General features: G+C 73.4%; 42 protein-coding genes, 2 tRNA genes and 1 pseudogene (1 of these 45 running past the window's edge). 13 read left to right on the top strand and 32 right to left on the bottom strand.

The genetic code is table 11. The annotated features are described in order from the left end of the window. A protein-coding gene (locus IE330_RS07505; RefSeq protein WP_190135073.1) for an MBL fold metallo-hydrolase crosses the window boundary here: on the top strand, positions 1-349 show its 3' portion. Its footprint begins 392 nt before the window's first position; the window shows 349 of its 741 coding nt (coding positions 393-741); its start codon lies beyond the left edge, outside the window; the stop codon is at positions 347-349. Between the two features lie 149 nt (positions 350-498). Next, positions 499-1338 (top strand): DUF3097 domain-containing protein, encoded by an 840-nt coding sequence (locus IE330_RS07500; protein WP_190135072.1) that lies wholly within the window; start codon positions 499-501, stop codon positions 1336-1338. A gap of 108 nt (positions 1339-1446) precedes the next feature. On the opposite strand, the gene hemW is transcribed toward IE330_RS07500, so the two are convergent. Both hemW and IE330_RS07490 read right to left on the bottom strand, forming a co-directional pair. After that, positions 1447-2673, bottom strand: coding sequence for a radical SAM family heme chaperone HemW (gene hemW / locus IE330_RS07495; RefSeq protein WP_190135071.1), 1227 nt, complete (start codon positions 2671-2673; stop codon positions 1447-1449). An 87-nt stretch (positions 2674-2760) separates the two neighbouring features. Then, positions 2761-4692: an ATP-binding SpoIIE family protein phosphatase gene (locus IE330_RS07490; RefSeq protein WP_229925458.1), complete on the bottom strand. Its 1932-nt coding sequence runs from the start codon at positions 4690-4692 to the stop codon at positions 2761-2763. Positions 4693-5133: 441 nt separating this feature from the next. Here IE330_RS07490 and IE330_RS07485 point away from each other — a divergent pair, with 441 nt between their 5' ends. Beyond that, on the top strand, positions 5134-9393 hold the full coding sequence (locus IE330_RS07485; RefSeq protein WP_229925457.1) for a HAMP domain-containing hybrid sensor histidine kinase/response regulator: 4260 nt from the start codon (positions 5134-5136) through the stop codon (positions 9391-9393). 12 nt (positions 9394-9405) lie between these two features. Then, positions 9406-9990, top strand: a complete 585-nt coding sequence (locus tag IE330_RS07480; RefSeq protein WP_190135070.1) for a response regulator — start codon at positions 9406-9408, stop codon at positions 9988-9990. Between the two features lie 143 nt (positions 9991-10133). Here the strand turns inward: IE330_RS07480 and IE330_RS07475 are convergent, their stop codons facing one another. Then, a complete protein-coding gene (locus IE330_RS07475; RefSeq protein WP_190135069.1) occupies positions 10134-12023 on the bottom strand; it encodes an AMP-dependent synthetase/ligase in 1890 nt (629 codons plus the stop codon). 582 nt (positions 12024-12605) lie between these two features. Beyond that, positions 12606-14468, bottom strand: a complete 1863-nt coding sequence (lepA, locus tag IE330_RS07470) for a translation elongation factor 4 (protein WP_190135068.1) — start codon at positions 14466-14468, stop codon at positions 12606-12608. Positions 14469-14669: 201 nt separating this feature from the next. Between lepA and rpsT the strand changes: the two genes are divergently transcribed. Then, on the top strand, positions 14670-14936 hold the full coding sequence (rpsT, locus tag IE330_RS07465; RefSeq protein ID WP_190135067.1) for a 30S ribosomal protein S20: 267 nt from the start codon (positions 14670-14672) through the stop codon (positions 14934-14936). Between the two features lie 826 nt (positions 14937-15762). Here rpsT and holA read toward each other — a convergent pair. Beyond that, a complete protein-coding gene (gene holA, locus IE330_RS07460; protein WP_190135066.1) occupies positions 15763-16749 on the bottom strand; it encodes a DNA polymerase III subunit delta in 987 nt (328 codons plus the stop codon). A gap of 103 nt (positions 16750-16852) precedes the next feature. On the opposite strand from holA, the gene IE330_RS07455 reads away from it, so the two are divergent. Continuing rightward, positions 16853-17098, top strand: a complete 246-nt coding sequence (locus IE330_RS07455) for a hypothetical protein (RefSeq protein WP_190135065.1) — start codon at positions 16853-16855, stop codon at positions 17096-17098. 3 nt (positions 17099-17101) lie between these two features. On the opposite strand, the gene IE330_RS07450 is transcribed toward IE330_RS07455, so the two are convergent. The 3 genes and pseudogenes from IE330_RS07450 to IE330_RS07440 form a co-directional block, all read right to left on the bottom strand. Next, positions 17102-18004, bottom strand: coding sequence for a YceI family protein (locus tag IE330_RS07450; protein ID WP_190135064.1), 903 nt, complete (start codon positions 18002-18004; stop codon positions 17102-17104). 628 nt (positions 18005-18632) lie between these two features. After that, positions 18633-21320: pseudogene (locus IE330_RS07445) on the bottom strand (ComEC/Rec2 family competence protein); the annotation flags it as partial. Beyond that, positions 21317-22531, bottom strand: a complete 1215-nt coding sequence (locus IE330_RS07440; protein WP_190135102.1) for a ComEA family DNA-binding protein — start codon at positions 22529-22531, stop codon at positions 21317-21319. The gene IE330_RS07440 and the pseudogene IE330_RS07445, both read right to left, overlap by 4 nt. Before the next feature lie 156 nt (positions 22532-22687). Between IE330_RS07440 and IE330_RS07435 the strand changes: the two genes are divergently transcribed. Beyond that, positions 22688-22846, top strand: coding sequence for a hypothetical protein (locus tag IE330_RS07435; protein ID WP_190135062.1), 159 nt, complete (start codon positions 22688-22690; stop codon positions 22844-22846). Between the two features lie 178 nt (positions 22847-23024). On the opposite strand, the gene IE330_RS07430 is transcribed toward IE330_RS07435, so the two are convergent. The 3 genes from IE330_RS07430 to leuS form a co-directional block, all read right to left on the bottom strand. Continuing rightward, positions 23025-23870, bottom strand: a complete 846-nt coding sequence (locus IE330_RS07430; RefSeq protein ID WP_190135061.1) for a DegV family protein — start codon at positions 23868-23870, stop codon at positions 23025-23027. A gap of 138 nt (positions 23871-24008) precedes the next feature. Further along, the gene (locus IE330_RS07425) at positions 24009-24800 is read right to left on the bottom strand and encodes a hypothetical protein (RefSeq protein WP_190135060.1); all 792 of its coding nucleotides are present in this window, start codon (positions 24798-24800) and stop codon (positions 24009-24011) included. Positions 24801-25161: 361 nt separating this feature from the next. Next, positions 25162-28068, bottom strand: a complete 2907-nt coding sequence (leuS, locus tag IE330_RS07420) for a leucine--tRNA ligase (protein ID WP_190135059.1) — start codon at positions 28066-28068, stop codon at positions 25162-25164. Between the two features lie 426 nt (positions 28069-28494). Here leuS and IE330_RS07415 point away from each other — a divergent pair, with 426 nt between their 5' ends. Together IE330_RS07415 and IE330_RS07410 are read left to right on the top strand one after the other, a co-directional pair. After that, entirely contained in the window at positions 28495-29931 is a 1437-nt protein-coding gene (locus IE330_RS07415) for a cytochrome b/b6 domain-containing protein (RefSeq protein WP_229925456.1), read from the top strand. Continuing rightward, positions 29928-31508 (top strand): NADH-quinone oxidoreductase subunit NuoF family protein, encoded by a 1581-nt coding sequence (locus IE330_RS07410; protein ID WP_190135058.1) that lies wholly within the window; start codon positions 29928-29930, stop codon positions 31506-31508. Before IE330_RS07415 ends, IE330_RS07410 begins: the two co-directional genes overlap by 4 nt. 77 nt (positions 31509-31585) lie before the next feature. Here the strand turns inward: IE330_RS07410 and IE330_RS07405 are convergent. After that, positions 31586-31658, bottom strand: a tRNA-Ala gene (locus IE330_RS07405). Positions 31659-31770: 112 nt separating this feature from the next. Here IE330_RS07405 and IE330_RS07400 point away from each other — a divergent pair. Next, positions 31771-33024 carry a glycosyltransferase 87 family protein gene (locus tag IE330_RS07400; protein ID WP_373314588.1) on the top strand — a complete coding sequence of 418 codons (1254 nt, stop codon included), beginning with the start codon at positions 31771-31773 and terminating at the stop codon, positions 33022-33024. On the opposite strand, the gene IE330_RS07395 is transcribed toward IE330_RS07400, so the two are convergent. From IE330_RS07395 to IE330_RS07385, 3 genes are all read right to left on the bottom strand, one after another. After that, a complete protein-coding gene (locus IE330_RS07395) occupies positions 32993-33226 on the bottom strand; it encodes a hypothetical protein (RefSeq protein ID WP_023588762.1) in 234 nt (77 codons plus the stop codon). The genes IE330_RS07400 and IE330_RS07395 overlap by 32 nt on opposite strands. A gap of 3 nt (positions 33227-33229) precedes the next feature. Then, a complete protein-coding gene (locus tag IE330_RS07390) occupies positions 33230-33409 on the bottom strand; it encodes a hypothetical protein (protein WP_190135057.1) in 180 nt (59 codons plus the stop codon). 89 nt (positions 33410-33498) lie between these two features. Then, positions 33499-34962 carry an MFS transporter gene (locus tag IE330_RS07385; RefSeq protein ID WP_190135056.1) on the bottom strand — a complete coding sequence of 488 codons (1464 nt, stop codon included), beginning with the start codon at positions 34960-34962 and terminating at the stop codon, positions 33499-33501. Positions 34963-35212: 250 nt separating this feature from the next. On the opposite strand from IE330_RS07385, the gene IE330_RS07380 reads away from it, so the two are divergent. Beyond that, positions 35213-36151: a helix-turn-helix transcriptional regulator gene (locus IE330_RS07380; RefSeq protein WP_190135055.1), complete on the top strand. Its 939-nt coding sequence runs from the start codon at positions 35213-35215 to the stop codon at positions 36149-36151. A 147-nt stretch (positions 36152-36298) separates the two neighbouring features. Here IE330_RS07380 and IE330_RS07375 read toward each other — a convergent pair. The 7 genes from IE330_RS07375 to IE330_RS07345 all read right to left on the bottom strand — a co-directional run bounded on the left by IE330_RS07375 (position 36299) and on the right by IE330_RS07345 (position 41044). Continuing rightward, a tRNA-Ala gene (locus IE330_RS07375) sits at positions 36299-36371 on the bottom strand. A gap of 150 nt (positions 36372-36521) precedes the next feature. Continuing rightward, positions 36522-37163, bottom strand: coding sequence for a histidine phosphatase family protein (locus tag IE330_RS07370; protein WP_190135054.1), 642 nt, complete (start codon positions 37161-37163; stop codon positions 36522-36524). After that, a complete protein-coding gene (gene rsfS, locus IE330_RS07365) occupies positions 37160-37618 on the bottom strand; it encodes a ribosome silencing factor (protein WP_190135053.1) in 459 nt (152 codons plus the stop codon). The genes IE330_RS07370 and rsfS overlap by 4 nt, the downstream gene beginning before the upstream one ends. 233 nt (positions 37619-37851) lie before the next feature. Further along, a complete protein-coding gene (locus IE330_RS07360; protein WP_190135052.1) occupies positions 37852-39681 on the bottom strand; it encodes an LCP family protein in 1830 nt (609 codons plus the stop codon). 16 nt (positions 39682-39697) lie between these two features. Further along, complete coding sequence (gene nadD, locus IE330_RS07355) at positions 39698-40348, bottom strand: nicotinate-nucleotide adenylyltransferase (RefSeq protein ID WP_190135051.1); 651 nt, start codon at positions 40346-40348, stop codon at positions 39698-39700. Between the two features lie 250 nt (positions 40349-40598). Further along, positions 40599-40763, bottom strand: coding sequence for a hypothetical protein (locus tag IE330_RS07350; protein WP_190135050.1), 165 nt, complete (start codon positions 40761-40763; stop codon positions 40599-40601). 128 nt (positions 40764-40891) lie between these two features. Next, positions 40892-41044, bottom strand: a complete 153-nt coding sequence (locus tag IE330_RS07345) for a hypothetical protein (RefSeq protein ID WP_190135049.1) — start codon at positions 41042-41044, stop codon at positions 40892-40894. Positions 41045-41142: 98 nt separating this feature from the next. Between IE330_RS07345 and IE330_RS07340 the strand changes: the two genes are divergently transcribed. Next, complete coding sequence (locus IE330_RS07340; protein WP_190135048.1) at positions 41143-42213, top strand: M48 family metallopeptidase; 1071 nt, start codon at positions 41143-41145, stop codon at positions 42211-42213. 88 nt (positions 42214-42301) lie between these two features. Here IE330_RS07340 and IE330_RS07335 read toward each other — a convergent pair whose 3' ends face one another. The 5 genes from IE330_RS07335 to proB form a co-directional block, all read right to left on the bottom strand. After that, the gene (locus IE330_RS07335) at positions 42302-43363 is read right to left on the bottom strand and encodes an SCO2583 family membrane protein (RefSeq protein ID WP_190135047.1); all 1062 of its coding nucleotides are present in this window, start codon (positions 43361-43363) and stop codon (positions 42302-42304) included. Between the two features lie 122 nt (positions 43364-43485). Next, positions 43486-44115 (bottom strand): SCO2584 family spore wall biosynthesis protein, encoded by a 630-nt coding sequence (locus IE330_RS07330; RefSeq protein WP_190135046.1) that lies wholly within the window; start codon positions 44113-44115, stop codon positions 43486-43488. 164 nt (positions 44116-44279) lie between these two features. Then, positions 44280-45566, bottom strand: coding sequence for a glutamate-5-semialdehyde dehydrogenase (locus IE330_RS07325; protein WP_190135045.1), 1287 nt, complete (start codon positions 45564-45566; stop codon positions 44280-44282). A gap of 155 nt (positions 45567-45721) precedes the next feature. Then, on the bottom strand, positions 45722-46231 hold the full coding sequence (locus IE330_RS07320; RefSeq protein ID WP_190135044.1) for a DUF8830 family protein: 510 nt from the start codon (positions 46229-46231) through the stop codon (positions 45722-45724). A 307-nt stretch (positions 46232-46538) separates the two neighbouring features. Next, complete coding sequence (gene proB / locus IE330_RS07315; RefSeq protein WP_190135043.1) at positions 46539-47645, bottom strand: glutamate 5-kinase; 1107 nt, start codon at positions 47643-47645, stop codon at positions 46539-46541. 413 nt (positions 47646-48058) lie between these two features. Here proB and IE330_RS07310 point away from each other — a divergent pair, with 413 nt between their 5' ends. Further along, on the top strand, positions 48059-50137 hold the full coding sequence (locus IE330_RS07310; RefSeq protein ID WP_190135042.1) for a CDP-glycerol glycerophosphotransferase family protein: 2079 nt from the start codon (positions 48059-48061) through the stop codon (positions 50135-50137). Between the two features lie 97 nt (positions 50138-50234). Here IE330_RS07310 and obgE read toward each other — a convergent pair whose 3' ends face one another. The 5 genes from obgE to IE330_RS07285 all read right to left on the bottom strand — a co-directional run. Next, complete coding sequence (gene obgE / locus IE330_RS07305; RefSeq protein ID WP_190135041.1) at positions 50235-51683, bottom strand: GTPase ObgE; 1449 nt, start codon at positions 51681-51683, stop codon at positions 50235-50237. A gap of 166 nt (positions 51684-51849) precedes the next feature. After that, positions 51850-52104, bottom strand: coding sequence for a 50S ribosomal protein L27 (rpmA, locus tag IE330_RS07300; protein ID WP_010986870.1), 255 nt, complete (start codon positions 52102-52104; stop codon positions 51850-51852). A 14-nt stretch (positions 52105-52118) separates the two neighbouring features. Then, positions 52119-52439 carry a 50S ribosomal protein L21 gene (gene rplU / locus IE330_RS07295; RefSeq protein WP_030673925.1) on the bottom strand — a complete coding sequence of 107 codons (321 nt, stop codon included), beginning with the start codon at positions 52437-52439 and terminating at the stop codon, positions 52119-52121. Between the two features lie 204 nt (positions 52440-52643). Next, positions 52644-54014 (bottom strand): phospholipase D-like domain-containing protein, encoded by a 1371-nt coding sequence (locus tag IE330_RS07290; protein WP_190135040.1) that lies wholly within the window; start codon positions 54012-54014, stop codon positions 52644-52646. Between the two features lie 586 nt (positions 54015-54600). Then, positions 54601-57671 (bottom strand): Rne/Rng family ribonuclease (locus IE330_RS07285; RefSeq protein ID WP_190135039.1); only part of this gene is annotated, 3071 nt, incomplete at its 5' end.

Genomic DNA, 57671 nt, shown 5'->3' with positions numbered 1-57671 from the left:
CGACCTGCTGGTCCGCCCCCGCCACCTGGTGAGCGGCGAGCGGACGCTGGACCTCGGCGGCGTCCAGGTGCTGCTCGCGAACGTCGGCCCCGGGCACACCGGCCACGACCTCGCGGTCCTGGTGCCCGGCGAGCCCGACGTCGTCTTCTGCGGCGACCTCGTCGAGGAGTCCGGCGAGCCGCAGGCCGGGCCCGACGCGGTGCCGGGGCGGTGGCCCGCCGCCCTCGACCGGCTGCTGGCCCTGGGCGGCGAGGACGCGCTGTACGTGCCCGGGCACGGGGCGGTGGTGGACGCGGCGTTCGTCCGCGCCCAGCGGCAGGAGCTGGCACGGCGCTTCGGCACGGCCTGACCCCCTGCCCCGCCCCGGCGGCCCCCGATTCCGCCCGGGCCCTCGCCCCCGGGTTCCCGACCCCGGACCCTCGCCCCGTAGTCCTGCCCGCCGGGACACCCCGCGCCGTGGAGTGACGGGACGTCATCCGATGTCCTACCGTCTGTCGGATGCGCAGCTACAACCCGGATCTCACGCCCCCGTGGAAGAAGTCGGCCCCCGTTCCGGAGGTTCCCGCCGAGGTCGATCTGGTGGTGGAGGAGGTGGGGACCGGGTTCTGCGGGGCAGTGATCCGCTGCGAGAAGACCGCCGAGGGGCCGACGGTGACCCTGGAGGACCGCTTCGGCAAGCACCGTGTCTTCCCGATGGTGCCGCGCGGCTTCCTCCTGGAGGGCAAGGTCGTCACCCTCGTCCGCCCGACGGCCGCGGCGCCCCGGCGCCCCGCGCGCACCGCGTCCGGCTCGATCGCGGTGCCGGGCGCGCGGGCGCGGGTGGCGCGCGCCGGGCGCATCTACGTGGAGGGGCGCCACGACGCGGAGCTCGTGGAGAAGGTGTGGGGCGACGACCTGCGCATCGAGGGCGTCGTCGTCGAGTACCTGGAGGGCGTCGACGACCTGCCCGCGATCGTCGCGGAGTTCTCCCCCGGCCCGGACGCCCGCCTCGGGGTCCTGGTCGACCACCTGGTGCCCGGCTCGAAGGAGTCCCGCATCGCGGCGGAGGTGTCCAGTCCGCACGCGCTGGTGGTCGGCCACCCCTACATCGACATCTGGGAGGCGGTGAAGCCGTCGTCCCTGGGCATCGCGTCCTGGCCCCGCGTCCCACGCGGCCAGGACTGGAAGACCGGGGTGTGCCGCGCCCTCGGCTGGCCGGAGAACACGGGCGCCGCCTGGCAGCGGATCCTGGGCTCGGTGCGCAGCTACAAGGACCTGGAGCCGGAGCTCCTGGGCCGAGTGGAGGAACTGATCGATTTCGTGACGGCCGGTGGGCATATCAGCCCGTCCGGCGTTTGAGGACGAGGCGCGAAGCGCCGAAAAGCGGGGGAAAGGGGCGCAGCCCCAGCCGGGACAAGGGGTCCGGGGCGGCAGCCCCGGGAAGGGCGGGCGGGTGGGAGAACCCCCTCAGTCGACCAGGTCCCGCACCACCGCGTCCGCCAGCAACCGCCCCCGCAGGGTCAGCACCGCCCGCCCCTCCTCGTACGGCCCGGGGTCGAGCAGCCCGTCCGCCAGGGCGCGGCGCGACGCCGCCAGGCCCTGCTCCTTCAGCAGGCCCAGCGGGCACCCGTCCCGCAGCCGCAGCTCCAGGAGGATCCGCTCGACGCGCCGGTCCTCGTCCGCCAGGACCTCCCGCCCGGCCCCGGGCGAACGCCCCTCCGCGAGCGCGGCGGCGTACGCGCCGGGGTGCTTCACGTTCCACCAGCGCACGCCCCCGACGTGGCTGTGCGCGCCGGGGCCCGCGCCCCACCAGTCGGCGCCCCTCCAGTACAGCTCGTTGTGCAGGCAGCGGCCGGCCTCGGAAGCGGCCCAGTTGGACACCTCGTACCACTGGAACCCGGCGGCCGAGAGGGTCTCCTCGGCGATCAGGTACCGGTCGGCGTGCTCGTCGTCGTCCGTCATGGGGACCTCGCCGCGCCGGATGCGGCGGGCGAGCTGCGTGCCCTCCTCGACGATCAGGGCGTACGCCGACACGTGGTCGGGCCCGGCGCCGACGGCCGCGTCGAGGGAGGCCCGCCAGTCGTCGTCGCTCTCGCCGGGGGTGCCGTAGATCAGGTCGAGGTTCACGTGGTCGAAGCCCGCCGCGCGCGCCTCGGCGACGCAGGCCTCGGGCCTGCCGGGGGTGTGCGTGCGGTCGAGGACCTTCAGGACGTGCTGCCGGGCGCTCTGCATGCCGAAGGAGATCCGGTTGAAGCCGCCCTCGCGCAGCGTGCTCAGGTACGCCGGGTCCACGGACTCCGGGTTCGCCTCCGTGGTGATCTCCGCGTCGTCGGCGAGGCCGAACTCGTCCCTGATCACCGCGAGCATCCGCACCAGGTCGTCGGCGGCCAGCAGCGTGGGCGTGCCGCCGCCGACGAAGACGGTCCGGACCCGGCGCGGGTCGTCGCCGAGGACCTTGCGGGCCAGGCGGACCTCTTCGGCGAGGGTGTCGGCGTAGTTGTCGCGGGAGGCGAGGACGCCGCCGGTGCCGCGCAGCTCGGTGGCGGTGTAGGTGTTGAAGTCGCAGTAGCCGCAGCGGGTGGCGCAGTACGGCACGTGCAGGTAGAAGCCGAGCGGCGCCGTCCCCGCGAGGGCGGCCGGGGGGAGCGCCCCGTCCTGGGGCACGGGTTCCCCGTCGGGGAGAGCGGAAGGCATGCGTTCCATTATGCGGCCGCGCCGCGTTTCCCCCGTTCCGCCCCGTTCCCCTGCGCGGACGGGGCGCGATGCCCGCCCGGCGGCGGCTCAGCGGGCCTGGAGGACCAGCACGGCCAGGTCGTCGTCGGGCGGCCGGCTGGAGAACTCGTGGACGAGGCGGCGGATGCGCTCCGCGACCAGGGCGGCGTCCAGGCCCGCGCACCCCGCCAGGGCCGCGGCGAGGCCGTCGCCGTCGTCGAAGAGGCGCCCGCCCGCGCGGCGCTCGGTCACGCCGTCCGTGACGCACAGCAGCGTGTCGCCGGGGCGCAGGTCGAAGGTCTGGCTGACGTACGTCTCGTCGTCGACGACGCCGAGGAGCATCTGCGGCTCGGCCGCGGGCCGCACCTGGCCCTCGGCGTCCAGGAGCAGCGGCAGCGGGTGCCCGGCGCTCGCCACGGTGCAGTGCACCCCGTCCTCGTGGGGGATGAGCTCGCCGTACAGGAGGGACAGGAAGCGCGCGGTGGTGCCCTCGGGCGGCACGCCCTGGCCGCCCGCGACGGCCATGACGGCCGCCGCCGCGTCCGCAGCCTCGGTGGCGTCGTCGAGCAGGAGCTGGTTCAGGCGGTCGAGGACCTCGGCGACCTCGTAGCCCTCGCGGGCGAGCAGCCGCAGCCAGGGCCGGGCGAGGCCGATGACGACGGCGGCCTCGGGGCCCTTGCCCTGGACGTCGCCGAGGGCGAAGCACCAGCGGCCGCGCCCCGCCTGGAACACGTCGTAGAAGTCGCCGCCCGGGCCGCCCTGCTCGCGCGGCTCGTACACGATGCCGCTCTGCACGCCGGGGATCTCCGCGACGGCGCTCGGCAGCAGGCCGCGCTGGAGGACGCGGCTGATGGTGGCCTGGCGCTGGTAGCGACGGGCGGCGCCGATGGCGAGGGCGACGCGGCGGCAGAAGTCCTCGACGAGGCCGGTGACCTCGTCGGCGAAGCGGGCGAGGCCGGCCCGCCCTATCACCAGCGTGCCGAGCTGCCGGCCGCCCGCCAGCAGGCGGTAGGCGACGGCCGCGCCGCCGGTCGTGCCGCCGACGGCCTCGCCGGGCCAGGGCACCGGGACCGCGCCGGGGCCCGCCGGGTCGGCGAGGCGCGGCGGCTCCTTCTCCAGGACCCGGCGCAGTTCCTCTATCCGCTGCTCGCTGGTGTGCCACACGCGCGCGAGGCGCGTGCCCGGCGCGCGGTCGCCCGCCGCGCGCCCGGCGGACTCCGCCTCGTCGTCGAGCCACACCGCGCACCAGTCGGCGAGCCGCGGCACGAGGAGCTGTCCGGCGAGGGCGGCGACCAGGTTCTCGTCGAACTGCCCGGCGAGCAGGTCCGAGGCCTCGGCGAGGAACGTCAGCGCGCCCCGGTTGACCCACTCCGCGTCGTGCGGGACCCGCCTGGGGACCGGGGCGAGGATCTCCGCGGCGCGCAGGCTGCGCTGGATCGCCCGGTCGCCGGTGTGCGGCTCGGCCTCGGGCAGTCCGGCGAGGATCTGCTCGCCGTCCACGGGCAGCCGCGCCCAGACCGTCTTGGTGCCCGAGCGGTACGTGATGCCCCAGGACTCGGCGAGGGTGGCGACGAGGTGCAGGCCGCGGCCGTACTCGGGAATGTCCGGCTTCGGGGCGCGCGGGGTGCTGCGGACGGCGCGCGCCGGGTGGTGGTCGGAGACCTCGACGACCACGACGTCGACGGCGTCCTCGGTCGCCGCCGCCCCGTCCAGGCGGCACAGGATCTCCACGGACGTGCCCGCGTGCACCACCGCGTTCGTCACCAGTTCGCTGACCACCAGGACCGCGTCGTTCGCGAGCCGGTCCCCGATCCCGGCGGCGGCGGGCGCCGCGAGCTCCGCCCAGTCGGCGAGCGCCGCGCGCACGAAGCGGCGCGCGGCGGAGGGCGCAAGCGGGTTTCCGGGCAGAGAGGTGCGTACCACCGGCGACTGCCCGGGGCGCGCCCCGGGCTCGGCGGAGGCGCGGAACGTGGTCTCCCGTTGCATCGGAATGGCCCCCACGGTGCGGCTCCTGAGCAGTTCGGACGAATACGCCTCAGGCGACACGGACAGAGTGACAGACTGACTGGGCCCATAAGCGCCGAGTTACCGAAGTGGGCCATCATGAGTGAGAACAGTGCTACGCCCGGGGCCGGACACGGTCAGATTCCGGCATCGGCCGAAACGCGGGATTCCGCCCGGGCCTCGGCGCCCGCCTCCGAGGAAGCCCCCGGTCCCCTTCCGCGCCCTGCATCCACCGGCGCGTCGGGCGCGCCCAGGTCGCGGCGTGGCCGGATTCCGTCCCAGCCCGCCCTCGGCACCCCGCCGCCGTCCGCGGCACCCCCGTCCCCCGGTCCGCGTACGCCGGGTGGGTCCGGCCCGGCTCCCGGCGGCCGGGCGGCCGAGGCGGCGGGCCGGGAGGACGGGGCCGGGTCGGCCGAGCTGCGGACGCTGCTCGCGGCCATGCGGGCCGCGCGGGACGGGAACTTCACGAAGGCGCCGCTGATCGGTTCGGGCCTGACGGCCGAGCTCATCGGCGTCTTCAACGAGCTGGTCGACCGCTCCACCCACTTCGACTCCGAACTCCACCGCGTCCGCCGCGAGATGGTGCGCCACGGGCGGCTCGACGAGCGGTTCACGGCGAGCCCGGGCCAGGGGAGCTGGGCGACCCGGGTGTTCGAGGTGAACTCGCTCCTGGACTCCCTGGTCGCGCCCGCCACGAACGCCACCCGGGTGCTGAACGCGGTGGCGGGCGGCGACCTCACCCAGCGCGTCGACCTGCACGACGGGTCCCGGGAGCTGCGCGGCGACCTGCGGCGCCTCGGCCGCGCCGTGAACACCATGGTCGACCAGCTCTCCCTGTTCACGGGCGAGGTCACGCGGGTGGCCCGGGAGGTCGGCACCGAGGGCCGGCTCGGCGGCCGGGCCAAGGTCCGGGGCCTGTCGGGGAGCTGGCGGGACGTGACGGAGGCCGTGAACACGATGGCCTCGCGCCTGACCGCGCAGGTCCGCGACATCGCCCTGGTCACGACGGCCGTGGCGCAGGGCGACCTGACCCGCACGGTCACCGTCGAGGCCACCGGTGAGCTGCTCGAACTGAAGCTCACCGTGAACACCATGGTCGAGCAGTTGTCCGCGTTCGCCGCCGAGGTCACCCGGGTGGCCCGCGAGGTGGGCACGGAGGGCCGGCTCGGCGGGCGGGCCCAGGCGCGCGGGGTGTCCGGGGTGTGGAAGGACCTCACGGACAACGTCAACTTCATGGCGTCCAACCTCACCTCCCAGGTGCGCAACATCGCCCAGGTGACCACCGCCGTCGCCAACGGCGACCTGAGCCAGAAGATCACCGTGGACGCGCGCGGCGAGATCCTGGAGCTCAAGGACACCGTCAACACGATGGTGGACCAGCTCTCCGCCTTCGCCGACGAGGTCACCCGCGTGGCCCGCGAGGTCGGCACCGAGGGCAACCTCGGCGGCCGGGCCCACGTACGCGGCGTCAGCGGCGTGTGGAAGGACCTCACCGACAACGTCAACTTCATGGCGGACAACCTCACCTCCCAGGTGCGCAACATCGCGCTGGTGTCGACGGCCGTCGCCCAGGGGGACCTGTCGAAGAAGATCACCGTCGAGGCGAAGGGCGAGATCCTGGAGCTGAAGTCGACGATCAACACGATGGTCGACCAGCTCTCCGCCTTCGCCGACGAGGTCACCCGCGTCGCCCGCGAGGTCGGCACCGAGGGCAACCTCGGCGGCCAGGCGCAGGTGCGCGGCGTGTCCGGCGTCTGGAAGGAGCTGACGGACAACGTCAACTTCATGGCGTCGAACCTCACCTCCCAGGTGCGCAACATCGCCCAGGTGACCACGGCCGTCGCCAACGGCGACCTGTCCAAGATGATCACCGTGACGGCGCGCGGCGAGATCCTGGAGCTCAAGGACACCGTCAACACGATGGTGGAGCAGCTCCGCGCCTTCGCCGACGAGGTCACCCGCGTGGCCCGCGAGGTCGGCACCGACGGCCGGCTCGGCGGGCGCGCCCAGGTCCTCGGCGTGTCCGGCGTGTGGAAGGACCTCACCGACAACGTCAACTACATGGCGGACAACCTCACCGGCCAGGTCCGCAACATCGCCCAGGTCGCGACGGCGGTGGCGCAGGGCGACCTGAGCAAGAAGATCGACGTGGACGCGCGCGGCGAGATCCTGGAGCTGAAGACCACCATCAACACCATGGTGGACACGCTGTCCTCGTTCTCCTCGGAGGTCACCCGCGTGGCCCGCGAGGTCGGCTCCGAGGGGCAGCTCGGCGGCCAGGCCCGCGTCGAGGGCGTGTACGGCACCTGGAAGCGCCTCACCACGAACGTGAACGAACTGGCGCTGAACCTGACCACCCAGGTCCGCGCCATCGCCGAGGTCGCCTCCGCCGTGGCGCAGGGCGACATGTCCCGGTCCATCACCGTCGAGACCCGCGGCGAGGTCGCCGAGCTGAAGGACAACATCAACCTGATGGTGTCCAACCTGCGCGAGACCACCCGCGCCAAGGACTGGCTGGAGTCCAACCTGGCCCGCCTCGCGGGCCTGATGCAGGGCCACCGGGACCTGATGGAGGTCGCCGACCTGATCCTGCGCGAGCTGACACCGTTGGTGAACGCCCAGTACGGCGCGTTCTTCCTGGCCAACCCGGACGCCGACGGCACCGCCCCGCTGCAGACCTCCCCCGCCAAGGGCCTCGCCTTCATCGCCGGGTACGGCTCCGCGCAGGGCTCGGGCACCGAGGAGGAGGGCTTCCTCGTCGACACCGGCGGGATGCCCGCGCACGGCCTGGTGCGCCAGGCGGCCCTGGAGAAGAAGCGCATCCTCCTCGACGAGGTGCCGCCCGACTACATCAAGATCCACTCGGGGCTCGGCGACGCGTCCCCGGCGAGCGTCGTCATCATCCCGATCCTCTTCGAGGACAAGCTGCTCGGCGTGATCGAGCTGGCCACGTTCTCCCGCTTCTCCGACGTCCACCTGGCGTTCTTCGACCAGTTCGTCAACACCATCGGCGTGGCCATCAACACGATCATCGCCAACTCCCGTACGGAGTCCCTGCTCAGCGAGTCCCAGCGGCTCGCCACGCAGCTCCAGGAGCGCTCGGACGAGCTCCAGCGCCAGCAGGCGGAGCTGCGCCGCTCCAACGCCGAGCTGGAGGAGAAGGCGGCGCTGCTCGCCACCTCCTCGCAGTACAAGTCGGAGTTCCTCGCGAACATGTCACACGAGCTGCGCACCCCGCTGAACTCGCTGCTGATCCTCGCCCGGCTGCTCTCCGACAACCCCGACGGCAACCTCTCCGACCAGGAGGTGCAGTTCGCCACCACCATCCACCGGTCCGGCTCCGACCTGCTCCAGTTGATCAACGACATCCTCGACCTGTCGAAGATCGAGGCGGGCCGCATGGACGTCCGCCCGAAGAAGCTGCCGCTGATCAAGGTCCTGGACTACGTGCACGCCACGTTCCGCCCGCTCACCCTCGACCGCGGCCTCGCCTTCGACGTGACGGTCGGCCAGGACGTGCCGCGCGAGATGTTCTCCGACGAGCAGCGCCTCCAGCAGATCCTGCGCAACCTGCTGTCGAACGCGGTCAAGTTCACCGCCAACGGCCGTGTCGAGCTGAGCGTCCAGCACGTCAAGCAGTCCACCGACCCGATGCTCAGCGACCGCGGCGACCTGATCAGCTTCACCGTCAAGGACACCGGCATCGGCATCCCGCCCGAGCAGCTCCCCGTGATCTTCGAGGCGTTCCAGCAGGTCGACGGCACCACCAACCGCAAGTACGGCGGCACCGGCCTCGGCCTGTCCATCAGCCGCGAGATCGCGGGCCTGCTCGGCGGCCGCATCACCGCCCAGTCCCGCCCCGGCGAGGGCTCGGTCTTCACGCTGTACGTGCCGGTGGTGCACCCCGGGCACGGCGCGGCGGCCGTGGCGTACGCGACCTCGCGCGCGCTCCCGGCGCCCGAGCCGCAGAGCCAGACGGCCCTGTCGGCCCAGGCGCTGCCCGAGCCGGAGGACAACTGGCCCGCGCCGACCAAGCTGGAGGCGTGGAAGGCCGGGCGCGCGGGCCGGATCCTGCCGGGCCGCCGCGTCCTCATCGTCGACGACGACATCCGCAACGTCTTCGCGCTCACCCACGTCCTGAGCCGCGTCGGATTGATCGTCCTGTACGCGGAGAACGGCCGCGAGGGCATCGAGACCCTGGAACGCAACGCCGACACCGACCTGATCCTGATGGACATCATGATGCCGGAGATGGACGGCTATGAGACCATCGCCGCCATCCGCCGCTCCCCTCGCTGGGCGGGGCTGCCGATCGTGGCCTTGACCGCCAAGGCCATGCCGGGTGACCGCGAGAAGGCCATCTCGCAGGGAGCCACCGACTACGTACCGAAACCGGTGGACGTGGACCAGTTGCTCACCGTCGTCTGCGCCCTCCTGGACCCCGAGGGCGAGCCGGCGGCACGGGACGCGTCCGCCCCCACGGAGACCGCCGGGCCCGGGCAGTCCGTCGACACCGTCAGCACCATCGGCACCGCTGACACCGTCAGCACCATCGGCACCGCCGACGCCGTCAGCACCGTCGACGCCGTCAGCAACGTCGGCACGGCACCCACGGAACCCACGGAACCCACGGAACCCCCAGAAAGGGAGCCGCGCGGCACTCATGGCGAGACCGCGGCTCCACCGACGACCGAATGAGGCATCGTCACCATGAGTACACAGGCCACCGTCAGTGAGCGCGCCAGCATCCTCCTCGTGGACGACATGGAGGACAACCTGGTCGCCCTGGAGGCCGTCCTGGGATCCCTCAACGAGCCGCTGGTCCGCGCCCGTTCCGGCGAGGAGGCGATGAAGGCGCTGCTGCGGCAGCGGTTCGCCGTGATCCTCCTCGACGTCCGTATGCCGGGCATGGACGGCTTCGAGACCGCGTCCAACATCAAGCGCCTCGACCAGACGAAGGACGTCCCGATCATCTTCCTGACGGGCACCGACAACGACGCGGGCTACGCCTTCCGGGGCTACGCCACCGGCGCCGCCGACTACCTCACCAAGCCCTTCGACCCCTGGGTGCTGCGCGCGAAGGTCACCGTCTTCCTGGAGCTGCACCGCAAGAACCAGCAGCTCGAACACATGCTGGTGCGCGAGCAGGAGCACTTCGAGGAGCTGTCCCAGCGCCTGTCCGCGATCGAGGGACGGCTCGCGGACACCGCCGTCGCGGACGTGGCGGACCTGCGGCGGCAGATCACGCACATGGAGGAACTGCTCGTGGAGATGCGGCGCGGCCGGGGCACGTGACTGCCCTGCCCGCCGAGGTTTTTACGGGCGTCGCACGCGGGGCTTCTCCAGCGCCCCGGCTCCCGGGGCTCCCGGGGCGCCCGGGGCCCGGTGGCGCGCGTCCGCCGGGCCCCGGGCGCGGGCGTGCGCGCCCCGCGCGTGGCTCAGGTCTCGCGCGTGCCCGCGTACATCTCCTCGATCAGTCCCTTGAACTCCCGCTCCACGACCGGGCGCTTGAGCTTGAGGCTGGGCGTCAGCTCGCCGTGCTCGACGTCGAGGTCGCGCGGGAGCAGCTTGAACTTCTTCACGGTCTGCCAGCGCTGAAGACCCTCGTTGAGCTGCTGCACGTAGCCGTCGACCAGGGCGACGGTGGCGGGGTCGGCGACGACCTCGGCGTAGCTCTTGCCCTCCAGGCCGTTCTCCTTCGCCCAGCCCATGACGGCCGCCTCGTCCAGGGCGATCAGGGCGGAGCAGAAGTTCCGGTCCGCGCCGAGCACCAGGACGTTGGAGACGTACGGGCACACGCCCTTGAACCGGCCCTCGATCTCCGTCGGCGCCACGTACTTGCCGCCGGACGTCTTGAACAGGTCCTTCTTGCGGTCGGTGATCCGCAGATAGCCGTCGGCGGACAGCTCGCCGATGTCCCCGGTGTGGAACCAGCCGTCGGGCTCCAGGACCTCGGCGGTCTTGTCGGGCAGGCCGTGGTAGCCCTCCATGATGCCGGGGCCGCGCAGCAGGATCTCGCCGTCGTCCGCGATCCGCACCTCGGTGCCGGGCAGCGGCTTGCCGACGGTGCCGGTGCGGTAGGCCTCACCGGGGTTGACGAAGGAGGCCGCGGAGGTCTCGGTGAGCCCGTAGCCCTCCAGGACGTGGATGCCCGCGCCCGCGAAGAAGTAGCCGATGTCCGGCGCGAGCGCCACCGAGCCGGACACCGCCGCCCGCAGCCGCCCGCCGAACGCCTCGCGCAGCTTCGCGTACACCAGCTTGTCGGCGACCTTGTGCTTGGCCCCGAGCCCGAACGGCACCGAGGCCACGCCGGTCCTGCGGAAGTTGTCCTGGCTGGTCCTGGCGTACTCGCGGGCGACCTCCGCCGCCCACAGGAAGATCTTGTACTTGGCTCCGCCGCCGGCCCGCGCCTTGGCCGCGACGCCGTTGTAGACCTTCTCGAAGATCCGCGGCACGGCCGCCATGTACGTGGGCTGCACGACCGGCAGGTTCTCGATGATCTTGTCCACGCGGCCGTCGACGGCGGTGACGTGGCCCAGTTCGATCTGGCCGCTGGTGAGCACCTTGCCGAAGACGTGCGCGAGCGGCAGCCACAGGTACTGCACGTCGTCGGCCGTGAGCAGCCCGGTCGCCGCGATGGCCTTGGCCATGTACGACCAGTTGTCGTGCGGCAGGCGCACCCCCTTGGGGCGGCCCGTCGTCCCCGACGTGTAGATGATCGTCGCGAGGTGGTCGGCCCTGATGGCCTTGATGCGCTGCTCGACCGCGTCCGGGTTCTTCTCCAGGTGGGCGGCGCCGCGCGCCTCCAGCTCGGCGAGCGTGAGCACCCAGCCCTCGGGGTCTCCGTCGGCGGGCCCGGCGCCCTCGGCGTCCAGGACGACGACGTGCTTCAGGTCGGGCAGGTTCTCCCGCTGCGCGCGTGCCTTGGCGAGCTGCTCGGCGTTCTCGGCGACCAGCACCCGGCTGCCCGAGTCGGCGAGGATGAACGCGGACTCCTCGGCGTTGGTCTGCGGGTAGACCGTCGTCGTGGCGGCGCCCGCGCACATGATGCCGAGGTCGGCGAGGATCCACTCGATCCGCGTGGACGAGGCGAGGGCGACCCGGTCCTCGGGCAGCAGCCCCAGGTCGATGAGGCCGGCCGCGACGGCGTGGATCCGCTTCGCGGCCTGGGCCCAGCTCAGCGACTTCCAGTCGTCCGGGCCCTCGCCGGAGGCCGCGGGGACGGGGTAGCGGTACGCCTCGGCGTCCGGTGTGGCCGCGACGCGCTCCAGCAGGAGGTGCGCCACCGAGGGCGGTCGGTTCTCGATCAAGGTCTGTGTGTCGCTCACGACATCCTCCGGGCCCGCTACGGTGCGTCCTACTGGCTGGCTGCGTGTGGCTGCTCTGCTCCGATGCCACTCGAGGCACGTTGTTTAACTTGCGAGTAACCTCCGAGCAGTGATCAGGGTAGAGCCCAGGCGCCCACCGCGTAAGGGGCTGCTGCCTGTCACTTTCCGCGGAAGGGGCCACGGGCGGCGGCCGGGGCCGCCGGGGGCGCGGGCCGGACCCGGCACTCCCCCGGCTGCGGGGAGCGCCTACCCGTACGGGCCGGAAACACCTGGCCGCGCGGGTCCCGGGCCGTCCCCGGGAGTCGTCTCGGGGCCGGTCCAGGGCGGCGCGGGCGGCCCGGTGGCGCCCGTCCGGACACGCGAGAAGCGCCCGTCCGGGCAATGGACGGGCGCTTTTCGTGGAGCGGAGGGACACCGGCGGAGGACTCCGGCGGAGGGACCCGGCCGAGGAGCTCCGGCGGGGCCCCGGCCGGAGGAGCCCCGGCGGAGGCCCGGCCCAGGAGCTCCTACGGAGGCCGGCAGGCCGGGGCCGGTAAACCGGCAGACGGCAGACCGGGAGACCGGCAGACGGCAGACCGGCGGTTACTTCTTCTTGGGGCCCTCGTCGCTGGAGAGCACCGCGATGAAGGCCTCCTGCGGGACCTCCACGGAGCCGACCATCTTCATCCGCTTCTTGCCTTCCTTCTGCTTCTCCAGCAGCTTGCGCTTCCGCGAGATGTCACCGCCGTAGCACTTGGCGAGGACGTCCTTGCGGATGGCGCGGATGGTCTCGCGGGCGATGACCCGCGAACCGATGGCCGCCTGCACCGGCACCTCGAACGCCTGCCGCGGGATCAGCTCCCTCAGCTTGGCGACGAGCCGCACGCCGTACGCGTACGCCTGGTCCTTGTGCGTGATCGCGGAGAACGCGTCGACCTTGTCGCCGTGCAGCAGGATGTCGACCTTGACCAGGGAGCTGCTCTGCTCGCCGGTGGGCTCGTAGTCCAGCGAGGCGTAGCCGCGGGTCTTGGACTTGAGCTGGTCGAAGAAGTCGAAGACGATCTCCGCGAGCGGCAGCGTGTAGCGGATCTCGACGCGGTCCTCGGAGAGGTAGTCCATGCCGAGCAGCGTGCCGCGCCGGTTCTGGCACAGCTCCATGATCGAGCCGATGAACTCGGAGGGCGCGAGGATGGTCGCCCGCACCACCGGCTCGTACACCTCGTCGATCTTCCCCTCGGGGAACTCGCTCGGGTTGGTGACCGTGTGCTCCGTGCCGTCCTCCATGACGACGCGGTAGACCACGTTCGGCGCGGTGGCGATGAGGTCGAGGCCGAACTCGCGCTCCAGGCGCTCGCGGATCACGTCCAGGTGCAGCAGGCCGAGGAAGCCCACGCGGAAGCCGAAGCCGAGCGCGGCGGAGGTCTCCGGCTCGTACACCAGCGCGGCGTCGTTGAGCTGGAGCTTGTCGAGGGCGTCGCGCAGCTCGGGGTAGTCCGAGCCGTCCAGCGGATACAGACCGGAGAAGACCATCGGCTTCGGGTCCTTGTAGCCGCCGAGCGGCTCCTGGGCGCCCTTGCTGAGGGAGGTGATCGTGTCACCCACCTTGGACTGGCGGACGTCCTTCACACCGGTGATCAGGTAGCCGACCTCGCCGACGCCGAGGCCGTCGGCGGCGAGCATCTCGGGCGAGTTCGTCCCGATCTCCAGGAGCTCGTGCGTCGCGCCGGTCGACATCATCCGGATGCGCTCACGCTTGTTGAGCTGGCCGTCGACGACACGGACGTACGTCACCACGCCGCGGTACGAGTCGTAGACCGAGTCGAAGATCATCGCGCGGGCGGGGGCGTCCGCGACGCCGACGGGCGCCGGGACCTCGGCCACGACCTTGTCGAGCAGCGCCTCGACGCCGAGACCGGTCTTCGCGGAGACCTTCAGGACGTCCTCGGGCTCGCAGCCGATGAGGTTCGCCAGCTCCTCGGAGAACTTCTCCGGCTGGGCGGCCGGCAGGTCGATCTTGTTGAGCACCGGGACGATCTTGAGGTCGTTCTCCATCGCCAGGTACAGGTTGGCGAGGGTCTGCGCCTCGATGCCCTGGGCGGCGTCGACGAGCAGGACCGTCCCCTCGCAGGCGGCGAGCGAGCGCGAGACCTCGTACGTGAAGTCCACGTGGCCCGGGGTGTCGATCATGTTGAGGATGTGGGTCCTGCCCTGGTCGGGCCCCTCGCTGGGGGCCCAGGGCAGACGCACCGCCTGGGACTTGATCGTGATGCCGCGCTCACGCTCGATGTCCATGCGGTCGAGGTACTGGGCGCGCATCTGGCGCTGCTCGACCACGCCGGTCAGTTGGAGCATGCGGTCGGCGAGCGTGGACTTGCCGTGGTCGATGTGCGCGATGATGCAGAAATTGCGGATCAGAGCCGGGTCGGTGCGGCTCGGCTCGGGCACATTCTTAGGGGTCGCGGGCACGCAGGGTCCTGTCTCTTGAGGCGCCTTATGCCTCGGGTCGGATCGATACGTAGCCTCCATCGTCCCACGGGCGGGCCGCGCACATCGGTTTGGGCCGCCAGGAGGGCGACTGGTATCGTGGGCGGCTGTGTCTCGTAGCCCTCTCAGCGCGAGGCGCATGTCAGAGAAACCAGCGGTACCTGAACCTGAAAAGGCTCTTTCGTGGCGAACATCAAGTCCCAGATCAAGCGGAACAAGACCAACGAGAAGGCTCGGCTGCGCAACAAGGCGGTCAAGTCCTCGCTGAAGACGTCGATCCGCAAGACCCGCGAGGCCATTGCCGCGGGTGACGTCGAGAAGGCCACCGCCGCGCTGCGCGAGTCCACGCGCAAGCTGGACAAGGCCGTCTCCAAGGGCGTCATCCACAAGAACCAGGCCGCCAACAAGAAGTCGGCGCTTGCTTCGAAGGTCGCGTCCCTCCAGGGCTGACTCATGATGTAACCGCCGGAAGGACCCAGAGCGGGCCCTCTCTCATCCGCTCCCGACCGGCCCCCGAGCTCGTACGCGGCCTGCGTTCGCCACGCGGGTACGGGCTCACACCCAGCGTGACCGAAACCCCGTTCCCCGCCCTTCCCCGGGCGGGAGCGGGGTTTCCGGCGTTGAGGGCCCTGGCTCCGCGGGGCGGGTGGCAGCCGGGGCGGGGCGCCGGGGCGGGCCAGGTCGGCCTGGGGCTGTGGTGCTAGGCGGGGCCGTTCCCGCCTGCCTCCTGGGGGAACTGCCTGCGGCCGGGTCGGGGGGCTGGGGGCGGAGCCCCCAGTTTCGGGAAGGGGCGGGCTTGGGGAAGAAGAACCCCGCCGCGACGGCGAGCAACCACGACGAGGCGGCCCGGCGGTGCCGAACTCTCCCCGGAGGGGCGCCCACGGAAGCGCCACGGAACGGAAACGGCCCGGCAGCGGCCAGGGGACGGCGGCACCCTCGACAGGACAACCCGGCAGAACACCGGAACGGCCAGGTCAAGTGGCGCACTGGGGCAGGACAGCCGACGCGGCTGGGGCAGGCCAGCTAGCGCGGCGCGGCTGGGGGCAGCCCGGCAGGGCGTAGCCGACGGTCCGGTGCGGGGCGCGGCCGACAGACCGGTGCGGGGCGCGGCCGACAGGCCAGGGCGGGGCGTAGCCGACAGGCCGGGGCAGGGCGTAGCCGACGGCCCGCGCGGGGTGCGGCCGACCGGCCCGGGTCGGGCCAGGGCACGTAGCCCTGCCTGAGGCCGAGCGGCCAGGGCACGTAGCCCTGCGCAAGGCCGAGCGGCCAGGGAAGGTCAGGTGCGCCGAGCCCGTGCCGCCCGAGCCACGGCGACGACCGCCTTCTCCAACGCGTACTCAGGGTCGTCCCCACCGCCCTTGACCCCGGCGTCAGCCTCCGCACAGGCCCGCAGCGCGAGCGCGACCCCGTCCGGGGTCCACCCCCGCATCTGCTGCCGCACGCGATCGATCTTCCACGGCGGCATCCCCAGCTCGCGCGCGAGGTCGGCGGGCCGCCCGCCCCGGGCGGACGACAGCTTCCCGATCGCCCGCACTCCTTGCGCCAGCGCGCTCGTGATCATCACGGGCGCCACCCCGGTGGCGAGCGACCACCGCAGCGCCTCCAGAGCCTCGGCGGCCCGCCCCTCCACGGCCCGGTCGGCCACGGTGAAGCTGGAGGCCTCGGCCCGCCCGGTGTAGTACCGCCCGACGACCGCCTCGTCGATGGTCCCCTCGACGTCCGCGACGAGCTGCGCCACGGCCGAGGCCAGCTCCCGCAGGTCGCTGCCGATCGCGTCCACGAGGGCCTGGCAGGCCTCCGGCGTGGCCGCGCGCCCCAGCACCCGGAACTCCCCCCGTACGAAGGAGAGCCGGTCCGCGGGCTTGGTCATCTTGGCGCAGGCGACCTCCCGCGCCCCGGCCTTGCGGGCCGCGTCGAGCAGGCCCTTGCCCTTGGCGCCGCCCGCGTGCAGCAGCACGAGGGTGATCTCCTCCACGGGCGCGCCGAAGTACGCCTTCACGTCCTTGACCGTGTCCGCCGACAGGTCCTGCGCGTTGCGCACGACCACGACCTTGCGCTCGGCGAACAGCGACGGGCTCGTCAGCTCGGCGAGCGTGCCGGGGGCTAGCTGGTCGGGGGCGAGGTCCCGCACATCGGTGTCGGCGTCCGCGGCGCGGGCGGCGGCGACGACCTCCTGCACGGCGCGGTCGAGCAGCAGGTCCTCCTGCCCCACGGCGAGCGTGACGGGGGCGAGCGGATTGTCGGTTGCGTTCTTCCTGGCCATCGCGGTCCAGCATCCCACGCGCCACTGACAGCCGACGGCGCCGACCGGGGCACCCCGCGGACCGGCCCGGCCGCGCACGCGCGGCGTGGGTGAGAATGTCCAGGTGACCGACGTACGACATGTCCTGGTGCTGCCCGACCGCGACGCGGCGGAGGAAGTCGCCGAAGAACTGCCCGACCGCTTCGCGGTGACCGAGGAGCCCCAGCTCGTACGCGACGCGCTGGCGGGCGAGGACGACGCCGAGGACGCGCAGTGGCTGGTCGTCGTCGAGGACCCGGAGCGCCGCCTGGACCCGGCGGCGCTCGACGACCTGGCGGCGGAGCACGAGGGCTGGCTGGAGGCCCCCTGACGGCTACGCGGCAGCGGCGGCTGTGGCGCTCTTCGGCACGATCTGGATGTCCAGCTCGATGGTGATGCTGGCGCCGACGGCGGCGATGCCGCGGGCGAGCATCGTCTGCCAGGTGATCGTGAAGTCGTCGCGGTGCAGCTCGGTGGTGGCCCGGCAGGCCGCGCGGGTCTCGCCCTCGATGCCGTGCCCGACCCCCAGGTACTCCGTGTCCAGCGTGACCGTCCGCGTCACGCCGTGCAGCGACAGCGCGCCGGTGACGGCCCAGCGGTTGCTGCCCTTGTGCACGAACTTGTCGCTGTAGAACTCCATCGTCGGGAACCGCGCCACGTCCAGGAAGTCACCCGACCGCAGGTGGTCGTCGCGCATCTTGACGGCCGTGTCGATGGACGCGGCGTCGATCACGACGTGCATCGCGGACTGTTCCATCCGGTCCGCGAGCCGGATGGCCCCCGCGAAGGTGTTGAAGCGGCCGTGGATGCGCGCGAGCCCGATGTGCCGCGCCGTGAACCCGATCGAGGAATGCATCGGGTCGATCTCCCAGTCGCCCGCCTCCGGCAGCGTCGGCAACTGCGCCACCTGGAGCGTCACGTCCCCCATCGAGGCGTGCGCGCCCTCGCCGACGGTGACGTTCGCCCGGTACGGGCTGAAGCCCTCCGCCGACACCGCGAGCCGGTACTCCCCCGCGGGCACGGCCGTGACGAACGAGCCGAACGGGTCCGTCCCGCCGCTGACGACCTTGCGCCCCATGGTGTCGGTGACGGACAGCTCCGCGTGCCGCACCGGCTCGTTCACGGGGTCGAGGACCCGGCAGCTCAGCGCTCCCGCGGAAGGCGGAACCGACACCACCGACAGCGGTCCCGACCGCCCACCCCGGCTCGTACGGTCTCCCAGCCAACGGCCGAACACTGCGACACACCCCCGCGGGCCTTGACAACACGTCTAACGAAGAGACATTCGATCACCGTTGCGGCATTCGATGCAAACGGGACTACTTCCGCAAGAACATTGCAGAAACAGGACAACTACCGGTACACCCCCGAGTGACCCGAATCGATCTTCCTGACTCCCGCCCCTCAGGCAGGCCCCGACGCCGCCGGGGTGAGACGGACCCGCCCCGTTGCCCGGCTGAACAGCGCGTGACCGCACCTCGCGCTGTCATGTGGCGGCCGGGCGGACCTCGCCGAAGGCCTGGCCCGGGGTGGGCCGGCAGGGCTCGCAGACCGCGCGGCCGGGCAGCGGATAGCGCACCCGTACGACGTCGGCGAAGGCGTAGCCCGCCTCGGACAGGGCGGCCCCGATGGTGCGCAGGCACTGTTCGGCCTGACGATGAGGCTGTGCGGTCCTGCCGGCCCCCGGATGCGGATCGCGATCGAGGCCTGCGCCCGCCACCCTGCCCCCGCTCCCGCCCCGGCGCACGAGCCCGCACCGGCCGTCCCCAGGCCCTCCGCGTGACCACCCCCAACTCCGCCTGCTCTTCCCCGCCGACGCCGCCGTGGACGGCCCCGCCGGCCCCCTCGCCCGGCCGTTCGCCGTGCCGCCCACCACGTCGTCCACCGACCACCGCGATCGCACCGTCCGTGTCCGTCCGCAGCACCGTCGCCCCCACCGCACGCAACGCGCCGACCGTGCGCGGCGACGGGTGCCCGTAGCTGTTGTCCACCCCGCAGGAGATCAGTGCCAGGCGCGGCCCCGCCCGCCGGAGCAGCGCCGGGTCCTGGTACGCCGAACCGTGGTGAGCGACCTTCAACACGTCCACCCGGCCGAGTGCGGCCCCCGCCGGGGTGCGCAACAGGTCCCGTTGTGCGGGCGGTTCGAGGTCGCCGAGCAGCAGCAGGGTGAGGCCTCCGACGCGAACCAGCAGCGTGACACTGGCGTCGTTCGGGCCCTCGGGGTCCGGTGCCGGTTCCGGCAGGGGCCACAGCACCTGCCAGTCGAGCGCGCCCGTACGCCGCCGCTCCCCGGCCACGGCCCGTGTCAGCGGCACGCCGTGCGCCGCCGCCTGCGCCCGCACGAACGCCACCTGTCCCGGCGGCTCCCCCAGCCCCGTCGTCTGGACCACCCCTACCGACCGCCCCCGCAACACCCCGGGCAGCCCCGCCACATGGTCCGCGTGAAAGTGTGTGAGCAGCACCAACGGCACCCTCGTGACCCCGAGCGACCGCAGACAGCGGTCGACGAGCAACGGGTCCGGCCCCGCGTCCACGACCACCCCGGCCCCGGACCCCGCAGCCAGCACGAGCGCGTCCCCCTGACCGACGTCACACATCACCAGCCGCCATCCCGGTGGCGGCCAGCCCGCGATGACCCGGGTGACCGGCGGAGGCTGCACGATGACGACGCACAGCAGCAGCGCGCACGCCGCACACCACCACGGGTGCCGTAGCAGCCGCCGCCCGACCAGCACGACCACCACCGTGACGACGGCGAGCAGCAGCGCCCCGCTCCAACTGCCCGGCCAGTCCACGCCGCTCCCGGGCAGTGCCGCACCCGTCCGCGCGATGCCCGCGATCCACTCGGTCGGCCACCCGGCGCCCCAGGCACAGGCCTTGGCCACCGGCATCGCCACCGGCGCAAGCGCGAGCGCCGCGAACCCGAGCACCGTAGCGGGTGCCACCGCGAACTCCGCCAGCAAATTGCACGGCACCGCCACCAGGCTCACCCGCGCCGCCAGCACGGCCACCACCGGCGCGCACACCGCCTGCGCCGTCGCCGCGGCCGCCACCGACTCCGCGGGCCGCCCCGGCACACCGCGCCGACGCAGCGCGGCACTCCACCTCGGCGCCAGCGTCAGCAGCGCTCCCGTGGCGAGCACGGACAGCAGGAACCCGTACCTCCGCGACAGCCACGGGTCGTACAGCACGAGCACCAGGACCACCGTGGCCAGCGCCGGGATCAGCGACCTGCGCCGGCCGGTGGCGATGGCCAGCAGCACCACCAGGCCGCAGGCCGCCGCGCGCACCACGCTCGGCTCGGGCCTGCACACGATCACGAAGCCGAGCGTCAGCACGCCCCCGAGCACCGCCGTCGTCCGCAGCGGGATGCCCAACCGCGGGGCGAGACCGCGCCGCTCGGCCCGGTGCGCCGTACCCGGCGGGCCGATCAACAGCGCGAGCACGATCGTCAGGTTGGCCCCGCTCACGGCCAGCAGGTGCGTGAGGTCGGTCGCCCGGAACGCCTGCTCCAGCTCCGGTGGCACCCGGGAGGTGTCGCCGATCACCAGGCCCGGCACCAACGCCCGGGCATCGGCGGACAGCCCTTCCGTGGCCTCCCGCAGCCCGCCACGCAGTTCCCCGGCGAACCGCTGCGCCGTCGACGGCTCCCCGATCACCTGCGGCGCACGGTCCCCGCGCACCCGCAGCACCGCCGCGATCCGGTCGCTGTCCGGCATGGGCGGCACCAGGTCCGCCCGCACGCGCACCCGCGTGGACGGCAACAGGCGCAGCCATGGCGGGGTGTGCTCCTTGCCCGCGGTACGCGCGCCCCCTTCTCGTGTGCCGTCTCGTGTGCCTTCTCCTGTGTCGTCCCCTGTGCCGTCTCCCTTCTGCGTTCCGCCCGTTCCGGTGCCCGCGGCACCGGTCGTCCGCGCCGAGTCCGCGTCCCGCACGATGACCAGCACCGGTGTGCGCGTCTTCGTGACCGTGCCGTCCGCTTCCGTGACTCGCACCACGTCCGCGTTCACCACCACCGCCGGCGGCATCGGGCGGTCCCCGGCCACGCGAGGTCTCGTCCGCCGCGGGTCCGACGTGACCTCCAGCTCCGCCGTCACCTTGGCGTACTCCTGGGCCAGTGCCGGGACCGGTCCCCGGTGCACGTCCGCCCCGTGCAGCCCGGCGGAGGTCGCCGCTGCCGCCGCGCACAGCAGGGCTGCCGCCACGCTGACCCGTCCCCAGGCAGCACCGCCCCATCGCCCCGGGTTCCTGCGCGTCCGTGGCCACCCCCGCGCCCCTGCCGTCCCCGTCACCAGGAGGGCACCGGCGACCGTCACGCAGACCGCCACCGCCCCGGCCACCCAGCGGGGCGGAGCGTCCAGGGCCAGCGCTGCCGCCGCCCAGGCCGCCAGGGCCGGTGGCACCAGACGCAGGTCCGCCGGACCTTCCGGGCGGGGGCTCGCGGTGCCGGGGCGGTCAGGCGCGGGGGCTTGACCGTCAGCCTGCCCCGCATACCCTCGCCCGGCAGGCCGGGACCCCGCACTCGCCCGCCCTGCCATGCCTCGCCGCCTCATGGCCGTACGAGGTCGCGCAGGTCGGCGAAGCGCCGGTCGCCGATGCCGGTGACCTCGCGGAGTTCGTCCACCGAGCGGAAACCACCGTGCTCCGTGCGGTAGTCGATGATGTGCTGCGCGAGGACGGGGCCCACGCCCGGGAGGGTGTCGAGCTGCTCGGCGGTGGCCGTGTTCAGCGCGACGGGGCCAGTGGTCGCCCCGGGGCCACCGGTCGGTCCAGGGCCGCTGGCCGGTCCGGCAGCCCCGGCCGTCGCGCCGCCAACAGCCGCGCTCGGTGCGGCGGGTGCGGTCGGCGCGGCGGCACCCACCACCAACTGCTCACCGTCCACGAGCAAGCGGGCGCGGTTCAAGCCGTCGGTCTTCGTGCCGGGGCGCACCCCGCCCGCGGCCCGCAGCGCATCGGCGACCCGGGAACCGGCCGGCAGACGCTGGACACCGGGGCTGCGGACCTTGCCGCTGACGTCCACGACGACCCCGCCGGCCGCCCCGCCGGTGGAGGTACCGGCTCCGCCGCCCATGGCTCCGGCGGCGCCGCTCTCCCCGGTACCGACACCCTGCGCCCCGGCGGGAAGCCCCGCACCGGGCGGCATCCCGGGCGAAGGCGACGGCCCCGCCGCACGGCCCGGCCCGGCCGCCCCGCCCACCACCTCCGGCGCCCGCACCGACTGCGCCCGACCGCTCCAGAAGTGCTGGGCCGCGAACACCGCCGCGACGACCAGGACCACGCCGAGCGCGAGCACGCTCCGTCGCTCCAGGCCACACCTCGACTGCAGCCAGACCGGCAGCCGCTCCCGCACCGCAGGCCCGAACCGCGCCCGCCGCGAAGGCCGTACCTCCGCAGGCGGATCACTATCCTCGTCCGGCGTGGACGGAGTCACTCCGCGCGGCAGACTTTCGTCGTCGGGCGTCGGCGGGGGCGCCCCGCGCGGTAGACGTCCGTCCTCCGGCGTTGCTGCGGCCTCCTCCCAGCGCGGCGCGGCCACGGCAGGGATGGGCGCACGGCCGGGCGGTGTCCTGCCGGCAGCCCCCGTCCACTCGCCTCCCGCCCCGTCGTCGAAGCCCGCGTCATCGGGCCCGGCCCGTGACCCCACCCAGGAAGGCTCCACCCAGCCGGGGTCCGCCCAGCCAGGCTCCACCAAGTCGGCCTCCCGCGAACCAGATCCCCTCGGACCGGATCCCGTCCGCCAAGGTCCAGTGCGGCCCGGCCCCATTGAGGCCGGCCCCGCCCGGTCAACAGGTCCAGGCCCAGCACCGCCCGCCCCGGCGAAGAGCCTCTCCGCCCGCAGGCGCGTCGCCTCCGTCACGGCGCGCCGACGCCTGACCCGTCGCCGGACGCGCCTACGGCTCATACGCGCCTGAGGAGAGGCATGCGTACGGTCCTGGCCGACCCCGGCGTGACGATCGTCGAGCGCGTCTCCGTCAGGCTCCCGCTCCGGCTCACGCCCGAGCCCCCTGCTCCCCACACCCGACTCTGCCAGCTCTACCGACTCTGCCAGCTCCGCCGACTCATCCTGTGCTACCCGTGAAGGTGATCGAAGTCCCATGTCAGAGACGCTAGACGCGCAGCAGACGCCTTGCTGATCTTGCTCAATTCCCGGGGACTACCCGCCCGTTGTGGAAAACTCCGTCACCCACACGAGGCTCAAAGCCGCTCCCCATGAGCCTCGCACCCCTCTCCGGCCGAGCGCCTCGGCCGAGCACCTCTCAGCGAGGCGACACCACCGCGCCCAGCAGCCCGGGCCCCGTGTGCGCCCCGATCACCGCGCCCACCTCGCTGACGTGCAGCTCCGCGAGCGACGGCACCCGGGCCCTGAGCCGGTCCGCGAGTGCCGTGGCGCGCTCGGGCGCCGCGAGGTGGTGGACGGCGATGTCGACCTGGTGGCCCCCGGCCCGCTCGGCCGTGATCTCCTCCAGGCGCGCGATGGCCTTCGACGCCGTGCGTACCTTCTCCAGGAGTTCGATGCGTCCGCCGTCCAGTTCGAGCAGCGGCTTGACGGCGAGCGCCGAGCCGAGGAGCGCCTGGGCCGCGCCGATGCGCCCGCCCCGGCGGAGATAGTCGAGCGTGTCGACGTAGAAGTACGCGGACGTACCCGCGGCCCGCTTCTCCGCGGCGGAGACCGCCTCGTCCAGGGAGCCGCCCGCCTCGGCGGCCCCGGCCGCGGCGAGGGCGCAGAAGCCGAGCGCCATCGCGACCATGCCGGTGTCGACGACGCGCACCGGGACCGGCGCCTCACGCGCCGCCAGGACGGCCGCGTCGTAGGTCCCGGAGAACTCCGCCGACAGGTGCAGCGAGACGATGCCCGTCGCACCCGCTTCGGCGATCTTCCGGTAGGTGCGGGCGAAGACCTCGGGGCTGGGGCGCGAGGTGGTCACGGACCGGCGCTTCTGGAGCGCCAGGGCCAGGGAGCGGGCCGAGATCTCGGTGCCCTCTTCCAGCGCCTCGTTGCCGAGCACCACCGTCAGCGGCACCGCGGTGATGCCGTGCCGCTCCATCGTCCGCTGCGGCAGGTAGGCCGTTGAATCCGTGACGATCGCGACATGGCGGGACATGGGCTGGAGATTACCCGCAGGAACCCGGACGCGGCAGGCCGACCCCGTCACCCAAGCGACGAGGTCCGGACAGCCCGAGCGCACCGGCAACGGCCGATCCCCCACGGAGGCGCCGGTGTCGGCATCCGAGCGGCCGGATCAGGTGGTGCTCTCCGGCTTGGCCTTCTTCTCCCAGGGGTACGTCGGCCGCGGTGCCGCCGGGCTGATCGCCGGTCTCGTCGGCTCCTGCGCGGCGCGGTCGGCCGCCTCCGCCGGGGCCGCCGCACCCGGCGCCGACTGCTCGGCCCAGGAAGCGGAGGACGCGGAGGACTCGGTGGATCCCGAAGACGCGGAGGACGAGGCGGGCGGCGTGGACGGCGAGGGCTGCTGGGTGGTGCCGGACGGCTCCGTCGCCCAGTGCCGCAGCGCGCCCGCCTCCAGGTCGATCTGCGACTTCAGCAGGTCGAGGTCGTCGTCCGCGAACTTGTCGGCCCGGTCGCGGGCGGCCCAGCGCAGGGAGTCCGCGGCCTTCGTGATCTGCTCCGTGCGCTCCTTCAGGGCGGGCAGGCGCTGGCTCAGGGTGATGCGGTCCGGCTCGCTCTCCAGGCGCTTCAGCTCGTCGTCCAGCTCGTGGCCGTGCGCGCTCAGGCGCTCGAACAGGGCGAGGGACTCGTGCAGCGAGGCGTCGGCGGCGACGCCCGCGCGCAGCGCGTCCTGCGTGGCGCGCATCGACGTGCGCAGCTTGAGCCGGAGCTGGGCCAGCTCACCGACGGCACCCGGCTGCGCGAACGTCCGCGCGCGCAGCGTGGTGTCCTCGACCGTGCGGCGGGCCTGCGTGAGCGTGCGGTCCACTCCGCGTCTGGCGGCACCGACGGCCTTGACCACCGCGTACGCCCCGGCCACCAGGAACAGCACGAAGAGCAGCGCGACCACTGCGATCACGGCTTCCACGATGCTTCTCCTTCGGCCGGCGGGACGGTCGGCGGGGTCGGGACGGACGGTGGCTGTCCGCCTCGGCTGCCCGCCTCTCCACGGTAAACGCAACAGGCTCGTCGAGGGTTCCAGCCGAACCCCGAACCTGCCCGTAGGGGACTACCCCGAGACGCCGGGCCCGCACACCCCACCGCGCCCCGTCAACACCGGCGGCGCGGCGACCGTTTGAGGCGGCGCGGGAAAACAGCCGAGGCGGCGCAGGGGAACAGCCGAGGCGGCGCAGGGAAACAGCCGAGGCGGCGCGGGGGAACAGCCGAGCGGCCGGGCCCCGGAGGGACCCGGCCGCTCAGCCAGGCAAGATCCGCGCCATCCCCGCCGGTCAGGCGGGAACGATGTTCACCAGCTTCGGCGCCCGCACGATGACCTTGCGGATGCCGGCGCCGCCCAGCGCGGCCACGACGCGCTCGTCGGCCAGGGCCACCTTCTCCAGCTCCTCGTCGGAGATGGCCGACGGCACCTCCAGACGCGCCTTGACCTTGCCCTTGATCTGCACGACGCAGGTCACGGCCTCGTCCACGACGTACGCCGGGTCGGCGACCGGGAAGTCCTGGTGGACGACCGAGTCGGTGTGGCCCAGGCGGCGCCACAGCTCCTCGGCGATGTGCGGGGCCAGCGGCGCCACCAGCAGGACCAGCGCCTCGGCGACCGGGCGCGGCACGGCGCCGCCCGCCTTGGTCAGGTGGTTGTTCAGCTCGGTGATCTTGGCGATGGCGGTGTTGAACCGCAGGCCCTCCAGGTCCTGGCGGACGCCGTCGATGGCCTTGTGCAGCGCGCGCAGCGTGTCCTCGCCGGGCTCGGCGTCCACGACGGTGACCTCGCCGGTGGCCTCGTCGACGATCAGGCGCCACAGGCGCTGCAGCAGGCGGTACTGGCCGACGACCGCGCGCGTGTCCCAGGGGCGGGAGACGTCCAGCGGGCCCATCGCCATCTCGTACAGGCGCAGGGTGTCCGCGCCGTACTCCTCGCAGATCTCGTCCGGGGTGACGGCGTTCTTCAGGGACTTGCCCATCTTGCCCAGCTCGCGCTTGACCGGCTCGCCCTGGAAGAAGTACCCGCCGTCGCGCTCCTCGACCTCGGCGGCCGGCACCGGGAAGCCACGGCTGTCGCGGTAGACGTACGCCTGGATCATGCCCTGGTTGAACAGCTTGTGGAACGGCTCGGCCGACGAGATGTGGCCCAGGTCGAACAGGACCTTCGACCAGAAGCGCGCGTACAGCAGGTGCAGCACGGCGTGCTCGGCGCCGCCGACGTACAGGTCGACGCCGCCCGTGGGCTGTCCCTCGCGCGGGCCCATCCAGTAGCGCTCGATGTCCGGGTCGACCAGCCGCTGGTCGTTGCGCGGGTCCAGGTAGCGCAGCTCGTACCAGCAGGAGCCCGCCCAGTTGGGCATGGTGTTGGTCTCGCGGCGGTACTTCTTCGGGCCGTCGCCCAGGTCCAGCGTGACGTTGACCCAGTCCTCGTTGCGGGACAGAGGGGTCTCGGGCTGGGTGTCGGCGTCGTCCGGCTCGAAGGTGCGCGGGCTGTAGTCGTCGACCTCCGGCAGCTCCAGGGGCAGCATCGACTCGGGCAGCGCGTGGGCCACGCCGTCCTCGTCGTAGACGATCGGGAAGGGCTCGCCCCAGTAGCGCTGGCGGCTGAACAGCCAGTCGCGCAGCCGGAAGTTGACGGTCCCCCGGCCGATGCCCTTGCGCTCCAGCCACTCGGTGACGCGGGCCTTGGCGTCGACGACGCCCAGGCCGTCCAGGCGGATCTCCTCGCCGGAGGAGTTCACGATCTTCGCGTCGTACGAGGCGAAGGCGTCGTCCCAGGTGGACGGGTCGGTCCCGCGGTCGTCCGAGGGCTCGACGACGCAGCGCATCGGCAGGTCGAAGGCGCGCGCGAAGGCGAAGTCGCGGGTGTCGTGCGCCGGTACGGCCATGATCGCGCCGGTGCCGTAGCCCATCAGGACGTAGTCGGCGATGAAGACCGGTACGCGCTCGCCGCTGACCGGGTTCGTGGCGTACGCGCCGGTGAAGACGCCGGTCTTCTCCTTGGCGTCGGCCTGGCGCTCGACGTCGGACTTGGCGGCGGCGGTGGCGCGGTACTTGGCGACGGCCTCGGCGGGCGTCGCGTGGCCGCCGGTCCACGCCTCGCGGGTGCCCTCGGGCCAGGCGGCAGGGACCAGCGAGTCGACCAGCTCGTGCTCGGGCGCCAGGACCATGTACGTGGCGCCGAACAGGGTGTCCTGACGGGTCGTGAAGACCGTGATCGAGGCGGAGTCGGTCACGGGGAAGTCGACGCGGGCGCCCTCGGAGCGGCCGATCCAGTTGCGCTGCTGCAGCTTGATGGCCTCGGGCCAGTCCAGCGCGTCCAGGTCCTCCAGCAGGCGGTCCGCGTAGGCCGTGATGCGCATGTTCCACTGGCGCAGCTTGGCCTTGAAGACGGGGAAGTTGCCGCGCTCGGAGCGGCCGTCGGCGGTGACTTCCTCGTTGGCCAGGACGGTGCCCAGGCCGGGGCACCAGTTGACGGGCGCGTCCGAGGCGTACGCCAGGCGGAAGCCGCCCAGGACGTCGGCGCGCTCCTTGGCGGACAGCTCGCTCCACGCGCGCGTGGAGCCGGGTACGGCGCGCTCACCGCTCTCGAACTGGGCCACCAGGTCGGCGATCGGGCGGGCCTTGCGCAGCTCGTCGTCGTACCAGGAGTTGAAGATCTGCAGGAAGATCCACTGGGTCCACTTGTAGTACTCGGGGTCGATCGTCGCGAACGAGCGGCGCTTGTCGTGGCCCAGGCCCAGACGGCGGAGCTGCGCCTTCATGTTGACGATGTTGGCCTCGGTGGACACGCGCGGGTGGGTGCCCGTCTGCACCGCGTACTGCTCGGCGGGCAGGCCGAAGGCGTCGAAGCCCAGGGAGTGCAGGACGTTGTGGCCCGTCATGCGCTGGAAGCGCGCGAACACGTCGGTGGCGATGTACCCCAGGGGGTGGCCCACGTGCAGGCCCGCACCCGAGGGGTACGGGAACATGTCCATGATGAACTTCTTGGGGCGTGCCGCCAGCTCCGGGTCACCGGCCAGGTCGCCGGACGGGTTGGGCGCTTCGTACGTGCCGTCGGCGTCCCAGAAGTCCTGCCAGCGCGCCTCGATCTCGGCCGCCAGGGCGGCCGTGTAGCGGTGCGGCGCGGCCGCCTCGGCGGCCGAGGGGGTGCCCCCCGCGCCTTCGGCGGTGGCGGAGGAATTCGTCTCGCTCATCGTCTTCAAAGCTCCATCGATCGTCTCTGCCTGCGGAAACGGCCGTGCGGCCAAATAAAAATGCCCCTCGCACAGGAGGGGACGCCGCGCCGATTCCGACCACGCTCACTGGGCGGTCGGGACTGATCAGCGCGGCCCGCTAAGCAGAAGGCGTACGGCACGCATGGCGTCAGGGTACCGCAGGCCTCCGGAGCCGGGCGACGCGCTTCGCCCGCCTCCGCGGCCCGTCCCCGGGCGGATCCGGAAGGCGCCGCACCCCCTGAGCCGCCACGACCCTTGGCCAAGGATTACCCCGCGTACCGCCCCCTATCGGGGCAACACCAAGATCGAGTCGCGCTTTGATAACAACGCAATAACTCAAACCACGTACCCACCGGTATGGAGCGACCTAGCATGCGGCGACCGGACCATTTCGGAGTCGCCCTCATGAGCCGTCCGCACCCGCACCACCCCACCCCCCAGACCCCCGCAGCACCCGGTTCCTCCTCGCTCCGCTCCCTCACCGGACCGTTCGCCGGATGGCGCGACGGTTCGTCCACCGGACCCGGCAGAGCGGCCCGCGGCCTCGTGTCCGCGGCCGGCCTGCTCCTGATACCCCTGCTCGTGTTCGCGGGAGACGACGCCTTCCGCGCCGCCCTGGACCACACCACCGGCGTCCTCTCCCTGGTCGCCCTGACCGCGTCCGTCGCCTGGGGCCTGGTGGCCTCGGACCGGCTCTTCCTGCGCCCCCGCCAGCGGCTGCTGGCCCAGGCCGTGCACCGGGCCACCGCGATCGCCTCCGTGGGCTTCCTCCTGCTGCACGGCACCGTCAAGCTCGCCCTGGACCGCGTGTCCCTCGTGGGCGCCCTGGTGCCCTTCGGGCTCGGCTTCACCGGTGCCGCCGGGCTCATCGGCCTGGGCTCGCTCGCCGGGCTGCTGATGGTCGCCACCGGCGTCACCGGCGCCCTGCGCAGCGCCTTCGCCGCACCGGCCCAGGTCGCCGGGCGCTGGCGTGCGGTGCACATGCTCGCCTACCCGGCCTGGTGCGCGGCGCTGCTCCACGGCCTGTACGCGGGCCGGCCCCCGAAGGCGTGGGTCGTCGCCCTGTACTGCCTGTGCCTCGTCGCGGTCGCCGGGGCGGTGGCGCTGCGCGCGGCCCCGCGTCCGGTGAAGCGCGAGGTGGCCGCCCGCGTCCTCGCCGTCCTGGAACCCGACGGCCGGGGGGCGCCCCCGACGGCACGCCGTCACGCCCAGGGGCCGCCCAGGGACACCGCCTCCACCCCGCTCCCCGGTACGGTCCCCGCGCCCCGGGGCGCCCCGTGCGAGCCGGTGCCCGTCGCCGGGATCGCCGCCGCCTACCGCGCGCTCGCCACGCCCCCCGACCGGTACGCCGCCGGTCCGCCGCCGGACCTCACGACCACCGAGGTCCTGCCCACCGTCACGTCTCCCTGGCCCACGCCGTCGCCCCCGCCGCCCGCCGAGGCGCCGGACATCCCCTTCCCGTATGACTCCGTGGCCTCCCAGGACGAACAGCACGACTACGGAGACCCCCGGTACGGCTACGGGGACCCCCGGTACGACCACCGGGACACCCCCTGCGGGACCGCCGCCCCCTTCCCGGACGCCGACGTCCCGTACGACACCGGCGCACGGCCCTCCTGTCCACCGCCCCCGCCCGAACCCCCGCACGTCCCGCCGTACGACCCCGTGCACGGTCCCGGGCACACAGCCGAGCACGCGCCCGCGCCCGGGACCGTCGGCGAACCGCCGCGCACGCACGTCCAGGACGGCGACAGCACGGCCACCCAGCCCCTGCCGAGTCCCTTCCAGGCACCCAGCAGCGGCGAACCCTGGAACGCCGCGTCCACCGGAGGCAGCACGTGAACGCGCCCCTGCCCGACGTCCCCGAGGTCCGCGTCGTGGGCCTGCCGCTGCTGACCGCGGGCTTCGACCTGGTCGAGCGGCTCGACCTGGCCATGCACCTGAAGGTCCACGGCCCCCTGGAACCACTGGCCGGGGAACACCTCGCCGCGCTCGCCGAGGCGGTCGCCCTGCGCGGCCGGGGCGGCGCGGGCTTCCCCTTCGCCACGAAGCTGCGGGCGGTCGCCGATGCCGCGATCCGCCGCGGCGCCCGCCCCGTGGTGGTCGTCAACGGCAGCGAGGACGAGCCCGCCTGCCGCAAGGACACCGTCCTGCTCAACCGCGCCCCGCACCTCGTCCTGGACGGCGCCCTGCTCGCCGCCGAGGCCCTGGGGGCGCGCACCCTCGTCGTGGGGGTGACCCGGGACTCCACGGAGGCGTCGGTGCGCTCCGCGCTCGCCGAGCGGGGCCTCGGCAACCGCCGGGGCGCGCACCTTCGCGCGCGCGTGCAGCGCAACCCCGTGCGCATGGTGACCGGCGAGTCCTCGGCCCTCGTCCGCTCCGCCGACGGCGGCCCGCCGCTGCCCCCGGGGCGCAAGGTACGCACCTCCGACTCCGGGGTCGGCGGCGCGCCCACGCTGCTGTCGAACGCCGAGACGTTCGCGCACCTCGCCGTGGCCGCCCGCACCGGCGCGGAGCGCTACCGCCGCACCGGCCTGCGCGACGAGCCCGGCACCGTCCTGCTGACCCTCTCCGGGGCCGTCGCGCGCCCCATGGTGGTGGAGGTCCCCACCGGCGTTCCCCTGCGGTACGTGCTCCAGCTCGCGGGCGCTCCCCCGCTGCTCCAGGGCGTCCTGACGGGCGGCTACCACGGCATGTGGCTGGACGCGGCCACCGCGCACGACGCGGTCGTCTCCCGGGCCGCCCTGGAGGCCTGCGGCGGCGCCCTGGGCGCGGGCGCGGTGCTGCCCTTGGGCGTCGGCACCTGCCCGCTGGGCGAGTCCCTGCGCGTGGCGCACTGGCTGGCGGCCGAGAGCGCGGGCCAGTGCGGCCCCTGCTACCTCGGCCTGCCCGCCGCGGCGCGCGGCCTCGCCGACGTCCTGGAGGGCGGCGGGCCCACCGCCCTGGAGGCACTGCGCGAGGTGACGAGGGCGGTGAAGCGGCGCGGCGCCTGCAAGCACCCGGACGGCTCGGCCGCCTTCCTGGAGTCGGCGGTCTCGGCCTTCACGGACGACCTGGCGGCCCATGTCCTCGGGACCGGCTGCGGGCGCCCCGTCGAGGGCGTGCTGCCGCTCCAGGACGAGACCCCGGACGCGGAGGCGCCGAGCGGCCGCAAGCTCGCCGTCGACTGGACCCTGTGCCAGGGGCACGGCCTGTGCGCGGACATCGTCCCGGAGCTGATCCAGTTGGGCCCTGACGGCTTCCCGTCGGCCGCTGAGGCCGCGGTGCCGCGCTACGCGGAGGCACGCGCCCAGCGGGCCGTACGCCGCTGTCCCGCGCTCGCCCTGCGCGTCGAGGAGGACCCGGCGGCGGCGCCCCGGGCCCAGCCGGCGCTCCCGCGCGGCCGGGGACGCAGGGCCCTGGGCAGCGGGCGCCCCTGAGGGACGACGAAGCCGTCGTCAAGGGACGACGAAAGAGCGGGCCACCCGATCCGGGTGACCCGCTCTCTCATCTGCTGTGGAGCTAAGGAGAATTGAACTCCTGACCTCTTGCATGCCATGCAAGCGCTCTACCAACTGAGCTATAGCCCCTTGCTGTGTCCGCCCGGTTTCCCCGGCGGCGACGCCAACATTACACGGTCACCCCCGTGCTCCACCAAATCGTTTCCGGGCCGGCCGGACGGGGCCGCTACTGTCACGCCTCGTGACCGTGCCCGTGTCCGTCGCCGCCCGGGGCCGTGTGCCGCTGGCCGCCGGGGTCTGCCTGTGCTCCTTCGTCGCCTTCTGGGCCGCCCAGCGCGCGGCCGAGGTGTCGCTGATCGACCTGATGGTCTACCGCGCGGAGGGCCGGGCGGTCCGCGACGGCGGCGACCTGTACGCCCTGCGCGCGACCGAGGCGCGCCTGCCGATGACGTACCCGCCGTTCGCCGGGCTGCTCTTCACGCCGCTGACGCTGCCGGACACGGCCACCCTGCGGCCGCTCGCGACCGCCGGGAACCTGGTGCTGCTGGTCGCCTTCGCGCACCTGTGCCTGCGGCTGGTCGACCGGCGGGGGCACGCGCGCGTGGAGGGCGCCTTGTGGGTGTCCGCGATCGCCGTCTGGTCCGAGCCGGTGTGGACGACGCTGCGCTACGGGCAGGTGAACCTGCTGCTCGCCGTGCTGGTGCTGTGGGACCTGACCCGGCGGCCGGGGCACCGGTGGGCGGGCGTGGGCATCGGGGTGGCGGCGGCGATCAAGCTCACGCCCGCGCTGTTCGCGGTGTTCCTGTTGCTGGTCGGCGCCGTGGAGGCGGTGCGCCGCGGGGCGCGGTGGGGGGCGTGGCGGCACCTGTGGCAGCCCGCCGTGCGGCACGCGTGCGTGGCCGCGGCCGGCTTCCTGGGGGCGACGCTGCTCGCGGCCGTGGTGCTGCCCGACGACTCCCGGCGCTTCTGGACCCGCGTGCTGTTCGAGGCGGGCCGGGCCGGGCGCGCGGAGCAGACCGCGAACCAGTCGCTGCGCGGTGTCCTCGCCCGGCTGCTGCACACCGGGGACCCCGGTCCGTGGTGGGCGGCGTGCGCAGTCCTGGTGTGCGTGGCGGGCCTCGGGGTGGCCGTCGCGGTGGCGGTGCGCGGGGAGCGGGCCTGGGGCGTGGCCGCCTGCGCGGCGACGATGCTGCTCGTCAGCCCGGTGTCGTGGTCGCACCACTGGGTGTGGTGCGTGCCGATGGCGCTGCTGTGGTGGAGGCGGGCCGAGCGCCTGGGCGGGCGCGTACGGCGGGCCGGTGCGGCCGGGTTCGCCCTGCTGTTCTGTTCGTACGCGCTGTGGTGGGTGCCGCACCGTCCCGGGCGGCCCGAACTCGGCCAGCACGTCGGCCAGATGGCGCTGTCGGCGCTCTATCCGGTGGCCGCCTGCGCCTTCCTCGTGCTGACCGCCGCCGTCGTGCCGCTCAGGCCGTGGCGAAGGAGTAGAACCGTTTGAGCGTGCAGTGCTCGTCCAGGAGACGGCCGTAGATCGGCTCGCCTTCGAGTTCGCGGTATGTCTCGATGGGGTCGCCTTTTATGATCAGCGCCCGCGCGCACTCCTCGCACCAGTACTGGTACTCCGGGTTGACCGGTTCCATGTCGCGGACGATCGGCGTACCGCTGCCGCACCAGTCGCACTTACGCCTGTGTGCACCCATCGATCAGCTCCAGCTGTGGCCGCAGGCCGTGCACACGTAACTGACTCCGCCGTTGTCACCGAGGACTTGGGCGACGTGGGACGAGCCGCAGGAAGGGCAGTTGAGGAGCGTGGCGTCGCCGGACCGTATCTTCGCCGCCACGTCGGGGAGGCCGCCGGCCTCCTCGAGGATGCTCGCAGGCATCGCGCTCTCCCTCCCGTCGGGTCACCGTCGGCGCACTGGTGCAGTCCCCTTCCGGCCCCCCGAATTCTGCCACGACCACGGCGGAACGGTCAGCGACGCATACGTACCAGTCCGGACACGGCCCCCAGGGCGGCCGCCGCGGCGAGCGCACAGGAGCACACCAGGAGCGCGTCCGCCGACGCATACGCCCCAGGAGCCTCCGGTGCGTCGAGCTGTCCGAGGAAGAGCGCGCCGAACACGGCGACGCCGGTCACCTGCCCGAGCTGCGTGACGGTCGCGAGGAATCCGCTGGCGTCCGCCGCGTCCTGGGGCGCGACCGTGGCCAGCGCGCGGGTGAGGACCGGGCTGAACCCGAGCGCCATCCCGGCGCCCGCGCCGACGAGCGCCGCGTACAGCCCCACGCCGCCGTCCCCGCCGTCCCGCAGCAGCAGGCCCACCGCGAGGCTTCCCACCGCCGCGAGGGCGAACCCGCCCGGGACCAGCGCCCGTTGGAGCGCGCCGGGCCACCTGCGCCACGTCAGGCCGACCGCGCCGAAGACCAGCGCGGACGGCGCGAACGTGAGTCCGGCGCGCAGCGCGCTGTAGCCGAGCCCGCCCTGCACGTGCAGGGTGAGCGCGAACAGGAAGCCCGCGTTGACCGCCATGACCGCGGCGAGGCGGAAGACGGCGACGCCCATGCCGGGGGCGCGCAGCAGGCGCGGCGAGATCAGCGGGGCCCCGCCGCGCCGCGCGAGGCGGGACTCGTAGCCGCAGAACAGGGCGAGGAACACCGCGCAGGCGGCCAGGGACAGCCAGGTCCACAGCGGCCAGCCCTCCTGCTCGCCGAGGACCAGGGGCACGGTGAACAGCGTCACAGCCGCGCCGAGCAGGACGAGGCCGGGCAGGTCCAAGCCGCGGGCACGCCCGGCCGGTGACGGCCCGTCGGCGGGCAGCACGCGGGCCGCGAGGACCAGCAGGACCACGCCGACGGGCACGTTCACGAGGAACACCGGACGCCAGCCGGCCGAGAACAGGTCGGCGCTGACCAGGACGCCACCCAGCACCTGCCCGGCGGCGGCGCCGGTGGCGAGCACCGCCGAGTACGCGCCGAGCGCCCGCACCCGGGCCTCGCCGCTGAAGGTGCGCTGGATGATGCTCAGGACCTGCGGGATCAGCAGCGCGGAGCCCGCGCCCTGCGCCAGCCGGAACGCGATGAGCTGGCCGGTGCTCTGGCTCAGCCCGCAGGCCAGCGACGCGGCGGTGAACACGGCGAGCCCCGCCAGGTACACGCGCCGGTGCCCGAGCCGCTCGCCGAGCCGGGCGCCGGTGATGAGCAGGACGGCGTAGGTGATGGTGTATCCGGCGATCACGAGTTGGAGCCCGGCGCCGGACGCGTGCAGGTCCGTACGGATCGTGGGGGCCGCGACGTTGACGATGAACACGTCGAGCAGCGCCATGAACTGGGCGGCGAGCACGGCCGCGAGGACGCGTCCCGGCCGATTGTCGGTGCCGGGGTCTTTACTGGTTGTGGGGACCGAGGACGGACTCGGTGCCGATGGGGTGGTGGTGGTCATGCCAGTGAGCGTGACGAGCGGCCGGTACAGGTAGTGAGAGCCTGCGGATGCTGGTACTGACAGCACCTGGCACGGGCTCGGGCGGGCGTCGACGATGGGGGACGTGACGACGATGGACACGAGGAGCAGGCCGACCGGGGCTTCGGCGGGACGCCCCGGAGTACCCGTGGGGAGTGGACGTCCCGGAGTCCCCGTGGGGCGTGGGGTGGCCACGGAGCCCGGAGCTGCCGTCGGGCCCGGAGCGGCACCTATGGAGCTCGGGACCGACGTCGGGCCCGGCGCTTCCCCAGGACCCGGCACTCTCGCCGGCCCCAGCGCCCCGGCGAGCCCCGCCGGCGCCCGCCCGCAGCGGCGGCGGTCCGAGCTCGCCGCCTTCCTGCGGGGCCGCCGGGCCCGGGTCACCCCTGCGGACGTGGGCATGCCCCCGGGCCCCCGGCGGCGGACGCCGGGGCTGCGCCGGGAGGAGGTGGCGCAGCTCTCCGGCGTCGGTGTGACGTGGTACACGTGGCTGGAGCAGGGGCGCCCGATCAACGCCTCCGCGCAGGTCCTGGACGCGGTGGCCCGCACCCTGCGCCTGGACAGGGCCGAGCGCGAGCACCTGTACCACCTGGCGGAGGTGCCGTGCGCCCCGCGGTACGAGGCGGCGGCCGTGGAGGTCGGCCCGGAGATCCAGGGCATCATCGACGCCTTGGACCCGCACCCCGCCGTGATCTACAACGCGCGGTACGACATCCTCGCCACGAACCCGGCCTACCGCGACCTCTTCGTCATCCCGGAGATAGAGGCGATCGGCGTGCCGAACGTCCTCTGGTCGCTGTTCGTGGTGCCCGAGCGGTACTGCCCGGTGGTCTTCCGGGACTCGGAGCTGCCCGTGATGGTGGCCACGCTGCGCGGCGCGTACGGCCGGCACGTGGGCGAGCCCGCCTGGGAGAAGTTCGTCCGCGACCTGTCGGCGGCCAGCCCCCACTTCGCGCGGCTGTGGGCGAGCGGCGACGTCATACCCCCGGGCCCCCGGGTGAAGACGTTCCGGCACGCGGCGGTCGGTGAGCTGCGGATGACCTCGGTCTCGCTGTCCGTCAACGGCATGCCGGAGTGCCGGATCGTGGCGTACACCCCCGACGACGAGGAGACCGGCCGCCGCGTCCTCCGGCTACGGGAGCTGCGCCGCGCGGAGCGCCACCCGGGGTGACGCGACCCAACCGGGCAGCCCCACCCCCACACAGCAAACCCCGCACAAGGAACGCCACACAACGGACCCCCCACAGCAAACCCCGCACAACGAAAAAGGCCCCGCCCCCTGACGGGGACGGGACCGATTCCTGCTTCCTACTACCTGTGGAGCTAAGGAGAATTGAACTCCTGACCTCTTGCATGCCATGCAAGCGCTCTACCAACTGAGCTATAGCCCCTTGTGTTCTTCCGTTCTTCCCGCTCGGCGGGGCGAACAAGAAGAACTTTAGCCTGCCACCTGCCCAAACGCGAAATCCGGGTGCCGGGCCCCGCGAGAGGTCCGCTCCCGGGCCCCGCGGGGCCGGGGCCGGCCCGGCGGCGGGCACGGCCTAGTCGTCGTCGCCGAGGACCGGCTCCGGGAGCGTACCGGCGTTGTGCTCCAGGAGGCGCCAGCCGCGGGCGCCCTGGCCGAGGACCGACCAGCAGCAGTTGGAGAGCCCGCCCAGGCTCTCCCAGTGGTGGGAGTCCAGGCCGAGGAGGCGGCCGATGGTGGTGCGGATCGTGCCGCCGTGGCTGGCGACGACGAGCGTGCCGTTGTCCGGCAGCTTCTCGGCGTGGCGCAGGACGACGGGGGCAGCCCGGTCGGCGACCTCGGTCTCCAGCTCGCCGCCGCCGCGCCGCACCGGCTCGCCGCGCTTCCACGCGGCGTACTGCTCGCCGTAGCGCTCGATGATCTCCTCGTGGGTGAGGCCCTGCCACCGCCCCGCGTACGTCTCGCGCAGCGCCTCGTCGTGCGTGACCTCAAGGCCGGTGACGGCGGCGAGCTCGGCGGCCGTCGCGGCGGCGCGCTGCAGGTCGGAGGCGATGATCGCGTCGGGCTTCAGGGAGGCGAGCAGGCGGGCGGCCCGCCGGGCCTGGGCCACGCCCGTGTCGGTGAGCTCGATGTCCGTGGAGCCCTGGAAGCGGCGCTCCAGGTTCCAGGCCGTCTGGCCGTGCCGCCACAGGATGAGCCGCAAGCCTCGGCCCGTCACCGCACCTCACCGCCGAGGTGACGCATCTCCTCGGCCTCCTCCGCGGCCTGCTGGAGCTTGGCGTGTTCCGCGGCCTTGCCGCGGGTGGCCTTGGCGTCGGCGGGCAGGTCGATCTCGGGGCAGTCCTTCCACAGGCGCTCGAGAGCGTAGAACACGCGCTCCTCGCTGTGCTGGACGTGCACGACGATGTCGACGTAGTCGAGCAGGACCCAGCGGGCCTCGCGGTCGCCCTCGCGGCGCACCGGCTTGGCGCCGAGCTCCTTGCTCAGCCGCTCCTCGATCTCGTCGACGATCGACTTGACCTGGCGGTCGTTGGGCGCGGAGGCGAGCAGGAAGGCGTCCGTGATCGACAGCACGTCGCTGACGTCGTACGCGATGATGTCGTGCGCGAGCTTGTCGGCGGCCGCCTGGGCGGCGACGGTGATGAGCTCGGTGGAGCGGTCCGTGGCGGTCACTAGAGAGCTTTCCTTCAGACGGGCAATACCCCTCAAGGGTCTCACGGACTGCCGACGGCTCCCCAGACGATTTTTCGATCACAGGGGCCATCGATCACCAGGGCCACCGGTCACCCCGTGGGCCAGGCCTCCGCCCGCCCCCGCCCGGCCCCGGTCGCGACCCTCCGCCCGCACAGGGAACGCCCCGGCCGCGACCCCACCCAGGGCAGCGCGGCCGGGGCCACCCGGCGGGCTCAGTCCGCGTCGTAGTCCCGGCCAAGGACCACCGTCACGTCCGCGTTCGTCGGCGCCTCGCCCTTGCGGACGGCGCTCGCGGGCAGGCCCAGGGTCTTGGCGACCTCCGCGGCGTCCTGCTTCTTCGCCGCGTCGGCGTACGTGACCTGCGAGGCCGGGGCGGGCGTGGAGCCGGTGCCGCCGTCGACGAAGGCGTAGCCGCCGTTGACGAGGGCGATGCGGGCGCTCTCGGTGGCGGCCTTGCCGCCGGTGGCGTTCCGCACGCCGACGCGGACGGCCGCGCCCTGCTCCGGGCTCTTCACGACACCGCCGAGCACGTCCTTGACCACACCGGCGGAGGCCTTCTCGGTCAGCGTGCCGTCCTGCCGCACCGGCAGGACCGTGGTGGTGTAGTCACCGCCCTTGGCGCGCTCGGAGAGCTTGGCGAGGAAGGTGCCGAGGTCCTTCTCCGGGAGCGACGGGTCGAGGATCTGCGCGAGCGACTGCACGGTGACCGTGGCGGCCTGCGGGTCCGTCGACAGCTTGCGCAGCACGCCCTGCACGACCTGCCCGAACCGTTGGAGCTGCGCGGTCTCGCCCTCGCCGGGCGCCCGGTAGGTGGCGTACGCGACGGCCATCGGGCCGCTCAGGGTCTGCTGCTCGCCCTTGTGGACCAGCGGCGTCCCGCCCTTGCGCTTGGCCTTGGGGTCCGGCACGTCGGCGTCGGTGTCGACGTCGATGTTGCCGACGAGTTCGACGAGGTTGTTGAGGTAGGGGGTGTCGAGGCGCCAGGTGCCCTCGACCTTCGTGCCGAGCAACGTGTCGAGTTCCTCGCGCGTGCCGGTCGAGCCGTCGTCGTCGACGGACTTGCCGAGCGTGGTCGTCGTACCGTCGTCGCTGGTCAGGGCGAGGGAGTTGGGCAGCAGCACGGTGGCGCCGCGCCGGGCGGTGGCGTTGTTCACCAGGAGTGCGGTGGAGGTGCCGCCGCCCTTGGTGTTGTGCAGGTGCACGACGACGACGTCACGCTTCTGCGGCCCGGCGGCGGCCGGTCCGCCGGACGAACCGTCCGACTGGCCGGGCAGCCTGCCCGCGGCCCACAGGTAGCCGACGCCGCCGACGAGGGCGAGCGCGAGCACGACGGCCAGGACGACGACCCGCGAGCGGCCGCGGCGCTTGGCCTCCTCGCGCCGCTCGGTGCGGCTCTCGGTGAACTTCAGCCAGTCGATGACGTCTTCGGAGTCCTCGTCGGGCTCCTCGATGAAGGAGAACTGCTCGGTGCGGTACTCGCGGGGCTCGTCGGCCGCGGCGGCCCCGGCGTCGCCGTGGTCCCCGCCGTCGGCGTGCCCCTCGCCCGCGTCCGGCGCCACCCCGGCCTCGGCGTAGGCCTGGTGCTGCTGTGTCTGCTGAGCCTGCTGGGCCTGCTGGGCCTGCTGGGCCTCCTGCGGCTGCTGCTGGTGCGGGATCCAGCCGGTGGGGTCCGCCGTTCCGTACGCGCCGCCGTCGTACGCGGTGCCGTACTCGTTGTCATACGTGGTGCCGTACGTGGTGTCGTACGCGTTGTCGTAGGAGGACCCGGTGGCGTACGCGTCGTGCGACTGCTGGGGGACGGACGTGCCGGTGCCGTACGCGGACGCCGCGGGGTCGGCGCCCTGGGCGTACGGGTCGTACCCGTACGCCTGTTGCGGCCGGGCCTGTGGCTGCGCGGCGTACGCGTCGTACGAGGGGGCCGCCTGGCGGGGCACGAGCCGGTAGACCGGGCGCCCGTACTCGTCGTACCCGACGACCTCGTACTGAGCCGCCGCGTCACCCTCGTACTCGCCCCCGTAAGGGTCGTACTGTCGGTCGTTCACCGGTGCCCCTCTCGGCTCATTCGCCGCGGTACAGCTCGCGCTTGTCGATGTAACGCACCACGCCGTCGGGCACCAGATACCAGACGGGCTCGCCCTTGGCGACGCGGGCCCGGCAGTCCGTGGAGGAGATGGCGAGGGCGGGCACCTCCACCAGGGAGACGCCGCCCGCGGGCAGGCCGGGGTCGGCCAGGGTGTGGCCGGGGCGGGTGACGCCGATGAAGTGGGCCAGCGAGAACAGTTCCTCGGTGTCGCGCCAGGTGAGGATCTGGCCGAGCGCGTCGGCACCGGTGATGAAGAACAGGTCCGTGTCGGGGTTGAGGCGGCGCAGGTCGCGCAGGGTGTCCGTGGTGTACGTGGGGCCGCCGCGGTCGATGTCGATGCGGCTCACCGAGAACTGCGGGTTCTCGGCGGTCGCGATGACCGTCATCAGATAGCGGTCCTCGGCGGGCGAGACCTTCTTGTGGCTCTTCTGCCACGGCTGCCCGGTCGGCACGAAGACGACCTCGTCGAGGTGGAACTGGGCGGCGACCTCGCTGGCCGCCACCAGGTGTCCGTGGTGGATCGGATCGAACGTTCCACCCATGACGCCCAGACGGCGCTTGGCGGCGCTCGCCGGGCCGGTGCCCGGTCCGCTCCGCGGGCCGGTAGGCATGTCCTGCTCTCCCATGCGTGCAGACACTACCGGCCCGGACGGGCGGCCCCGCCGTCAGCCGTACGGGTCAGTACGGCGGCCGTACGGGTCAGTGCGGCGACGGTACGCGTCGGCACGACCGGGCTGTACGGGTCGGTACGACGGCCGTACGCGTCGGTACGGCGGCCCTGCGGATCGGCAGGGCGACCGCCGCGGCCCGCGTCAGGACGGCCGGGCGGCCGGGGTGGCGGCGGCACTCGGCCGCCGGCCGGCGCTCAGCCGCGGCTCAGCGGTCGCGGTTGAAGCGCGTGGTGATCCACAGCAGCAGGAGCAGGACGACGAGGGCGCCGCCGCCGGTGACGTAGGGGCTGAGGCTTTCGTGGTTGCCACCGTGCTCGCCGCCCTCGTTCGCGAGGGTGACAAGCTGGGCGGCGGTGCTGTGGAGGCTCATCGTCAGCAGGACCTATCCGGTGTGGGATCGGGATAAAGACTGGGGCCATCGTAAGCGGGGGGCGTGTCGGGGCTCACGTCGCCCTGCCGGGCGGGCCCCCGGCGCGACCCTCCCCCGGAACCGTCAGGTCACTTCCGGTAACCGCGGAGGAGCAGCCAGCCCACCAGGACGCAGCCGACGACCATCACGATCAGGACGATGCGGAGCAGGTTGCCCGGGCCCTGCTTGTCGGCCGCGTGGGCGGCCAGGGTGAGGGCGTCGGCGGGTGAGATGTGCTCCATGGCGGATGACTCCTTCTGTGCGCTGCCCTGTCACGGTATCTCCGCCTAGGCTGGGGACCGTCTCGGGGGCAGGAAGGACACGACATGGGGGATGCGGCATGACCAACGGCAACCACGGCGACACGGGCAGCGGCCAGGAGAGCGTGCCGAGCCGGCAGCGCAGGCGCTTCCCGGGCATCTCCTCCCGGGCCTACGAGCACCCCGCGGACCGCTCGGCCCTGGTGGCCCTGCGCAAGCTGACCGGGTTCGACACGGTCTTCAAGGCGCTCAGCGGGCTGCTCCCCGAGCGCAGTCTGCGGCTGCTGTTCCTGTCGGACTCCGTGCGCGTGTCCGACGCCCAGTTCGCGCACCTCAATGACATGCTGCGGGACGCCTGCTACATCCTGGACCTGGAGAAGGTCCCGCCGATGTACGTCACGCAGGACCCGAAACCGAACGCGATGTGCATCGGCCTCGACGAGCCGATCATCGTGGTCACCACCGGCCTGGTCGAGCTGCTCGACGAGGAGGAGATGCGCGCGGTCGTCGGCCACGAGGTGGGTCACGCCCTGTCCGGCCACTCCGTGTACCGCACGATCCTGCTGTTCCTGACGGGCCTCGCGCTGAAGGTGGCGTGGATCCCGCTCGGCAACGTGGCGATCATGGCGATCGTGACCGCGCTGCGCGAGTGGTTCCGCAAGTCGGAGCTGTCGGCGGACCGCGCGGGCCTGCTCGTGGGCCAGGACCTCCAGGCGTCCATGCGCGGCCTGATGAAGATCGCGGGCGGCAACCACCTGCACGAGATGAACGTGGACGCGTTCCTGGAGCAGGCCGAGGAGTACGAGGCCGGGGGCGATCTGCGCGACTCCGTGCTGAAGATCCTGAACGTGCTGCCGCGCTCGCACCCCTTCACCACGGTGCGCGCCGCCGAGCTGAAGAAGTGGGCCGAGAGCCGCGACTACCAGCGGCTCATGGACGGCCACTACCCGCGCCGCGACGAGGACAAGGACACCTCCGTCACCGACTCGTTCCGGCAGTCGGCGTCGGCGTACGCGGACGACGTGCGCGGCAGCAAGGACCCGCTGATGAAGCTCGTCGCCGACATCGCCGGGGGCGCGGGCGACCTGGGCGGCAAGCTGCGCGGCCGGTTCACGGGGCAGGGCGGCGGCCCGGCGGACCGCGGCGAGTAGCGAAGGCGAGGAGCGAACCCGACGCGCCGCGCCGCCCCCGGGCCCGGCGGGCCGACCCCGCCCCGCCCCGCCGGGCTGCACCGCCGGGCTACACCCTCGGCTGGGCCGCCCCCGCCAGCGTGCCGCACAGCGCCGTCGCCCGGCCCGTCGCGAACGGGTCGGTGCCCGCGGGTCCCGCCGCCCCGGCCTTCTCGCCCGCGAGCAGCGGCCGCAGGTGGTGCGTGGTGTCACCGGCGCAGGCGAGCGGCCCGGCCTGGACGTACGAGACGAGCAGCTCGGCCTGGTGCATGCGCAGGTCGTCGCGGTCGAAGCGGAAGTGCAGCTCGCGGCGGACCGTGAACAGCGAGGCAGGGGCGCGGGGGGCGCCCGCGGGCCGCAGCGCGTAGACGAAGGTGTGGTCGGAGGCCACGTCGAGGGTGTCCTTGGCGGTCTCGCTGACGCGCAGCGAGCCGTGCACGCGCACGCCCGGGTCGGCGAGCGCCGTCCTCGCCGGGTCGAACCGCACCAGCCAGCCGGTGGGCGCGTGCCGTCCGTCGGCGGCCGGGTGCGCGAAGCTCCGGTCGAACTGGTCGAGTTGGGCGGGGTCGAGGAGCACGCGGGCGGAGCGCACGGAGCGGCCGCGGAGCACGTCCGGGGCGAGCGAGGACTCCACGAGGTAGTCCTTGGCGGTGGTGAGGGCGGCGACGACCTGGTCCTCGGTGAAGTGCTCGGTGCGCCGGGCGGCGGGCAGGGCGATGCCGCCCGCGCCGGTGCCGAACTGTGCGGCGGGGCTCCTCGCGAACAGGTCGGCGGCCTTCTCGGCGCCGGGCACGCGGCCCTGCGGGGCGAGCGGGATGACGGTCATGCGCAGCGGCTCGGGCCGGTGGGCGGCGGGGCTGTCGTAGGGCTGGCGCACGCCCATGTACAGGGCGGTGCCGAAGGCGACGGTGATGAGGACGACGAGGATCACGACCTGCCGGGAGAGCCCGCGGTGCGGGCCCGGCCTGCGGCGCACGGCACGGGCGTGGTCGCCCATGCGCTCCCGCGCGGAGAACTCCTGTAATCGCGCAGCGCGGACGAACGACTCGTCGAAGACGACGGATCGGTACTCGTCCTCACCCCCGGGAGCGCCCTCGGGTGTCCCCGCAGGTGGTTCTCCTGGCCCGCCCATACCTTCAGGGTAGGTCTCCGGGCCGCGCGGTAAACGCCCTCGTACTCGACAAGTTCTGACGCCAACTCACCGGCGGCGTCGGCGTGTTCACCGAGCTCACGGGCCGGTTTCCCGGGGGTGCGTCAGGGGGTGCGGGGCTCCGCGGGCACGGCCGGGCGGCCGAACTCCGCCGACGCGGAGGGCCCGCCCGCCTCGCCGGTGCCCGGGCCGTCCGCGCCGGTGGTCTGCTCGACCTCGGTGGTGGCGGGCGGGGGGATGCGGTCCGAGCGGCCGTTCGACGCGCCCCGGTACACCGCGGCGAAGGCGAAGGCGACCATGCCGACCCCCATCAGGAGGGCGAGCATCCAGGCCACGGGGCGGTGCCAGCGGATCTTGCCGCGCCGGCCGTAGCGGCCGCGGCCGTCCTCCAGCAGCTCGGCGTCGTCGAGGTCGTCGAACGCGCCGTCGCGGGCGAACAGGGCGCCGTCCGGGCCGTATCCGTCGTAGGCGTAGTCGTCGAAGTCGTCGTCGGGGGTGTCCCCGGCGTCCGGGCCGGGGCGGCGGGCGCGGGCGCGGCGGGCCTCGGCCTCGGCGCGCTCCTGGGCTGCGGCGAGGAGGCGCTCCACGGCGGTGGGCTCGTGGATCTCCGCGGCGCGTACGAAGTCCTCGTCGAAGACCACGGAGGCGAACGCGTCGTCCGCACCCCCGTGGTCGCGGTCGTCGTCGGGCTCCCCGCCGTCGGTGAACGGCGTGCCCCCCACGTCCTCCGGCACGCCTCCAGCGTAGACCTGGAGGGTCGATTTGGGCAGACGCAAAGGGAATTCAGGGGTTGTGACCCCCCACGCGCGGGCCGCCCGGGCGCGGGCCCTTCACGCCGGGCCCCCACGTCCGGGCCGCGGCCCGGGGCTCCCCCGCGCGGGCCCCGCCCGCGGGTGGGTCAGCGCACGTGGCCGTCGCCCGTGACGATGTACTTCGTCGAGGTCAGCTCCGGCAGCCCCATCGGTCCGCGCGCGTGCAGCTTCTGCGTCGAGATGCCGATCTCGGCGCCGAAGCCGAACTGGCCGCCGTCGGTGAACCGCGTCGAGGCGTTCACGGCGACCGTCGTGGAGTCCACGAGCTGGGTGAACCGGCGGGCGGCCTGCTGCGAGGTGGTGACGATGGCCTCGGTGTGGCCGGAGGTCCACAGCCGGATGTGCTCCACGGCCTGCTCCAGGGTGTCGACGACGGCCGCCGCGATGTCGTGGGAGAGGTACTCGGTCTCCCAGTCCTCGGCGGTGGCGGGCACGACGGTGGCCTTCGAGCCGGGGGCGTACGCCTGGACGCGCTCGTCGGCGTGCACGGTGACGCCCGCCTCGGCGAGCGCGTCGAGGGCGCGCGGCAGGAAGGCGTCGGCGATGTCCTGGTGGACCAGGAGGGTCTCGGCGGCGTTGCAGACGCTGACGCGGTGGGCCTTGGAGTTGACGAGGATCTCGACGGCGGTGTCCAGGTCGGCGTGCGCGTCCACGTAGACGTGGCAGTTGCCGGTGCCGGTCTCGATCACGGGCACGGTGGACTCCTCGACGACGGTCCTGATCAGCGAGGCGCCGCCGCGCGGGATCAGGACGTCGACGAGGCCGCGGGCGCGCATCAGCTCGCGCACGGAGTCGCGGCTCTCGCCGGGCACGAGCTGCACGGCGTCGGCGGGCAGCCCGGCGCCGCCGACGGCGTCGCGCACCACCCGTACGAGCGCCGTGTTGGAGGCGTACGCCGAGGACGAGCCGCGCAGCAGGACCGCGTTGCCGGACTTCAGGCAGAGGGCGGCGGCGTCCACGGTGACGTTCGGCCGGGCCTCGTAGATGATGCCGACGACGCCGAGCGGGACGCGGACCTGGCGCAGGTCGATGCCGTTGGGCAGGGTGGAGCCGCGGACGACCTCGCCGACCGGGTCGGGCAGGGCGACCACGTCCCGTACGTCGGAGGCGATGGCCCGCACGCGCTCGGGGGTGAGGGTGAGCCGGTCGACGATCGCCTCGCCGGTGCCGGCCGCGCGGGCGCGCTCGACGTCCTCGGCGTTGGCCTCGACGATCTCCGCGGTGCGCACTTCGAGGGCGTCGGCGATGGCGAGCAGCGCGTCGTCCTTCGCGGCCCGTGGCAGCGGCGCGAGCTGCTGCGCGGCGGCGCGGGCGCGGTAGGCCGCCTGCGCGACCGGGGTCAGGTTGTCGTACGGGGAGAGCGGCGCGGTCATGAGGGCAGCGTAACCCCGTGCCGGTGGACGGCCGGCGCGCGTTCCGCTCCGCGAGACGTGGCCGGTTCCGGCCAGGTCCGGGTTGTCGGCGGCGGGTCGCCCGCCGGAGCGCGCCGGTCACCTCCGCGCGGCGCCGGGCCCGGCTTCCGTCCCGGTCAGAACGGGTGGACGCCCACCGGTGTCGCGGGCAGCGGGCCGTAGCCCTCCGCGATCCGCTGGTGGTAGGTGTCGCGGTCGATCACTTCCAGCCCGACGATCTCCCAGGGCGGGAGCCGGGCCGTCTGCCGGTGCTCGCCCCACAGGCGCAGCGCGACCGCGGCGGCGTCGTGCAGGTCGCGGGCCTCTTCCCAGTAGCGGATCTCCGCGTGGTCGTGGGCGTATCTGCTGGTCAGCAGGAAGGGGTGGTCGTGGGCGAGTTGTTCGAGGCCCCGCCGGATCTCCTGGAGGGGGGTGCGGGCGCCGGAGACGCTCAGGGTGACGTGCCACAGGCGCGGCACCTGGGGCTGCTCACCGGCTGTCTCCCCGGGGCCCTCGTCCGTCTCGCGCGCTCGCGGCTCCCGGTCGTCCTCGCGCGCGTCCCCGGCGTACGTCGCCCCCGCGGCGACGCTCGTCAGGGCGCGCTCAGCCGGCCCGCGGGACGCCGCCCCTGGGCGCACTCGTCTCACGACGGCCTCCTTCAACCAGTGGTGTGCGGACACGCGACGGTGACGACGCGACGGTCGTGCGGAACTGCCTTGCCACAAAGTTGAGCAGCACAAGCGGTCTCGCGGGGCGATTTTGCTGAGTTTCCCCTCGGGCGGGCCGCCCCCGTGCCGGCGTTCGCGCCTGTTTTCGGCCGGATTCCCCCCAGGTGCGGCCGGGGGCGGGGCGTACGCGGGTGCGCGGGAGCGGGCGTTCCGGCCGCACGGGGTCACGGTCCGGGGCATCCCAGGGCCCGGGGTGCGACGGCCTCCGGTGCCGGCCCGCCCCGGCTCACGGCTGCAGAAGGACCAGGTCGTCGCGGTGCACCACTTCGCGCTCGTACGCCGGGCCGAGCTCGCGGGCCAGCTCGCGCGTGGAGCGGCCGAGGAGGCGGGGCAGCTCCTTGGCGTCGAAGGTGACCAGGCCGCGCGCGAAGGACCGCCCGGCGGGGTCCCGCAGCTCCACGGGGTCGCCCGCGGTGAAGTCGCCCTCCACGGCGGCGATGCCCGCGGGCAACAGCGACTTCCGGCCCTCGACGACCGCGCGGACGGCCCCCTCGTCGAGGGTGAGGGCGCCCCGGGGCGCGGAGGCGTGCTGGAGCCAGAGCAGGCGGTCCGCCGAGCGGCGCCCGGTGGGGTGGAAGTACGTGCCCGTGTCCCGGCCCGCGAGGGCGTCCGAGGCGTGGCTCGCGGAGGTCAGCACGACCGGGATGCCCGCGGCGGCCGCGATCCTCGCCGCCTCGACCTTGGTGACCATGCCGCCGGTGCCGACGCCCGCCTTGCCCGCGCTGCCGATCTTGACGTGCGCGATGTCGGCGGGGCCGCGCACCTCGGCGACGCGGGACGTGCCCGCGGCCGCGGGGTCGCCGTCGTACAGGCCGTCGACGTCGGAGAGCAGCACCAGCAGGTCGGCGCGGACGAGGTGGGCGACGAGGGCGGCGAGCCGGTCGTTGTCGCCGAAGCGGATCTCGTCGGTGGCGACGGTGTCGTTCTCGTTGACGACGGGCAGGGCGCCCATGGCGAGGAGCTTGTCGAGGGTGCGCGAGGCGTTGCGGTGGTGGGCGCGGCGGCTGGTGTCGTCGGTGGTGAGCAGGATCTGGCCGACGCGGACGCCGTAGCGCGCGAAGGAGGCCGTGTAGCGGGCCACGAGGAGGCCCTGGCCGACGCTGGCGGCGGCCTGCTGGCGGGCGAGGTCCTTGGGGCGGCGGCGCAGCCCGAGCGGCGCGAGCCCGGCGGCGATAGCGCCCGAGGACACCAGGACGATCTCCCGCTCGCCGCCGCCGCGGTGCTTGGCGAGCACGTCCACCAGGGCGTCGACGCGGTCCGCGTCGAGGCCGCCGGACGCGGTGGTCAGCGAGGAGGACCCCACCTTGACGACGACTCGGTGAGCTTCTGCCACGCCCTGCCTGGTCACGTGCTTCCCCAATGGTCCCGGTGCTGCTGGATCTGCAATCTACGCGACGGCGGGGCCCGGGCGCCCGCCCGTTTCGACTGGTGGATCGCACGCGGGCCCGACGGCGGCGAGGCCACACCCCGTGTCCCGGACGGGCCAGGTGTCCCGGGGGGAGCACGCGCCCCGGAGCGATCAGGCACCCGGAACGGCCCGCCGAAGATACGTGACCTTTGCCCCTGTATGCGGTGATGAGCGTCACGGAAGATTGCTACCGGGGCACCGGGCGTCATACGGTCAGGGGTCTCCTCCTTGTCCGCACGGGTGATGACCGCGGCCACCTGGCCCACCTGGTCCACCTGTCCGGTATCCCGTACTGCCCGCCCCCTGTCCCGACCTCCCCCCGCCAGGAGCTCAAGCCCGTGCCCTCCGCCGGACTCGCCAACCGCCGCATCGTGCAGCTCACCGCGCTGCTGACGATGTTCGCGCTCTTCACGGCGCAGCTCGTGACCGCGCTGATCCCGTACGTCCCGGTGCTCGTCGCCGCCGCGGCGGCGAACCTCGCGCTCGACATCTACCTGCAGTACAAGCAGCCGGGACTGCTGTCCCTCCTCGGCAAGATCCGCTTCGACGTCACCGTCCGCCAGCTCCTGCGCGACATGCTGCTGCTGATCGGTCTCGCGCGCCTGGACGGCATCGACCCGTTCGACGAGCAGTCGCCGCTGACCGTGGGGCTGCTGGCGTTCTACGTCCTGCACTTCAGTTGCACGGCCGCCGCCGTCCTGGTGCGCCGTACGCGGACGCTGCCGATCGTCACGCGGAACATCGACACCTCCGCGCTGCGGCTCTCCGCCGCGCCGCCGCGGATCCTCTTCCGCCAGCAGGCGCGCCGGCTGCTCACCTTCTCCGTGCCGGCCACCGCGGGCCTGCTCCTCACCGCGGCCACCGGCGACGGCCACTGGGGCGGCGTCGGGCTCGCCGTCTCCCTCGCCGCCATGGCCGGCGGCGCGGTGTACCTGGCGAGCTGGCTGCTGCCCGGCCGGCGCGCCAGGAACGACCAGGCGGTCATGGAGTGGCTCGACCAGTGGCTGGCCGAGTACCGGCCGACGGTCGGCATGTACTTCTCCGGCGGCACCACGTCCGCGTACCAGGCGAACATGTGGCTCTCCACGCTCTCGCAGCTCGACGGCAACCCGCTGATCGTGCTCCGCGAGCGGTTCATGGTCCAGAAGATCGACTCCACGGACGTGCCGATCATCTGCTTCCCGAAGGTCGCCACGATGTTCTCCCTGGAGCAGTCGACGCTGAAGGTGCTGCTGCACCCGGCGAACGCGGCGAAGACCTCGCAGGTGCTGCGCATCCCGTCGATCAAGCACGCCTTCATCAACCACGGCGAGAGCGACAAGCTGTCCTCCTGCAACCCGTACGCGAAGGCGTACGACGAGGTGTGGGTCGCCGGTCCCGCCGCGCGCGAGCGCTACCAGCTCGCCGACATCGGCGTCGACGACAAGGACGTCGTCGAGGTGGGCCGCCCGCAGCTCTCCCCCATCCGCCCGTACGCGGGCCCGCCCACCGGGGCGTACACGACCGTCCTGTACGCGCCGACCTGGGAGGGCTGGGACGGCAACCCGGGCAACACCTCGGTCGTCCTGGCGGGCGAGAACATCGTCCGGCACCTGCTCGCCGACCCCGGGGTGCGCCTCATCTACAAGCCGCACCCGATGACCGGTTCGCAGAACCCGGCCGCCGGTGCCGCCAACGAGCGCATCAAGGCCATGGTCCGCGAGGCCGCCGCGCAGCGCTCCGGCCCCCGGCCCGGCCCCGAGGCCGCCGCCGAGCTGGCCCGCCGCACCGAGGAGCTGAACCTCCTCACGGCGAAGAAGTTCCGCAGGAGCGCGGACGAGCAGGAGCGCATGATGCTCCAGGGCAAGCCGGACGGCGACGTCCGCGCCGCGATCACCGAGGCGACGCTGGCCTGGGAGGCCGCGTACTGGGCGTCCCTGCCGGAGTGGGAGCACCAGGTCGTCACGGAGTCGCGCCCGGCGATCTTCTCCTGCTTCAACCAGGCCGACCTGCTGATCAGCGACGTCTCCTCGGTGGTCTCGGACTGGCTGAGCAGCGAGAAGCCGTACGCCGTGGCCAACACGTCGGGGATGAGCGAGGCGGACTTCCGCGCCGGCTTCCCGACGGTGCGCGCCGCGACGATCCTCTCCCCGGAGGCGGAGGGCGTGCCCGCGCTCCTCGCGGCCGTGCGCGACCCGGAGCGGGACGAGTACGCCGAGGAGCGGGCCGCGCTCAAGGAGCACCTGCTCGGGCCCTCCGACCCGCCCTCCCTCGTCCGCTTCAACGAGGCGGCGCTGGAGCTGGCCGCGAAGGCGGACGCCCGGCGGGCCCGCGCCGCAGCCCGGGTCGCCGCGGAGATCCCCGCGCAGCGGGAGGAGGCCGCCGAGGCGGCCGCCGAAGCCGCCTCCGTGGAGGCGGAGGAGCTGGAGTCCGCGTAGCCCGTACGCCGTACGCCGAAGGGGCCCCGGAGCGATGCGCTCCGGGGCCCCTTCGGTTGAGGTGGCAGCTCCGCGGCGGTGTGGGCCGCGCGCGCCGCTAGAACGGGTTGAACTCGTCGAAGGCCCGCTCGGCGTCGTCGCGCTCCGCGTCGCGGTCCCTGCGCCGCTGCGCCGCGGGGCGCGGCGCCTCGAAGCGGTGGTCCTCGCCGCGGCGGCCGAGCATCTCGGCGCCCGCGGACAGGGACGGCTCCCAGTCGAAGACGACGGCGTTCTCCTCGGGGCCGATGGCCACGCCGTCGCCGGCGCGGGCGCCCGCCTTCATCAGCGCGTCCTCGACGCCGAGGCGGTTGAGCCGGTCGGCGAGGTAGCCGACGGCCTCGTCGTTGTTGAAGTCGGTCTGGCGCACCCAGCGCTCCGGCTTCTCACCGCGGACGCGGTACAGGGCCTCGCCGTCCTCGTCCTCGCGGGTGACCGTGAAGCCCGTGTCGTCGACGGCCTTGGGCCGGATGACGATGCGCGTGGCCTCCTCCTTGGGCCGGGCGGCGCGGGCCTCGGCGACGAACTCGACGAGGGCGTACGACAGCTCCTTGAGGCCCTTGTGGGCCACGGCGGAGACCTCGAAGACGCGGTAGCCGCGCGCCTCCAGGTCCGGCCGCACCATGTCGGCGAGGTCCTGGCCGTCGGGGATGTCGACCTTGTTCAGGACGACGAGGCGCGGCCGGTTCTCCAGGCCCGCGCCGTAGTTGCGCAGCTCGGCCTCGATGACGTCCAGGTCGGAGACGGGGTCGCGGTCGGACTCCAGCGTCGCGGTGTCCAGGACGTGCACGAGCACGCTGCACCGCTCGACGTGGCGCAGGAACTCCAGGCCGAGGCCCTTGCCCTGGCTGGCGCCGGGGATGAGGCCGGGCACGTCGGCGATGGTGTAGACGGTGGAGCCCGCGGTGACGACGCCGAGGTTCGGCACCAGCGTCGTGAACGGGTAGTCCGCGATCTTGGGCTTGGCGGCGGACAGGACCGAGATCAGGGACGACTTGCCCGCGCTCGGGTAGCCCACCAGGGCCACGTCGGCGACCGTCTTGAGCTCCAGGACGACGTCGCTCGCGTCCCCGGGCTCGCCGAGCAGCGCGAAGCCGGGGGCCTTGCGGCGGGCGGAGGCCAGCGCCGCGTTGCCGAGGCCGCCGCGGCCGCCCTGCGCGGCGACGTACGAGGTGCCGTGGCCGACCAGGTCGGCGAGGACGTTGCCCCGCTTGTCCAGGACGACGGTGCCGTCCGGCACGGGCAGGACCAGGTCCTGGCCGTCCTTGCCGGAGCGGTTGCCGCCCTCGCCGGGCTTGCCGTTGGTGGCCTTGCGGTGCGGGCTGTGGTGGTAGTCGAGCAGCGTCGTGACCGACTGGTCGACGACCAGGATCACGTCACCGCCCCGGCCGCCGTTGCCGCCGTCCGGGCCGCCGAGCGGCTTGAACTTCTCACGGTGGACGGAGGCACAGCCGTGGCCCCCGTTACCCGCGGCGACGTGCAGCTCGACGCGGTCCACGAAGGTGGTCATGGTTCAGTGCCTCCTGGGGGTCCCCCCGGCCGGAGCTTGGGGGCGTACGGGAATGTCTCTTCAGTAACACGCGAAAGGCGGACCTGCTTCCCCGACAGGGAAGTGAGGTCCGCCTCGCTGGGGGTCCCTCGGCCTCAGGCCGGGGGCGTACCGGTCAGAGTGCCGCTCAGGCGACCGGGACGATGTTCACGACCTTGCGGCCGCGGTGGGTACCGAACTCCACCGCGCCGGCGTCCAGGGCGAACAGGGTGTCGTCCTTGCCGCGGCCGACGCCCGAGCCCGGGTGGAAGTGGGTGCCGCGCTGGCGGACCAGGATCTCACCGGCGTTGACGACCTGACCGCCGAAGCGCTTCACGCCGAGCCGCTGAGCGTTGGAGTCGCGACCGTTCCGGGTGGACGATGCGCCCTTCTTGTGTGCCATCTCTCCTCAGTCCCTTACTTCGCGGCCGTCGGGATGCCGGTGACCTTGATCGCCGTGTACTGCTGACGGTGACCCTGGCGGCGGCGGTAGCCGGTCTTGTTCTTGTAGCGCAGAATGTCGATCTTCTGGCCCTTGTGGTGGTCCACGACTTCGGCCGTGACCTTGATCCCGGCCAGGACCCACGGGTCGCTGGTCACGGACTCGCCGTCGACAACGAGCAGGGTCGAGAGCTCGACCGTGTCGCCAACCTTGGCGGTGGAAATCTTGTCAACCTCAACGATGTCGCCGACAGCAACCTTGTGCTGGCGACCACCGCTGCGCACGATGGCGTACACGCGGATCTCTCTCTCGCTCGGAACGGAACCCCCGCAGTCCAGCCGCCCGGCACACGCGCGCGGACGGCCTCTCCCGGCACTCCACGGAAAGCCGCGGGAAAACCGGGAGGAAGAGGTTTACGAGGGTGGGCGCACCTATGGACACGCCGACGGTCAAGGTTACGGGCCCCACCCGGACGGGTCAAACCGGGTCCGCCCGGCCCCCTACGGGCGGGTGGGCTTCTCACCGTCCTGCGGCAGCGGCTTCACGCCCCGGCACAGGTCCGTCCTGTCCTTCGTCCCCGGCCAGGCCACCTTCTTCACCCGGTCGAAGTGGGCGCGGTACGTGTCGTGCACCGCGTCGTCGTCGACCTTCACGATCGACTCGTCGTTCTCGCGCAGCGCGGGCGCGGTGTAGTTCTGCGAGCCGGTGAAGGCGACCTTGTTGCGCTTGCCGTCGTACACGCCGTCGATCAGGACGTACTTGCTGTGGATGATGTACGGCGTCGTGAGCTTGTGGCCGGGCCTGAGCGGGTCCCGGTCGTCGTTGAAGCAGCGCAGCGCGGGCCCGCCGGCCTTGTGCAGCGTCTCCCAGGTGCCGGGCTCGCCGTGCTGGCTGCGGGCGCTGTCCGTCTCGGCGTAGACCAGGTCGACGGAGCAGCCCGCCTTCTTCAGGGCGACCAGCTTGTCGGCGATCTGCTGCCGCGTGATCTTGAAGATGGAGGCGCGGACCTTGGTGCTGCGCCGGACGCCGTGCGCGTCCTTGTAGACGCACGAGACGTTGTTCAGGACCGAGTACATGGTGTCGGTCTCGTTGACCGTGCCGTCGCGCGGGAAGAAGTACGCCTTGTACAGGCCGTTGCTCACCGTGCGGTAGTCCCAGGCCCGCCAGTCCCGGCCGGCCATGTCGGCGAAGTACTCGGCGAAGGCGTCGTACATCGTCGGGTTGTCCGGCAGCAGCAGGGCGTCGTTGAAGAACTTGGTGTGCGCGGACGGGGTCGCGTTCGACGTGGTCTGCACGACGACGTCCCGGGCGCCCTCGACCTGCGAGAACAGCCAGAACTTGTTGTGCATGATCGATTTTCCGTACCGGGGGTCGCCCAGGCACGACGTGTTCGACGGGCAGAGCGTCACGAAGGACGGCTTGGAGCGGTTGGCGCCGAGCTCGCGCACGAGCGTGGCGTACGCGGTGTTCTCGGGGCGGTCCGTCTTGCTGGTGGAGTCGAGCAGGATCTGTACGTCGACCCCGCGCCGGTGGGCGCGGACGAGCGCCTCCACGACGGGCGCCTCCCACACGTGGTAGACGGCGACCTTGATGGTGGAGCCCTTCACGGCCGCGTCGACCAGGGAGATGATCCGGGTGCGGATGGCGTGCTGCTTCTCGACGGTGCCCAGCGGGTCGTTGAACACCGGGCCCTCGGGCCAGACGGGCGGGGTCCCGGGCGCGGCGGTGGCGGGCGACGCGGTCTGCAGGCCGGTGGCGGCGGACAGGACCGTCGCCAGGGCCACGGCGCGGCGTCTGCCCTTGGCGGGCCGTAGCGCCCGGTGCCGCCCCGTGCCCCTCAGCCGTATCCCGCGCGTGCGTGCTTCCGCCATGTCCATCTCCACCCCTAGCTCAACGGACCGGTTGAGTCTTACAGGTATCGGGCCGAAGCTCCAAGTACGCGGGAAAAGGGCGGATCGACGACGGATAGGTGAGATATGGGCGCGGTCGGCGGTCGGGGGCGCGGGGGGGCTGCCCGTGCTCCGCGCGGCCGGACGGCGGCCCGTGCTCCGTGCGGCCGGGCGGTCGGGCGGTCGGCTCGTGGCGTTTTCCCCGGGTCGGGGGTGTACGTGGGACGCCGTTGCCCGGTTCGACGTGTGGGCGTGCGGGGCCCGGAGCGGGGCCGGCCGGGGACGCGGCGCGCGGCGTCCCCGCGCGCCGGGGTCTGTTCCTTCCCTCCGCCGTGCTTCCGGCCGGGGGAGCGCCGGGGGCGGCCGGGCGGGCGCCGGCACGCGCGCGTGGGGCATCTGTCCGCCCCCCGCGCCGGGGGCGCTGTTGTGCTCCCGCGGACCGGGGGCCGGGAGCCGTGGTCCCCCGGCCCTCCGTCCGCCCCCCCCGGAACGGCCGTGGCCCCGCCCGGCGGGTCGCCGGGCGGGGGCACGTGAGGCGTTCGGCCTCGGGGTCGGGTGACCTGTTCGGTCAGCCTGCGTCGGCCGGGACGGCGGACGACGACTGCTCCGCCGCCGCGGTCTTCTTGGCGGTGGTCTTCTTCGCCGCCGTCTTCTTGGCCGTCGTCTTCTTCGCGGCCGTCTTCTTGGCCGCTGCCTTCTTCGCCGTCGTCTTCTTGGCCGGCGTCTTCTTGGCCGCCGTGGACTTGGCCGCGGTGTCCGCGGTGTCCGCGGTGTCCTCGGTGTCCGCCGCGTCCGCAGCGTCCGCCGTGGACTTGGCCGCCGTCTTCTTGGCCGCCGTCTTCTTCGTGGCGGTCTTCTTGGCGGGGGCCTTCTTGGCCGTCTTGCGAGCGGCCGTCTTCTTGGCGGGCTTGGCCTCGTCGGCGGCCTCCGGGGCCTCGGCGGCCGCGGACGGCGCCTCGGCGGGCTGCTCCGGCGCGGCGGCCCCGGCAGTCGCGTCCGCCGTGACGGCGTCCCCGGCCTGCTCGGCCTTGTCGGTCTTCCCGGCCTTGTCCGCGGCCGGGAGGACCACCACGGCCGCCTCCACGGGGGCGGTCGGCGCGGTCGCCTTGCGGACGGCGCGGCGGCGCGGCCGGGCCGGGGCCTCGGCGGCCACCGGCTCCGGTGCGGCCTCGGCGGCGGGTGCGGCCACCGGCTCCGCGGCGGCGGCCGGCTCGGGCCGCCGCCCCGGCTCGGCCTGCTCCTGCTGCCTGACCGCCTCCGTGACGATGACCTCGCCGTCGGCCGCGGCCTTCGGCGAACCGGCCGGAGCCGACGCCTTGCGGGTCGCGCGGCGCCGCGTACGCCCCTTGGGCGCGGCGCCGTCCTCGGCCGGGGCCGCGGTCTCGGCCGCCGCCACCGGGGCCTCCTCGGCGGGCGCGGCCTGGGCCTGCTCCGCCGCGGTGACCGCCGCGGCGGGCTCCTCCACGGCGGCGGGTGCGGCCTGCGCCGACTCCGCCTGCGCGGCCTCCGCCTTGGCCGTACGGGACCTGGACCGCTTCGCCTTCCTCCCGGACTCCGGCTGCTCGGCCGGGGCCGGGGCCTCAGCCTGGGCGGCCGGCGCGGACTCCTCGGCCCGCTCCTGCTGCGGCGCGCCCGCCGGGGCCGACGCGCGGCGCGTGGCCCGGCGCCGCGAACGGCCCCGGGACGCGGCCGCCTCGGCCTCCGCCGCGCTGCTGTACAGCTCCTCGTCCGGCGCGAAGTCCGGCTCCGGCAGCGCCACCGGCTCGGCGGTCTCCGCCGCGACCTCGGCCGCCGTCTCGGCCGCGGGCTCCGCGGCCTCCGCAGCGCCGGACTCGACCGCCGGGGACTCGTGCGTGTGCTCCCCGCCGCGGCCGCGCTTCTTGCGCTTGCCACCGCCACCGGTGGACGTCGCCTGGTCCATGTGCACGATCACACCGCGGCCGTTGCAGTGGACGCAGGTCTCGGAGAAGGACTCCAGGAGGCCCTGCCCGACGCGCTTGCGGGTCATCTGCACGAGGCCCAGCGAGGTCACCTCGGCGACCTGGTGCTTCGTACGGTCCCGGCCCAGGCACTCCAGCATCCGCCGCAGGACCAGGTCCCGGTTGGACTCGAGCACCATGTCGATGAAGTCGATGACGACGATGCCGCCCAGGTCGCGCAGCCGGAGCTGGCGCACGATCTCCTCGGCCGCCTCCAGGTTGTTCCTGGTCACGGTCTCTTCGAGGTTGCCGCCCTGACCGGTGAACTTGCCGGTGTTGACGTCGATCACGACCATCGCTTCGGTCTTGTCGATCACCAGCGAGCCGCCGCTCGGCAGCCACACCTTGCGGTCGAGCGCCTTCGCGAGCTGCTCGTCGATCCGGTACGTCGCGAAGACGTCCACCTCGGACGTCCACCGCTGGAGCCGGTCGGCGAGGTCGGGCGCGACGTGCGAGACGTAGCCGTGGATGGTCTGCCACGCCTCGTCGCCGCTGATGATGACCTTCGAGAAGTCCTCGTTGAAGATGTCGCGGACCACGCGGACGGTCATGTCCGGCTCGCCGTACAGCAGGCTCGGCGAGCTGGTCGTGGACATCTTCGACTTCTTGAGGATGTCCTCCCACTGCTCCTGGAGCCGCTCGACGTCGCGGCGCAGCTCGTCCTCGCTGGCGCCCTCCGCGGCGGTGCGCACGATGACGCCCGCGTCCTCGGGGACGATCTTCTTGAGGATGGTCTTCAGGCGCGAGCGCTCGGTGTCGGGCAGCTTGCGGCTGATGCCGGTCATCGAGCCCTCGGGCACGTACACCAGGTAGCGGCCGGGCAGCGAGACCTGGCTGGTCAGGCGGGCGCCCTTGTGGCCGATCGGGTCCTTGGTGACCTGCACGAGGACGGACTGGCCGGACTTGAGGGCGGACTCGATGCGGCGCGGGCCGTTGGCCATGCCGAGCGCCTCGAAGTTCACCTCGCCCGCGTACAGGACGGCGTTGCGGCCCTTGCCGATGTCGATGAAGGCGGCCTCCATCGACGGCAGGACGTTCTGCACCTTGCCCAGGTAGACGTTGCCGACGTACGACGTCGACTGCTCCTTGTTGACGTAGTGCTCGACGAGCACGCCGTCCTCCAGGACGCCGATCTGGGTGCGGTCGCCGTTCTGGCGGACGATCATCTCGCGGTTGACGGCCTCGCGGCGGGCCAGGAACTCGGCCTCCGTGATGATCGGCACCCGGCGGCGGCCCTGCTCGCGGCCCTCGCGGCGGCGCTGCTTCTTGGCCTCCAGACGGGTCGAGCCCTTGATGGACTGCACCTCGTCGCTCGGCGCGCCGTCGTCGGCGCCCTTCTTGCGGGGCTCGCGCACCTTGACGACCGTGCGCTCCGGGTCGCTGTCGCCCGGCTCCGTCTCGACGGCGTCCCCGGCGCGGCGGCGCCGGCGACGGCGGCGACGGCTGCTGCTGGAGCCGTTCCCGGCGGCAGCGGCCGCGTCGTCGGCCTCCTCGGCCTCCGCCTCGTCCTCGGCGTCCTGCTCGGCGGTGTCCTCCGCGTCCTGCTCCGCCTGCTCGGCGGCGACGGCGCCGCCGGTGTGCCCGGCGCCCGCCTCCTCGTCGCCCGGGTCGGCGGCATCGACGTCGGCGGCGTCACCGCGACGGCGGCGACGGCCCCCCC

The organism is Streptomyces longispororuber (assembly GCF_014656095.1).
Classification (GTDB): domain Bacteria; phylum Actinomycetota; class Actinomycetes; order Streptomycetales; family Streptomycetaceae; genus Streptomyces; species Streptomyces longispororuber.
This window is presented reverse-complemented; position numbering and strand designations above follow the sequence as displayed.

Bases quoted from the DNA above. Each gene is read 5' to 3' on its own strand.
- IE330_RS07500 (WP_190135072.1), top strand. From the start codon at position 499: ATGCGCAGCTACAACCCGGATCTCACGCCCCCGTGGAAGAAGTCGGCC.
- hemW (WP_190135071.1), bottom strand. From the start codon at position 2,673: ATGCCTTCCGCTCTCCCCGACGGGGAACCCGTGCCCCAGGACGGGGCG.
- IE330_RS07485 (WP_229925457.1), top strand. From the start codon at position 5,134: ATGCGGGCCGCGCGGGACGGGAACTTCACGAAGGCGCCGCTGATCGGT.
- IE330_RS07480 (WP_190135070.1), top strand. From the start codon at position 9,406: ATGAGTACACAGGCCACCGTCAGTGAGCGCGCCAGCATCCTCCTCGTG.
- holA (WP_190135066.1), bottom strand. From the start codon at position 16,749: ATGGCCAGGAAGAACGCAACCGACAATCCGCTCGCCCCCGTCACGCTC.
- IE330_RS07440 (WP_190135102.1), bottom strand. From the start codon at position 22,531: ATGGGGCCGGGCCGCACTGGACCTTGGCGGACGGGATCCGGTCCGAGG.
- IE330_RS07435 (WP_190135062.1), top strand. From the start codon at position 22,688: ATGCGTACGGTCCTGGCCGACCCCGGCGTGACGATCGTCGAGCGCGTC.
- IE330_RS07430 (WP_190135061.1), bottom strand. From the start codon at position 23,870: ATGTCCCGCCATGTCGCGATCGTCACGGATTCAACGGCCTACCTGCCG.
- leuS (WP_190135059.1), bottom strand. From the start codon at position 28,068: ATGAGCGAGACGAATTCCTCCGCCACCGCCGAAGGCGCGGGGGGCACC.
- IE330_RS07415 (WP_229925456.1), top strand. From the start codon at position 28,495: ATGAGCCGTCCGCACCCGCACCACCCCACCCCCCAGACCCCCGCAGCA.
- IE330_RS07395 (WP_023588762.1), bottom strand. From the start codon at position 33,226: ATGGGTGCACACAGGCGTAAGTGCGACTGGTGCGGCAGCGGTACGCCG.
- IE330_RS07390 (WP_190135057.1), bottom strand. From the start codon at position 33,409: ATGCCTGCGAGCATCCTCGAGGAGGCCGGCGGCCTCCCCGACGTGGCG.
- IE330_RS07385 (WP_190135056.1), bottom strand. From the start codon at position 34,962: ATGACCACCACCACCCCATCGGCACCGAGTCCGTCCTCGGTCCCCACA.
- IE330_RS07380 (WP_190135055.1), top strand. From the start codon at position 35,213: ATGGAGCTCGGGACCGACGTCGGGCCCGGCGCTTCCCCAGGACCCGGC.
- nadD (WP_190135051.1), bottom strand. From the start codon at position 40,348: ATGGGAGAGCAGGACATGCCTACCGGCCCGCGGAGCGGACCGGGCACC.
- IE330_RS07350 (WP_190135050.1), bottom strand. From the start codon at position 40,763: ATGAGCCTCCACAGCACCGCCGCCCAGCTTGTCACCCTCGCGAACGAG.
- IE330_RS07345 (WP_190135049.1), bottom strand. From the start codon at position 41,044: ATGGAGCACATCTCACCCGCCGACGCCCTCACCCTGGCCGCCCACGCG.
- IE330_RS07340 (WP_190135048.1), top strand. From the start codon at position 41,143: ATGACCAACGGCAACCACGGCGACACGGGCAGCGGCCAGGAGAGCGTG.
- IE330_RS07335 (WP_190135047.1), bottom strand. From the start codon at position 43,363: ATGGGCGGGCCAGGAGAACCACCTGCGGGGACACCCGAGGGCGCTCCC.
- IE330_RS07325 (WP_190135045.1), bottom strand. From the start codon at position 45,566: ATGACCGCGCCGCTCTCCCCGTACGACAACCTGACCCCGGTCGCGCAG.
- obgE (WP_190135041.1), bottom strand. From the start codon at position 51,683: ATGACCACCTTCGTGGACCGCGTCGAGCTGCACGTCGCCGCGGGTAAC.
- rpmA (WP_010986870.1), bottom strand. From the start codon at position 52,104: ATGGCACACAAGAAGGGCGCATCGTCCACCCGGAACGGTCGCGACTCC.
- IE330_RS07290 (WP_190135040.1), bottom strand. From the start codon at position 54,014: ATGGCGGAAGCACGCACGCGCGGGATACGGCTGAGGGGCACGGGGCGG.